Raw genomic sequence first — 57,671 nt, 5'->3', positions numbered from 1 at the left:
CATCCAGATTTTCTCCACACCAAATCTCGGGCTTCGACAAGGCTAGAGGAATCTGTATTCATTCGTTTTGGCAATGTAGAGATAAAGATGTAGTTCTAAAGGCTCTTCGACTTTGGCGGTGCAGCGACTTCTTTATTGGCCGGGTCCAGCCAGATTTGTAGAACCGACGCCAACATGATAATCACGGCGCCCAGACTTTGAAAAAGACTGAGTCTTTCATGCAGAATCAAAAAACCAAAAAGAGCGGCAAACGGCGACTCTAAAAGAAAGAGCATGCTGGCTGTCGAATCAGAAAGAACTCTCTGGGTTCTGACTTGCAGATAAAAGGCAATGATGCTGGAGCCTAAGCCCAAACACAGAATTCCCAACCAGGGAGTCATGTCTTGCGGCCATGGGCTGCGCTCCTGATTTGCATACAGTGGCAAGAGGGCCAGCAAACACCAGAAGGATTGAAAGTTATTGAAGCGAAAGGCGTTGCCCACGCGATTTGAGATTTTGCCAATATAGATGATGTGAAAGGCTGCGAAAACAGAACAACCTAGAGTCCAAAGGTCGCCCACGTTGATCCCAGAAAGATTCGCATCAACCAGGATGAAAGTTCCGCCAAGAGCTAAACCGACGATCAGATAATTTTTTAAAGTCGAAGGCGCTTTAAAAAACCACGCGTTCAAAAGGGGAACCAAAATTACGTAAAGACTGGTTAAAAAACCACTCTTGGTCGCTGTGGTGTATTTAAGCCCGATGGTTTGCAATAACAGCATGCCTCCGAGCAGAAGGCCGGCGGGCAGTGCGCGAAGCAGCTCTTCACGAATGGTGGTGAAGTTAGGGCCTCGGGCCGCCAGATAAAGAATCTCGCCCACAATCGAGGCCACGATAAAGCGAAACACTAACGTTTCTGTCGCGGAAAAAGCGCGCAGCGCCCAGACTGTGGCGACGAAACCAAAACCCCAAAGGATTCCGGCAAAGATCAGTTCTAGGGCGGCGCGATTTTTAGTCAAAGGCTTCGGACCAGACGCGCGTTTTATCAAAGCCATCAATTTCTAAAAGTTGATGCTTTACTTCTTTGATCATTCCGCCGTTTCCGCATAAATAGAATGTCGTAGGGATATTCTTGTAATCAAATTCAGAAATGAAGTTTTGGACGTAACCCTTCTTGCCTTTCCAGTCGGCACCAGGGCGGCTTAAAACGAATTCAAATTTGAAGTCAGGAAGCTCTTTCATCAAAGCTTCCATTTCCTTTTCATAGTACATGTCTTTTTCAGAGCGTACGCCGAACAACATACGGTAGCGAAGGTGTGGGTATTGTTCTTTTTTAGAAAGCAGATAGCAGATATGCTGGGACAAACCCGTTCCCGTATTCAAGAACACAATCTGCTCTGTGGGGGGTTCTTGGAAGAAGACCTTGCCGAAGGGACCAGTGAAGTTCAAAAGCTCGCCACCTTTTAAGGCCCACACAAAAGTCGAGGCAACCCCGTTTTCAACGAATTTGAAAAGCAGGCGAAATCCATCCTTGATTCTGTCGTCCGAAGCGATGGAATAGGCGCGCAGAATGGGTTTGGCCTCGCCCTGTGGTACGTTTAGCATCACAAATTGGCCCGCTTTGAAGGTAAATTCCTCGGGAGTTTCGGTTTTAAGGACCAGTTCCCGAACGGTGGGGGTGTGGTCGATAATTTCCGTGACTCTCATATGATAGACTTTGCGGACGGAAGACATAAGGGCTCCTTCAGTATGAGAGGTCTTAATAATCCGAAAATCCCAGACAGTCCAATATTTTAGCTTGTTACAGAACCTCGCATTTAATAAAATTTATAAAGCAACACAGCAATGAGGTATCTACGTGAATATTGCGCAGCATCTGGTTTTATCCCTGGTATTATCTTTTACAACCTTCGCGCAGGCTCAAGAGGCGTCCGTTTCTGCAGAGGCCCCTTCCCAACCACCTGCTGAAACTCAGGAAGAAATTCCTGCTCCACAAAGATCGTTGCTTAAAACAGCAGCGACGCGAGAATTCAATAAAGCCCTGTACTTCGATCAGTTGGATAACGGTGTGATTCTTCCACCGCTGGAACTGGAGTACGACTTGACGGGCGCTAACGGCAAACAACTGAAGATCGGCAATGTGGCGCTGAACGAAAAAAACTTCTTCTTTGCTTTATTGCCTTTGGGAAAAACACATTCACAGATCAATCAGGTTTTAAGCGGTGGTGATGCCGGGCGAGTGATGCTCCTAATGGCCTGGCCCGACAAATTGCTAACTCATGGAACGATTGAAATGATCTCGCGTACAGGGACCGTTCTTTGGAGTCACACCTTCAGTCAGGAAGACCATGACAAGTGGATTAAACAACTTGAAGAGTGGCGTAAAGAACTTATCGGCAAAGGTGTACCGGCAAAACAAATCGGCAGATCCGGTGTTTTCGGCACTCAGTTTGGTTTGGATGCCAAAGCGGCCAATGCGCCATTCTGGGGACAGAAGGAATCTTTCCGATTCTGTGTGAGCCAATCGGACGGTCGCAACTCAACGAAAATCTGCTCGCAACGTTATGGCACGAAATCTTCTGGCCAAAGCGTGGTGATGGGTAAGATGCGCATGGATCCAACGCCGGCCCGGGTGTTGGTGCAAAACGAAGAAGCTCCGCCGAAAAATTCAGTGACGGTCGGTGCGGATATGCCCACAGCTTTCTTCGCCGAGTTGGCTAGCGGAGAATCTTATGAATTTGTGACTTTGCCGAACAAGCTTCAGTTGATGGATATTTCTGATACGAAAAAGGCCAACCTGTTACGTATCGTCGGGTACGACACGCGTCCAATCGGTCGTTCAGTCGTTTTGAATCCAGACCAATACAGTGCCTTAACGAAACTTCTTGGGTTTGAAGCTACGATCGGCGATCCGCGAAAATTTTGGGCTGCGGCCGTTGCGAAGAATGATCCGAAAATCTATCTTCCAGGACAGGGCGGAGGCGTCTTTAAGCAGCGCTTTGAATTGTCAGAAATTCCCCGCACTCAGGCCCGCGTTTATCTAAGTAAACGGACACCGACAGGGACCTACATTGATGGCATCAAGTTGGAAGGTCGCAAACAACCGGTGGCCGATGTATCCTCAGAACAGAATTCCGTGACCGTGAACGATAAAGATCCCGCCTCTTTTGTCTGGAATTTCAAAGCCACCGAGCGGGGAGCGATCAATCGGTCCTACTTGAATGTGACGATGGATGGAAAGACTTATAAGTCTTTCTATGAAATTTATAAAGGCTTCCCGCGCGAGCTTTCTGGCCGCTTTACCGGTGTTCAGGCGTCAGGTGAATTTATTATTATGGGGGAAGTCGCTTACAATCAGTGGTTCGAAGATTTGTTCGGTTGGACCAACTACTGGTTGTCTCGTCAACGTTGGGGCTTTAGCGCAAAATACTTCCAGTCCTTCAATCAATTGAAAGTGGATGATGCGGGTAATACGGCTCCTTTGAGTGTTATGACTGTGGATTTTAAATATCGTGCAACGCCAGGGCTGTGGGGACGCGATGAAACCGTGGGTGGCATGCTGTCTTATCAAAGTGTGACGTTCGATCAATTAAAAGCACCTATGCTGGGTGTCGGAGCTTTTTGGGCGCGATCCATGCCGAAGGTTTTTGATGATCTCTTTAACCTTGTGCCACTTTTGCGTTATCCAAAATGGGTGGATATGGAGTTCATCTACTACATGAATTCCATGGACTCAAATGTGACCTTGAATTCATCGATGTCATTAAACTTTCACGGTAAGGTCTTGTGGTCAGATCGTTACTTCGGTGAAGCGGGCTTCGGGATGAAACGTTATGGTTTTACCGATTCATCTGTAAATCAGAAAGCCGAACTGAATACGTTCTATGGCACAGTCGGTTTGGGAATTAACTTTTAATCTGATCAAGAAAAGACGTGTTTAAATTAAAAAAGAACACCCAACTCGGGTGTTCTTTTTTTTTTTCAACGGCCCTTTCGGCCATCTCCTGAAGCTGTTTTAAATGCAAGGGCCCCTCAGAAATGTCACTTGTAGAAGAATTAGACAGCTGTAAAAGAATCTGGCGCGAGTTCGCCTGGAAAGCATTTTGCTTGTGATCCTAACGTCGAGAATGGAAGGGACGTTGGATGCGAATACTATTACTACTTTTTCTATTCATTATAGGTTTATTTTCTTCTCTGGTGGTTTCTGCGGAAAAAGCCTTCGCACAATCGTCGAAGAACAAGGTAAGAGTGATCGATGATTCTTTGGTTGAGAATCTGCGTTGCACGAACCTGACGGTGGACAATATCTATAAAGCCATTCGGGCTGACGCATTCACGGCCGACCGAAATATGCCCGTGACGAATTGGTCCTTCCGCAGTGGCCTGGTGCCTATCGCGGGTTGCTGGGCGCTTTCCAGCACCCAACGGATGTTTTCTTATTTAGCCCGTTATAATACTGTTGGAACCCAACCCATGAGTGCCCGAGTCCCGATGGTTTTGGACATGGTCCGCGGCCAATCGCTGGTTGCCGCGGAACCGCGCGAAACCTTAAATGCTCCTCGCTACGAAGCAAGAAAAGCTAACTTTGCCGTTTTCGCTGTCGAACGGAATACTTTGAGCGATACGAATGTTTACAACGGTCTGTGGGCGGAACTGGGTTTTGGTTACGATCAGTATTTTCATGGTGAGCGTGTTCGTCGTAATTTTAGAGACGACATTGAAACCAACCAAGCAAATCGTTTCTTTCGTTTCGGCAATATCGGGATGACTTTTAAAAGCGCGGAACGCTCTGTGAAAGCCAACTGGGAAACCATGGCGCAGCTTTTGAAAAATCTAAACGGTAAACGTCTGACGCTTATTAATTTGCGCGTTGAGCGAACGATTCAACACGTGGTGATGCTCAAGTCTTATAAGAAAAATAAAAACAATCTCTATGAATTTACCGCTTATGATTCCAATCAACCTTATAAAGATGTCACTCTTTATTTTGATGGAACCAGTGGACAGTTCTATTCTCCTGAAATCGTTCGGGGCTTTGTATACCAAAATGCTTCTCGCCCTGTAGGTGCCTTTATCGTCAGTGAGGATGAGCGAACTCCGTTGGAAAAGGCGCTGTTGACCCACTATAAGGGGCGGTGTAGATAAACCGGGCAAAACTGTAAAAAGTACTTAGGTCTTCGAACTCCTCGAGGGCCGATCTTGGGTGAGTGCTTTTATTTAGACCTTAGATGCAAAAAGAAACCACTTTACTGGCTCGTTAATTGCTAATTTTGCGGACGGTGCCAGAATACGAATTTTTTGACCCTACCCATGAAGGGGGCCTCAAATGTCTTTGAGAATTGTTATTGTCTGTGCTTTATGCCTTATGATGCTCTCTATTGCGAGTGCAGAGAGTGTGTCATTGCCGTTAAAGTCAGTCAAAAAGCCCTCTGCGGACCTGGTCAGCCGTTCTGGCAACCCTTTAGATGTGGGTCAAGCTGCGGCTTTAGCCAATCAGGGAACAGATCTAAGCGCTCTCAATCCTGCCGAAAACAAGATGTGGCAAAACCGTATTTACGATGCGGTTGAAAATGTACCTGGAGCATATCCTGCCGCCGCCCGCGGTGTTCAGTTTCTGTCTGAGGAAGCTGCTTTGCCGTTCACTTACATGGCGCGAGTGCAATCCATCGAAAGCCCGGGGCTGTTCTATCGCCTCAGCCTTAGCCGTTATTCTCACACCACCTTAATGAGAGCGGCGTTGTTAAGAAAACTCGGCTATTATGTGCCATCTCCGAAATACTACCGAAACCTTCGTGTTCAGTTCGCGAATGAAGAAGAAAAAGAAGCTTTCCTGAAGAATGCCCAAGAATCGATGATTTCGGATTTTGAAAGCCGCGGTTGGGTGACTGAAAACAACAAGACCACGCATACCTTGGTGTTCTCAGACGCGGTTCTAGAACCGGCAGTGGCCGAGTATTTTGATATTCAGTGGGGTTATGCTCCAGATCCAAACAATCCAGATCAACTGCCTACGGTCCAAAGATTTTCGCGCTACCGCGCCTATCGTGCACTGATCATTCCGTTTTCTTTGGTGGATGTACCAGAAAGTATCAACCGCTTTTCTCCCAAATTCGGTTCGGTTCTTTCCGGTCACGTGGTTTTGACTCATCCGTCCGCCGAGTCTTTTTCGGCTTGTACTTATGAAGATGCACGTTGGCTGGTCCGTCGCTTAGCGCAGCTTCGCTACCAGGATTTCCAAGATATCGTGAAAGCCGGCGCTTTCCCGCAAGAACTTGAAGAGTTGGTTTTAGCCAAACTCATGCATCGCGCCCACAATGCCTTGGAACTTTTCAATTTAAATGGCGCCGCCAACTGGTCTTTACCTCGTTTGGATATTTCAACTAAAAGCGGTCTGATTAAAGACGGCAAAGTGATGCAGGAGTTTGTTCCTGGATATCCCCAGCGTTTCGCCCACGGGGATCGTCAATCACCATTTCAAGATGGCGATTTAGAGCGCTATCTTGGCATCCGTTCTAAGACGATGGCGATCGGCACTGTGATTAACTATCTGAATGACAAGTTAGACCTATTAAAGGTGAGTGATCTTTACGCCAATCGCCGCGAAGAAATCACCAATCGTATTATGGAGCATATCCGCACCAAACCACGTGAGCCTTTGTATCAACAGGTCGAAGCCTGGGGTGGCCCAGTGGGTGGATTCAATTTGGCGGCCACTCGCCACGTTTCTACGGGAACCTATTATGGCAGTTCGGCGGCTATTCAGCTTGTCGACAATATGAGTGTGGCGGGACGTTTGGGTTACTTCATGACCTTGGATGGTGTTCCAGATGTTATGCCTTTTGCCGGCGCAAACGTTCTTGTAATGCGTGATTACACGCACGTCCGTCCTCTTCTCTCTATCACGGAAGGGACAAAGGTTCCTTGGAAGAATATCCTTCTACCTAGTTACATGAGTTCTCTATCGAAAGTGTTAACGGAAAAAGATTTGATTACTTCTGAAGACGGTAAGAAACAGCAGCCCCTGGATGCCTTTTTGGCTGAACTTCGCGAAGGAGAAGTGTTTACGATCACGGACTCGGTAGCTCTGTCCGCGTATGCGCAATTGACCTCTTCACTGGATGTTTTAATGGGGATCACGCCGTTGAGCTTTATCAACTCGGTCTCTGTCGGTGCGGATGGTTCGCGGGCGATTCTTCGTCAGACAAGCTTCATGCGAACCAAAGAAGGTATTCAGGTTTACGTTCGCAATCAAAAAGCCAGTGCTCTGGGAATGAGTCTGGATGTGAACTACTTCATCAATTTGATGCGTATCCGTGCTAGCACAACGTGGACGGACTTGAATACGGATGCCTTTGTTATCGATTACAATCCGGAATATGCGGAACTTTTAGATACGGAAAATGCGGATTCTAAATTCGTCAAAGACTTTTTGGCAACCCGTGATAACTTGAAACCGGCTTTGCGTGCGCTGTTCAAAAGCAATGATCCTGAACTTCTTTACGCAAACTTTGCCCATAAAAAGTTCGAGATTGATCATCAGTTAAAAACAAAGGAAATGCGCACCAAAGTTCTGGCCATCCGCATGAACTCATTCACGGAAGATCATCTTTTGAAGATCCGTTATCCTCGCTCTTCCGAAGCTCCGGATTTAAATCCTAAAGATTCAGAAGTGACTCTGTTTGCAAATAAGCGGGGAGAATTGAAGGGACGCGATCTGTTAGGTTTTGCGACGGATTGGATCAAAGGAATTCTTGGTAAGTGGAAACCGGATAACAGAATTGATTTGGCCGAGTCCAACGACCCGAATCCCGCTAATACTCCTTTTGGTAAAGCTTATTGGCGAACAGTGACGACAGAGTCCGATTTGACTGTGAACGGAACGCAATATCCCTCGGTAGCGGTGATTCAACATGTTTGGGGTGGCTGGCATCTCAACCGCAAAAAGTTCTTCAAGCTCTTGGATGAAGTTCAGCAGGAGCTCAATGGAGCGCCTTTGATGTCGTACCGTCTGATTGAACCCGAAGCCTTTTCAACCGTCACGGCTGTTGATTTCTATCGCATTACGGCGAATCTTTCGATCTTGCCTGGTGGTTTGGAGAAGGTGCGTGATTTGATTCTGCAACCGGACGCCGATGGGAAACCAGTGAAAAGATCCAAGTTCTTAAGCGGCCTTTTCCAAAAATTGAGCGAAAAAATGGGGCGTAAAGCGCGCGCCAACGACAAGGAAATGTTTGATGATATGTTGAAAGTTCTGGGTAACGGGAATTTCAACGCCGGTAAAGATCGGTATATGCGGGCTTGTACCGAGTACCATGAAGACCGCAATGGCAATCGCGAAAACAACATGCCGCCAACGTCGGCGTGGGTGAATGGCACAAGTTACGACTGTATGATTCCTTGGATGGAAAAGCTTTTGAAGGCATCCGCGAATTATCCCAAGGACAAAAAGTCTCAGACACAGTGGATGACCAATGTGCTGTATGTCTTAGAAGAGGAAATTCCACTTCCGCAACTTTTGAAATTCTTGGGCGAAGATAACTATGTCTTCTTTGTGCGTATCAATGGTTTCCGAAGTGGTGACGAAGACGGGGACCTTGAGTACTTCTCAAACACTTTGGGTGATCCTAAAAAGAACATTGATTACGCCAGCGGTTTGATTGCTATGTTTGCGAACAAGACCCGTATTTCTCCAATTGAGTTAGAACGTTCACAAGGAAGTTTCCGATGAGAAACGCATTATTTATTCTGCTGACTTTAGGAACTGTCTCCGCTTTGGCGGCGGACCCCTTTGCAGGCTTTCAATGGGGTGTGAATAATCAAGGGCAGCCTCAAACGGTCGACTTGGATCCGTTGCATACCTATAAGGTTCCGGCACGCGCGCGCGAAGATGTGCGTTTACCCGCACCTCAGAAAGCCAAGAAGAAGGTGATCGTCGCGGTTTTGGATACGGGCATTCAGAAGAATCATCCGGATTTGAAGAATGTGATTCACCGTAATGAAAGTGAATGTCGGGCTTTAGCGAAGTTCAACGCCTGTTTGGAAGAGAAAGATCGCAAGGAGTGTGAAGCTCAATGGATGGATCTGAAAAACCCCGAAGTGGACCTGGATAAAAATGGTTATCCTTTGGATTGCCAGGGCTGGAGTCTTTTAGGAAGTGTCAATCCCACGACAAAAATCATGGGTCGTCCTGACTTCGGTGACGATCAAGGACATGGGACGCACGTGGCGGGGATCATTGCGGCGGAAGTAGACAATAACATCGGCGTTCGCGGCTTGAGCGAGAATGTTGAAATTTTACCCGTGCAGGTGATCGGTGTACAACCCAGTGAGCCGATCAAGCCACTTTCGATCTATGATTCACCTTCTGAAGAGGGTCGCGAGACGGTCAAGAAAAGTTTGGGTGACATTGTCGCTCGGGGTGTGATCTATGCGATGCATTCAGGTGCGCAAGTGATCAACTTCTCTATGGGGTGGCCACAGACTTCGGATTCAGAGTTCATGCGCAAGGTGATTGAAGAAGCGCAAGCACGCGGAATCATCATTGTCGCTGCAGCAGGAAATGACTCTACTCGCGCTCTTCTGCGCCCTTGTGCATATCCCAACGTAATCTGTGTCGGCGCGTCCAGTCCTGATGGGGCGATGGCACACTTTTCAAATTACGGAAGCGGCGTGGATATCGTAGCTCCGGGCTTGAACATCTTAAGTACTTACCCTGAAAGTCGTCGTCCTGTACGCTTCCGCTCGACCTTAGGTTACGAGTATTTGTCGGGCACTTCCCAAGCATCGCCTTATGTAGCGGCAGCGGTCGCTGAATTGTTGGCGCGGGGAGTCCCTGCCAACGAGGTGTATGCTCGTTTGGTTTTAGGCTCTCGTCCTTTGCTTTCTAACTTGTCCTTGGTGTCAGGTGGATCGCACGAGCAGGGCCGGCCTCTTTCTCCGGAAAAGGAAGTCTACAAAAAGTATTCCGTAGGCGGGAACATGGATGTGGAACAGGCCTTGAAAGTTCCTGCGCAGCCTTTGATCACGATTGCCAATAAAGAAAAAGCTGAAATCGTGTGGGATCGACAAAGCAAAGACCTGCACTTTGAGATTTCTTTCGTCAACAAATGGGCGCCTGTTGATATTTCTCAGGTCCGTATGACCGCGAACTTTCTTAAGCCTCATCCCGAAGCCGCTCGTCCTTGGGTGACAGCGGTGAAAGAGGTGGCTCCGTACGCGTCTCTTTGGCAAATGGGTGAGGTTCGTAAATACGTCGTCTCGATGACTATTGTGGATCATGCAGATCCTTCGCAGTCTCGTATTCCCAGCGAGTTGGATTTGACAGTGGATGTTGCGGTCAACGGCCAAGAGACCCGTCGCTATGTTTTGGAAAGCGAAGTCACGGTGGAAGTGAACGCCAATCTGGCGGGCAGCGATATTCAAACTTTCCCGATAGTGGGGATGCCGAAAGGGCGATTCTCTTTCATTCCTTTAGATCAGAACTTGGATGCGAATACGAATCAACGTGACTATCTAGCGTTGATCGAAAACAAAAACACCTGGCAGCTCTATTTGGTGGCTGACGCTGGAAACGGCACTTACAAAGCTTCCAGTGGCACGAAGATTCAGATTGAAGGCAATAGTGAAAATCTGATGGACAAAGTGACCGCGCGCATGGACATGGATGGCGATGGTCACAGCGAGTATGTGTTGGGAGTTCTTGAGGATAAATCCGAAGAAGAGGACTCTAAAGGTTCGCCGACGTCGTTCTTTGTATTCAACTCATCGCTGAAGCTTGTCGACAGCTTTAAATATGACGGCGTTATGGCAGCAATGCCCGTCGATGCATCACAGATTTATTGGCAAACCATTGGTGGAACGAAGCGTCCTACTTGGTTGGGCGGCGGTAAAGATCCGGATCGTAAAAGGGATCTGAAAGACTATTGGGAAAATCCTGACAACCGCGAGCAATCTAAGTTACGTCTGTATTTCTTGAATGAAAAAAATCAGCTTAAGGCGTTGCGTGACTACGAAGACTATCAAATCGTCGACATTATTCAGCCGCGCCAGGACCAGATTGAAGCGGGACGTATTGCCATTCTTTTAGCGAAGAATCAGGGTTCTGAAGCCAAGCCGTCCTATCTGTATGACTTTGCCACGGCGGAAGTGGTTAATGGTCAAATCGAGAACTTTATGGAATTGGATCTTTTCCATGATGCGAATGTTTACCGAAACATTTTGGATACTCGCGTGGATAAGATTCAAAACCTTGACTACAACAAAGATGAGTTCGCTGGCAGCTTCTGGTTCGGCGAAGGCCTTAGCCGCAAGCAGCGCCTGACTTTGTTTGATAATAAGAACTACGACCTTCTGGATCGTCAGTTGGGGGCACAGCGGTCCCAATTTGACTCCGCTTTAAGGGTCCGCGCCGTGTTCGCTGGGCAGCAGCGCAAGGGGGCCTTTGTTCTTACAAATTCTGAAATTCAGTACCATGACCTCATTTCCGGCGAGGTTTGGAGTAAGAGTTTAGACCGTTATACCTTCTTCCCAGACAACCTCTTTGTCAGTCTGTACATCCCCTTAACTTTGCGTGATACGCGCAATGCATCAACCAAGGTTCCAGGGATCTTTACAACGGAAAGCGCCGGCCTCAGCCGTGGTGTCAAAATGTTGGTACCGGTTTTTGCAAAGGATGGATCTGCGATCGAACTGGTGTCACCGGCGCGCTTAAGATTTAAGTCTTCGGGATGCCGTTCGATGGAGACACCTGTCTTCGATGGTGCGAAAGGGGCTCACTCTTTCGACTACTACTGCGGGGACAAGTTACTCAGAGTTAATTTGACGTATTAGGTTTTAAACAACACACATAGAAACGAATTGAAAACACATAGGAGGAACCACAAATGAAAAATGTATTGCGCACTCTTCTTGCGTCAGTAGTAGCGACTAGCTTTGCAGCCTGCGGTGGCGGCGGCGGTGGTGGTGGCGGCACTGGCGGCGGTGGCGGCACACTTTACTACCCATATGAGACTGTATACGGCGATGTTTGTACGACTCAAGAAGCAACTCCAGGTTGTACATTCTTGCGCGCTGACGGAACTCGTATCACGGTGACTGAGGACCCAGACTACAACAACTACGGTTATGGCTCTGATGATCTTTGGTATGTTAAATTTGACTCTTCTGGACGAGCTGCCGTTTACAACGATCTTGGTTACTTCCAGTACTACGCTGACGTGTCAGAATTTGCTGGTTACGTGGGTGGAACTTCTATCGGTGTAGGAACAACAGGCTTCTTCTGGGAAGATATCCGCAATGGTACTTACTGGTTGGGTAAAAACGGCGTTCTTTACAATGCCAACTCAGGTGAGTCTAACTACGGTCAAGCAATCAACGATAAAACATCCTCGTCTGCTTCAGACACAAACTTCGCGGCTTTGAACTCTGACGCGAACAAACAGCTTGTTAAAAAAGCTTCTGAGAAGTTGATGAAAGAATACGGCTTCAAACAAGATAAAGCGGTGGCAGTTGCTTCAGCATTGAATTCTTGGGCGGTAGCTGCGGCTGAGCGTGGTACAACTTCAGAAAAAGATATGGACAAAACATTCAAAGCTGTATTCGGTGTTCAGTTCTCTGACGCTTTGGCAGCGGCGAAAGATTTGGCTTTGGGTGATTCTGCAGGAATGCAAGACATCACGAACAGATCTGCTTCTGAACTTGGTTTGAAACCTCACCAAGCGCAAAAGTTCATGAAGGGCATGTACAAAAAAGCTCTTGCTAACTGGGGTTACGACGTTGAATCTTTCAACTGGTAATTTCTAAGTTGCATTCATAAAAATGCCAAAGACCCACGCTAAAACGTGGGTCTTTTTTTATGCCACCTTCTTCAAGGGAAACAACGCAGTAAGGCTTTTTAAGCAATCGGGATCCAGCAGACTCTGTTTGGTTTCCCGCAAACGGGACACGGCAGAGCTTCCGTCCAAAGGGGCCTCATTGTCAGGATTTTTTAGCGTCAGGCAGCAAAACGCATCCGCCGTCGAGATGATTCGTGTCAGGGGATGAATTTTCCTTTTATCAATACGTCGGGGATACCCCGTTCCCATTAAATCCTCATGATGTTCGTAAGTCATGTGAATCACGTCCGTCGGGATGCCTTTAATGGACTCCAGAATTTCTTTGCCCCGTGCCGGGTGGGATTCGATCAACATGCGTTCTTCTTTTGTCAGCTTGAAGCGACTTTTTTGCAAGACGTCTTGAGGAAGCTCTTTAAAGCCGATGTTGTGAAACAGACCTGCCATGGCGAGTTTAAAAAGAGTTTGTGGGGAATTGATGGACATTTTTTTTGCGATCATCACGGCATACATACTGACACCCAAGCTGTGAGAGTAAAGATAATCATTGTGATCGTTCAGTTGTTCCAGAATTGTCATGGCGTCATCTGAATCCGTGATGACGGATACACTTGAGGTTAAAAAATCTTTGGCATTGTTAAAAAGAGCCTTGTCCGTCCCCTGAACGAAGGCTTGTTGCACAATCAATCCGCCGGTGTATTTCACAAAGCGTAATTTTTTGGAATCTTGAACACTGTCAGTGGCATTGACGACTTTAGAAAGGTTCACTGTGAAACCGACAATGCTCGCAAAGTCCGCCTGTTTTACGTAAAGAAAGTGCACGCCTTTTTCTTTAAAGACGCGCAGTTTTTCTTCCGCGATCTTGCCTCCATGATGAGCGATTTTAATATATTTATCTGCGGCTACCTTCACAAAAATGCCGTACTGAGTGTTTTTTTCGCTCAGAAAGTCTTCAACGGGTAGTGAACAAAAGTCGGCGTCTTTTCCATCATCGATTTTCCACGGCGAGGTGCCGCTTAAGAGGCGATTGAGCTTTGTTAGAAGCTCGGCCGATTTGAAAGGTTTCGGGATGAAGTCTTTGGCACCCAGGTCGTGAGCTCGCTTTGTCTCCAGAACCTCGGAAAATCCTGTCATAAGAATTACGGGAATTGAGGGCTTATGGAGTTGCACCCATTCCAATAATTCGATGCCGGTCATCTTGGGCATTTTTATATCCGTAAGAATAATGTCGGGATCTAAATTTTCAGAAAGAAGGTTGCGGGCATGAAGTCCGTTTTCTGCTTCGTGCACCTCGAAAGATTTGTTCAAAAAGTCTTTCACGGCCGACCGAAAGAAGTCATCATCCTCAACCAAAAGAATCTTTTTCATATAACACCTTCTAAAGAAAGGTCTTCGACCCGCAGTCCCTGTCTTTTGGGGATCTCTATCACAAAGCTCGTGTTCACATGTCCCGGATCAATAAAAAGGCGCCCGTTATGCCCCCTGGCGATCCCCATGGAAACGCTCAATCCAATACCTGTGCCCTTGCCTACGTCCTTCGTGGTAAAAAACGGCTGAAATATTTTTTCCAAAAGCAAAGGGTCTATTCCTGGACCGGAATCGGTCACCCGCATTTGTACAAAGTCTGGAGTATGTGAGACATTGAGCTCGATCCATTTTTGCTCTAGCTTGCTGACGGCGTCCAAAGCATTTCCCATTAGATTCAAAAGAACTTGAGTAATTTCCACCGGCCGACATTCAATAGTGATTGTTTCCGCGGGAATTTCCCAGCGCAGATCGACCCCATCGACATTGAAACGGTCGCCACAAAGAATCATGGCATCCTCAATCGCTTCCTGAACGGAATACGTCTGAAATGGATCTGCCTCTCCAGAACGGGAAAAGGTCTTCAGACCCTTGATGATTTTTGAAATGCGGTCGATGGTCATGTCGGATTTGTGAAGATAGTTGATGACAGTGGTTGAGTCGGATTTGTTATGGTCGAGTTCATAAATCGCCTCTGATAAAAACATTTTAATTGCCGCCAAGGGTGTGTTGATTTCATGAGCCATGCCGGCAACCATTTCACCAAGAGCGGACATTTTCGCGGATTGCAGAGCTAGGCCTTTTTGCTCCTGAAGTTCCCGAGTTTTGCTTTCTAGAGCAGCAATGTTTTTTCTGACGTGGCCCTGGACTTCAAAATAGAGAAGGCATAAGGCCAAAGAAATAAATGAGCAGATGATCATTAAGATACAAAGAGCGTCAAAAATGTAGTCGATCAGAGCCTCTCTCACAAAAAGACTTTGAATCAGTAACGCCGAAACTATCAGCGCGATAATAATAAGAATCGCTGTGGGATGGGGTTTCATGGGAACCTCTGGCCTGTCTTTTCGGCCGTTCAAGGTAGTACTGAATTCTATTTCTGAATTCTCATGTGAATGTAATCTTGTTGTGAGTTTATTCCATATACTTTATTGGAATAAGGCCGATAGGAATACGTAGGACTTTTACCTTTTTGAAAGTGAATCATAAATGCTGCCACCTAAAGATGATCCTCGCTGGCGAAGTCTTGTCGTTAATCAAAACGAACTCCCCTTGCAGGCGTTGGCCAGCAAAATGATCCTGACGCGTGTCAGACGACTGGTCGCGGGAGATCCTTCATCCGAGAGGATTGGCGAAGCTGTTACTATTGCGTATGATTTTTTTAAGAAGAACGAACATGCAGTTTCTGATGACATTAAATGTATCTTTGGGAAAGGGAGCTAACTTGAAAACACTTTTTAATGTTGATGAAGTTGCTCAGATGATTCGGTCCGGAAGAAGACTGTTACTTGCGGGGAACGACTTACTTCTAAGTCAGCTCCCTCGTGGCGCCTGGATCGGGGGCACCATTCCCTATTTTATGTCAGAGTGGGGCGGCATCGAGACCAACCAGCTTATTCAGGTGGTCGAGCTTCCTGACTTCGTGATCAGCAGTAAGGCGATTTGTTATGACACTTCAGATCTTAAGAATATTCCACAGGACTATGAGGAAAATGGTGCATCTTTTATCATTATTCCTGCCTTTTCCGAGGTTCACAAAGCATTTGCCAAAGAGTGTGTTAACTTTCCGGGACTGTTCGACAGACCATTATTGGGTTGGGTCAGTGGCTTTCACTTGCTTGGCGAAACTCCCAAGCAGGCCAAGGTCTACGATGGCTTCAGTGGCACCTCCTATTCTGATCGAGCTATTGTTTTGCATCTTGCACTTCGCAGCAATAAGTTCGGCAAGGTCAATATTCTGAATCTCTTCAAGCAAGGAGAGGGTGACTCGATTCGTTTTAAAAGCACAGGCTTTGAAGTGGGGGAGTGTAGTATTAATGGGCAGCCCAGAAATTTTTGTGACTATCTGAAAGAGAAAAATATCGATACTCAGCTTCCCATGGTGGCGAATTATTCCGGGGCTATGATCAACGTCAGTATTATGGCGCTGAACGAAGAAGCTAAAACCGTGCAGCTTTATGCGCCGGTTTTTTCTGATGTAGAATATAAATTCGCAGATCCAGTGAATAACTATGAAGCTGAGTTCGAAAAAGTTCTGAAGGAAATGGGTTTACAAAACCCGACTTTTTCATGCAACTGTATCCTAAACTTCTTATACGCAAATCTTAAAGGAAAGAAGACCGGTGACATCGTAGGCCCGATGACGTTTGGTGAAATCGCTTATATGCTTTTGAACCAAACGATGGTCTACGTCACCTTTGAAGATCGCGCTGCTTAAAAAAGTTTTCGTTCACGCAAGGCACTTTGCGTTCCCAAGGGGCCTGCAATGGGCAGAGCCTCCTGCAGACGTTGCCAGGTATTTCTGGTTGCAGGCAGTTCGGAATCTAAAAAGCGAAAGGCGCTGGTTGCGCAGTTATTCGAAAACAAAGCGTACACGCTTTGCAGGCGTTGTTGATCACTTTCTTGGATTCCTTTTAAAAGTATTTTCCCCACCTTTCCCGCTGGCACGATCAAAGGCAGAAAGGTCGAGGGATGTTTGTATTCCGCCACCCAACGGGTAAATTCCTCACCGGTGACCAGTCGATGCACCAAAAGAAAATTCCCCAGATAGGCTTCCAGCAATGTGTATTTGTGATCTTTGGGCGGCACGCCTTCAGAGGAGAGGACCAGAGTTCGCACCAACACCGGCGGTCTCTCGGTATCTGTTTGGTGGACCAGTCGCAAGGCGGGTGCTTTGCCATGAAGTGTAAAACGTAAAACCACATGGGAAATGCCCGGCAGAAAATTTTCAAAGCCCATTTCTATTTTTTCGAAGTCCTGCAGATTCAGGGTGGTTTTATAATAGCTGCCAAAATGAAGGATGTTGGCTACAGTCAATTCTTTTTGGTTTTCTAAAATGCGGGCTGGACGGAAGCGACAAGAGTCGATGCACTGGCCTTGAAACTTTCCGCTTTTAAAACTTTGCGGTTCTTCCAGTGAATCCTGTGCGCTGGTGGTGCAAGAGCAAGAACTGTTGGGCAGTGTTAGTCCCAAGTTTTGAGCTTGAACTGGTGTCGAGAGAAGAATCCAGGACATTCCAAGGGCCATGATGAATGGCTTCATACAGTTTCCTTTTTTAGCTTCAAATACTAAAAAAAAAGGGGCTCTTCAAGAGCCCCTCTGCAGAAGTATGTCAGGATTTTGTTAAAAATAGGCAATAATCCCGGCGGTGAAAGACAGGCCGGTTATGGTCGCATCACCACCGACGCCGCCGGAAACTTTTTGATAAATGTAGCCGCCATCAAGACGGAAACCCACGCCCGTTCCAGTGGGGAACCATTTTGCAAAAGGTCCTACGAAGAAATCCATCACATCAATTTTTGATCCGGTTCCGCTGTCTCGCTGGCCCATGGTAGCAAAGCCCCCCAAACCGTAAACGAATGCTTCGCCGGGGGTGTTGGCAATCATATTATAGTCGCCGAAGCCTCCGAATTTGTAAGTCGTCGTCGTCACACTGCCGATAGCCGTTGAGGAATAGCTGATCAAGGGTCCCACTTCATAGGTCCCGAAGTTCCAGCCAAATTTCCCCAAAAGGTTGATGTCGGTTTCATTCTCGGCGCCGGCCGTATCCGCCTTGGTGTTTTCAAAATTAAAACTCAAGCCTACTAAGTATTTGCGGGACGTGGACACGGCCGAAGATTCGCCGAATTCATCGGGCGCCAACTCATAGACGTTTCCAGGTTGTAAAGCGCCGCCGGAAAACTCGATCACGGCTTGGTTGCCTTTCACTTTGCGCACTTTGATTTTCTGCGCAAACGAGGCGGAAGAAAAAGTCATTATCGCCAAGACAAGAAGCCACTTTTTCATAGGAACCTTTCAGGAATTAAAACTGTTTCAAGATGAATCACTTTCATTGAAAAGTCTTTCAATCACGCAACAAACTGTCAACCTCAAGTTGGACCAGGGTGAGACGTGGAAATTTCTTTTATTTAAGTTTTACCTCCCAGAATCCGAAAAATAGGAGGTCAGGGGAGAAGGGAGCCGTATGTCGTCTTCATGGGGAGACATTCCGGCGTGGGCTTACGAGTCGGCGCAGGCACTCATGCAATCATTGAAAGCCGTTGATCCGGCGACGTATGCGCACTGCTGTCGAGTCGGTGAGATGTCGCGTAAGTTGGCGCGCGATGCGGGTCTTAACGAATATCAGCAAAAGCTTGCCGAGTTCGCGGGTCTTTTTCACGACATTGGTAAAATCGGTGTTCCTCAAAGCATTATTGCGAAGCCGGGAAAGCTGGATGATCAAGAGCATTTGGTGATGCAAAGTCATCCGGTCTTAAGCGAAGAAATTATCAAGCCCCTTTCTCGACATACCTTCTTTTCAGAAATTCTGCCGGCGATTCGTGGCCATCACGAGCGGGTGGATGGTACCGGTTACCCCGATAAAAAGCGCGGTGACGAGGTGCCACTTTTAGCAAGGATCATTCTTGTTGTAGATACCTACGACGCGATGTCTGAAACGCGCGCCTATCGTAAAGGACTTCCTTTGGAAGTGGTGTATGCAGAGCTAAAACGATGTTCGGGAACTCAATTTGATCCCCAGTTGGTGCAGACTTTCCTGCAGGCCCACAAGCATTGGGGCCAGCAAGAATCGGACAGAGAAACTTTCGAAAAACTGATCCGCGGGGCCGCTTAGTTAAGTGGCCTTATTCGTACTTTCAAAAATCTTGTCAGCAGACTTCGCGACAAATCCTTGATACAACTTGCCATCAGCCAAAGGATAACGTTTGGCAAATTCATAATAACAACCGGGAATGTTGTGCATACTGCCATCGTCAAATTTGACGGGAATTTCTGACGCCATGGTCGAGCTTTGCTCAAGGTAATCCGCAGGTGTGCCTTTCACCTCGCCGCCGGATTTGTTCAGAGTGTAGCCTTGGCTTTTTATAAAATCGTTCAGGGCCAAAATATCCGGAAACTTTTTAAGCTTATTGATATTCACGGTGAAATGGTTGGGGCGGAAACCATACGCGGCCACCCAGGAAGCATATTCACTTTCTTTGGCCAACTGAGCGTACAATTCATAACTGACTTTCCAAGGACGACCACACATCGGAAAAGTTTCACTCTGGATTAAAGAATCAGGTAATTGCTCGACCAATTTGTTGACGGTTTCGCGAATGAATGGAGACACTTTTTCAAGCTCTAGTTCACTGATGAAGATTTTTGGCATGTCTTCATTGGGGTGTTGGTAATGTTTCGCAAAAAGCTTCTTTTCAACAAAAGTGTAATCCCCTTTTTCAACATAGCCGAATTTTTTGAAGTGTTGAGCCAGGGATTCAATTCCCAAACGCGGATGATTGAATGTTCGCAAAGCGATGTGGTCGTTCAGTACAGTTTCACCTTCTGCAGCCAAGATGTCATGAATGCGTTTTGCGGCAGGGTTGAGTTCGCAATAGTCGATCCACATTTTTTGAAGCAGAGTTTCTAGACTCATCATAACTTGTTCTCCTGATAAACGAAGGTTACTCTTCTTAGAATCGAGGTGCAATGACCCTTCAATGGCTTTAAGCGTTATGCGTTGGAGAGCGCACACGATTAGCCAACAATAGGAGCCTATGAACACTCTTCCTGAAATTCAACAAATTGAAAAGCGAATCCAGGATTTGGGAACCTCGGTGCGATCGGAAATACTGGCATATAGCGAAGCCGATAATGTGCGGTTTCCGATCTATAAAATTTCTTTCGGTAGCAACCATCCGCAGGCGCCCGTCTTAGGTTTTGTGGGAGGCGTGCATGGGCTTGAGCGCATCGGTGCGCAAGTCTGTGTGGCCTTGATGAATTCTTTGGCCGAATTGGTGACCTGGGATAAAACAGTGCAGACCACGCTGCAAAACATTCGCGTCTTTTTCATTCCGACGGTGAATCCCGTAGGCATCTATCGCAAAACAAGGTCCAATCCCCACGGCGTCGATTTGATGCGCAATGCTCCCGTCGAGGGCGACAATCCAGCGCGCTGGGTGGGTGGGCATCGTTTGAGTGCAAAACTACCCTGGTATCGGGGGCCTGTCGATCAGCCGATGGAGATCGAGGCACAGGCTTTGGTGCAAGCCGTGCAGAACGAGATCAAAGACAGTCCGTTGGCGGTGACTTTGGACCTGCACTCGGGTTTTGGTTTTCAGGATAGGCTGTGGTTTCCTTATGCTAAAACCATAAAACCTTTCCCAGATCTTCCTTTAGCTTATTCTTTGAAGGATCTGCTGGAGCGGACCTATCCGCATCACTTTTATCGCGTGGAACCGCAAGCGCAAAGTTACACCACCCACGGCGATCTGTGGGATTATATTTACGACGAGCATTTGAAAGTCGCGTCACCTGAGCAGAAATATCTGCCGCTGTGTCTGGAGATGGGGTCGTGGATGTGGGTTAAAAAGAATCCATGGCAAATTTTTCGTTCAGACGGTCCCTTCAATCCTTTGAAAGGGCATCGCCATCGCCGCACGCTCCGTCGCCACAACACTTTGATGGAATTTTTAATTCGGGCTGTCGCGTCCCCGCAGGCTTGGGCGCAGATGAATGGCGAATGGGAAAAAGAGTGCGCGCAGAAAGCGCAGGAGCTTTGGTATGGCACAAAATAGAAATTGGATCTTATTGCGGGGCTTGGCTCGCGGAGTGGGACATTGGGGTTCGTTTGTTGAAAAAATGCGGACCAGATTTCCCAATGACAACATCGAACTGCTCGATTTGCCAGGCAATGGAACTCGTCACAAAGAAAAAAGCCCTCTCAAGATTGCGGACTACGTGAAAGATTTGCGGGCGCACTCGCAATTTGTGAAAAACGGAGAGACTTTTAATATTCTTTCTGTTTCGTTGGGGGCGATGATCACCGTCGAATGGATGCGTGAATTTCCTCACGAAGTAAAAAAATCTTATCTTTTTTGTACAAGTTCTTCGGCGCATTCTCCATTCTATCATCGTTTTTATCCGATGAATTTCCTGCGCGCGTCCCGGCTTTTGACAGCGACGGGTGATGAAGCTCTTTGGGAAAAGACGATTTTAGAGATGGTGACCAACAGTCACGAACGCCGCGAAGCTGAGATTCTGTCGCTGATGGCATTTACCAAAAACAATCCCATGAGTATGGAAAATGTCTTTCGCCAACTGGTCGCGGCTTCAAAATATCAGTTCCCTAAAGAAGTTCCTGGCGAGGTGTCTCTTTTTGGCAGCCACGGCGACCGCTTGGTGTCGCCACAATGCACTTTACGAATCGGTGAAACGTGGGGACTAAAACCCACAATGCACCCTTGGGCCGGCCACGACATCCCAATTGACGACCCGCATTGGGTGCTAGAACACTTACTCTAAAGGCGCGCGAACCTGACATTTTTTTAGGGGTAAGAATTTCAAGAAGAGTGACGTTTTTTTACCCTGATAGCGAACGTATTCGAGAAGAGACCCTTTAACACTGGGCTCCGTTGACTCTGGAGCCCTTTTCTTATTCTCTATGAGCTGGACTAAAAGCCAGAGGCGGACGTGAGGGTAAGAACCTACTTTGCTGCGGCGCTAACGAGCGTTGTAGTAAACACACATGCGAAAACTCAGACCCTGAACTTGAAGAATCTTCAAGCAGAAGGGGTCAGCTCTATTGAAGAGCCCAAGCGTTCTACGCCCGCACAGGTTTATGGTCAGATCCGGATGGAGGGAATGCAGTATTTGACTCCCATTCCTGAGACTCCGAATCTGACCTACAGCCAACTTCTCTCTGCGCGACTTTCTGCTTTGAAGGAAACTTCTTGGGTGGACATGGTCGCGGACGTTTCTGGCGGCACCTTCTTCAGTCGCGGACAGTCTCACTTTGTGGTGCATGAAGCTTATTTGGTCAATCATGGCAACACTCCCTTGAAAATCTATACAGGTCGCAAAAAGAATGGCTGGAGCGAGATGGATCGTCGCTGGCAATTGGGGCTTTGGCAGCCTAAGTTCGCCTTCGACACGCTTCGCCCGGATGAGCAAGGTCTGACGGGTGTATTTGCCGATTACAATATGCGTGGCTGGGAGGTCGTTGCATTTGCGACCCCGGTGTTTATTCCCAGCATGGGCCCTGATATTCGTGAAGAGGGTGGCGGTCTTGTTGCCGACAGTCGCTGGTATCGCGCTCCTTCCCGGGATTTTGCATTAAACAACCGTGTGAACCAGATTGTCTACGAGCTCGACATTCCCGAAACGGCGAAGCTGGTTGGTAACGGCGCTGTGGCGATGATGGGACGACTGGGAAATAAAGAGCGGGGCGCCTGGGTGGTTGCCAGTGCCGGTCATCTTCCGGTCAATGATCTGATCTTAAAACGCAAAATCCAGATGGATGCCTCTGAAGGCGGCGTGGATGTGACGGTGTCTCCGGATCTGACGTATCATGATGTCTATTCCGTCGATGTGGGATATGCCTTTGAAAATGTAAAGACCTCTGTGTCGTATCTTCAAGATGAACCCATGGAAAAACATCCGGATGTGGACTGGGCGATTCAAAAACTTCTGCCTTTAAAAGCCTATTCTGCAGCGGTGGATTTTTCTTTAAACAACATTTGGACACGAACTTTGGCCTTCCAATTGGAGTACTTAAAAGTCGACGGCGGGGGCATCGTCGATATTCGTAATGATGGTCAGCCGGATGACTTTACTCTTTTTGATTCCCGCTTGAAGTTCACCAATGCCTTGTCTTTCCGGGTCGAAGGGCAGCTAGCGTCTATTTTCCGTCGACCTTTTGTTACGCGTTTTAAATATCTTTACGACTACGATCAACGGGGCTCGTTGTTAAATACAGAGTTCCTTTATTATCCCAACCAAAAGTGGGCAGTCGTTCTTGGCGGAGACGTCTTGGGTGTGCAGGATGAAAACCATAATCCTTCTAGCTTCCTGAACCAATACCGCGCCAATGACCGGGTCTACGGGGGCATGACTTATGTTTTCTAAAAAAATATTCTCTTATATCACCGTTGCCATGTTGGCAGCCGGAGCCCTGGCGGGCTGTGATTCCAAGGTGGGTGAAGCGCCTCCGCCCCCGGAAAGTCACGAATTGGGAGGAACGAAATGTCTGACCGAGGTGAAGCCGGTCGTAAAACATTTTATCGAAGGAACGGCAAGCAAAGCGGAAGTGTCATCGGGGTGGGATTGCGCGGAAACGGCCATTCAAACCTTTAAGCGTTATGTGCGAGGCAATGTTTCAGATCGTTATACCTCTCAAGAACTGGCGACGTTTTTAGAAAATAACTTCCTCGACGCTGCAAAAAAAGAAACCATCCCTGTCGGCCTGCAAGTGGAAGTGATGAAGCTGAAGCAGATCTTCGTGGGCGGAAGTGCCGAATACATCACGCGCGGCGAGATCGACAAGATCATTCGCCTGTTCGGAAGTTTCCGCGAGATGACGATGAACCTGACGCCCTACATGCGGGTTCTTTCCTTGAACTGGACGGTGTCTGAAGCAAACAATATTCAGACGGACGTGCGCTTCTTCGAAGAGGCCAACAAGGAAATTCAGAATGCGGCGCGAACTTTGGCTTCGCTGATTGAATCCAACGGACGCAGTTACAAGTTGGCGGACTTTGTTGTTTTGATGGAACAAATGAGCGTGTTCTTCAATGAGAAGTGGGATTTTCCCAAAACCATCGCGAAGTACATGCCGGTCGTTTTGAAGGTTAAAAAGGCGTTGGCTGGCGGCGACGAAAATTACGTGGCCCCCAGTGAATGGCGTCGTTTTGCCTTGCTGGGAGCCCGCGGTTATATCCAGTATCTGCGCTATTATTATTTTATCAAAGGGGTGCCTGAAACCGGGACGGGATATCGTCTTTCTTATCTGTCCAGAACCGTCGAGGACGTTCTCTCGGTCTTCCAGGATCTGGTGGCAGAAAAACCCGAAGGTGTTGTTTCCCGTGACGAGGTCAATGATCTTTTGAAGACCCTGCAGGTGGTATGGCCTGAGTTTAAAGTTTCCAACAATCTCGTTTTTGAAGCGATGAAGCTGAAACAATTGTTCTTCGGTGGCAGTGTTGATTCCTTCTCGACGACGGATTTTGAAACGGCTCGTTTGAAGGTCAGTCGAATTAAAATTCTGATTGAGCGTTTCTTGCCCTACTACTCCATTTACGGTCGTGAATGGGAACCGGAACTTTACGAAAATGAAGAGGCGCAAAAACTCTTCATGGAGTCCCAGTTTGTCCTGGAGGCCACGGTTCGCGAGGCCGGAGTCCTGTTTGAAGGGGCTTACGATCTTAACAATCTTGTGTCGCTAGTGCGAGAGGTGGAAGCGCTTTATCCGCCCGCAGGCGAAAGTTATGCGGACTTGATCGAAGAGCACATGCCTTTGATCGTCGATGTGAAGAACCTGATTTTGGGAGGCAACGATTCCTCTTTGAAGAAAGCGAATTGGAGCGTCCTTCTTGGTTTTGCGGCGCGCTTTTATTCAGACTTCCTTTATTATAATTACTTCTTGAAAGATCAGCCTATTGAAAAGCCGCTGACCGTCGGTTATCTGTCCGTGTTCGCCAACCAAAGTATCAATATTGCCCGGGATCTTTTGGCGATAAAAAAAGAAGCGCAGTTTTCGCGGGCGGAAATTAATAAAATCCTGGGCCATCTTTCGTCTTTGGGGATTCTGCCTGCTGATTTGAAGCCTCAGTCCCTTGATCAGGTGGTCGGCCTTATTCTTAATAATCTTCTGACTGAGCCGGAACGTCGTGTGACCGGTTACGTGCCTGACGCCTTGAACCTTTCTTCCTTGGAAGTTTTGCGAGGAGAGTTGCAGGTATGGTTAGATACCGAACTTTTCATTGCGCAAACTACCGAGAACTGGAAACCAGAGGAAGGGCTTTTGGCCAAGGACCTGCAGGAACTTTTGAAGACCACCTCGTTGTCGGCAGCGCCGCGCTCGCCGCTGGCTTCTGGTTTGTATGAATTCCTTTTGACCGTGCAAAGCCCAGTGCCTTTAACCGTAGATAGTGAGTCACGGGTGGTGATCTCAAATAAATTTGAGCAGGCTTACTCCGCGAAAACCCTTCGGCAGTTGAATCTTTATCGTGCGCTCAGCCGTCTTGCTGTCCGGTCTTTCACCGGCTCTCTAGATCGCTTGAATACGTACAAAGGTGTCAATCTTGAAGAAGTCCAAAATGCTTTCATGACGGTACGTCCGGCTTTGGTTGAACTCGGCATTTTAGAGCCGAAGAACACCTCTTTTGCATCTTCTCGATTCCGCGAGGCAAATATCTTTGTGCCGCATTCTGATGGAAACTCTCTGTCTTCGTATGCGGAACTGACGGATCTTATCGGTATGATCTGGTCGGGATTGAATATCAACTCGATGTTGCGCCAAGAGCTGATCAAGAAATGTTTTAACGGAAACACCGATGTTAAAAACGATGCTCTTGTCAGCTTAAGCTGTGTGCGTGCGTCTTATAAAGAGGCTTTGCCGATGGCGGCGACATCGCTGCCTGAATATCTGAAGTTCCAGAAGTCTGCCTCCAAGGATGAGTGGGCGATATACATGAACAATATCATTAAGGCGGCGGGTTATATTCCAAATGAAAAGAACATGGCGCTGCTCGAAGATATTTCGTTAGCGCCTCACGTGATGCAATACATTGAGATGATCTATGCGCGCTTCGATAGAAATAAAGACGGCGTGATCAACACCCCAGAATCTTTGAATGCCTTTCCGGCCTTTAAAGGAATTTTATTAGAATTGGCCAAAGATCAGATCGCCAATGGAAGCATTAAAGAAGCCGATCTTCTGGATTTATTCACTTATATTCTGCGCTATGGGAAGCCGCCAGAAACACTCAAAGAAAAACTGCGTTTTGTGTTAAGCTGGAAAGGAAAGCGGGATAAATGGGATGTGTGGGCTGATCGCATCCAACTGTCTGAAATTCTGGGTTACATTGCGGATCAAGTGACGAAGGCCGCGAAAGCCAACAAAGCCACAGAGGGCTTTGCACCTAATCCAATACTTTCTGTGAGTCAACCCGTGCCGCAGTCACCGCCGCGTTCTGAATAATCAAACCCACGTAACCCCCACCTCCGTTTTGGGTGGGGAGAGCAGAATCCAAATCACCAGAGCGTTCTGAATCCACGTCGGCTGTCGCCGGCGAGTATCCGATCATGTCTCGGCGCCAGATCAAAACGCGGGCTTTGGAGTTCACATTGTGAACCTCGATGATCAGGTCTAAAGCAGTCGGAACGAAGAAGCTCAGTTTTGAGGAGTTGACCATCGCCGAGTTTCCATTGATGGAGATTTGCGCGACGACGCTGGCTCCGGAGCGGCTTAAGGTTACGGCCACACCATTCGTGCTGGGGATGGACGTGTTGGAAGAATAAAAAACCGTTGAAACCCAGCTATTCGAGACTGTGTTTAAAGAAGCCTTCAGCGCCAGGGAGCGACTTGAAGACGTCGGGAGAACCGAAGTGAAGCGGATAGTTCCGATGCCTTCGATTTTATTCGTGTCGTATTCCTGAAATGTCCCACTGACCGCCGTATTAGAGTCAATGCCCGATACATCGGCGACGTTCGCGGCCGAACAGGCAACCAGGGTCAGGAAATTTAAGGCTAAAAATGATCTTAGAATGAATTTTTCCACATCATTGACTCTACTGGAATGGGTTTCTTGTCGTTATACTTTGCTGAAGGTTTGACGTTATAAGACGTCAAAATATCACCCTTCACTTCAAAGTATATCAACTGCCCAATCGGCATGCCAGTGTAAACACGAACCGGCTGTTTTACCGAAATCTCCAGAGTCCAATAATTGCAGAAACCAACGTCGCCTTTACCCGCTGTAGCGTGGATATCAATACCTAGGCGACCGACGCTCGATTTACCTTCTAAAAATGGGACATGCTTCAAAGTCTCAGTGTACTCCGAAGTCACGCCAAGATAGAGGGTGTCAGGCATAAGGACAAAACCCTCTTCAGGAATTTCAAAGGTGCGAATCTTGTTATGTTTTCTTGCGTCCAGCGTCTTCTCTTCGTAGACCGCGAGAGTTTTGCCTAAATGAACATCGTAAGAGTTCGTACCTAAGCACTCTCTGCGGAAGGGCTCTACTTTAATAGACCCTTGTTCCATGCACTCGAGAATCTGCTGATCCGTAAGAATCATTACTTAGTTTCTCTGTGAACTGTATGACGTTTCAAGTTTGGATTGTATTTCTTCTTTTCAAGACGACTTGGAGTCTTAGTTTTGTTCTTAGTCGTAGTGTAACGAGAAACAGGTTTGCCTTCAGCGCGAGCTTCAGTGCACTCAAGAGTGATGATGATTCTTCCTGACTTTTTTGCCATTGCAATGCCCCTTAATAGAACCTTTTAAATCATTTGTATTGCCATGCGTAATATGGAAAAAATGACAATACCTTTTCAAAGGGGCTCAAGGTATCAAAAGAAAAAGGAAACTTCAACAGGCAAATTCATGTCTATTGCTGATCTTCCGGGAGACTTTTATGAAGACTTGGAGCCTTTTTCTAATCTCACTCTTAATGTCGGCCTGTGCTCATGCTCAATCTGAAGGCATTTTGCGTGGGAACGACCATATTCCGGTGACTTTGCAGGATGCGGTGGCGACGGTCACCCCGGGAAGCATCGTCATTATTGGAGAGAATCACGGATTTGCCGAACACCGTGATCAGCAAGTCGCGATTATGCAGGCATTGCGCGCCAAAGGCTTGAAGGTTTCCGTCGGAATGGAATTTTTTACATATACGGATCAGGAACTCGTCAATTCTTATCGTGCGGGTTCGCTGGCCGAGCCTGACTTTTTAAAGGCCATTCAATGGGGCAATCCTTCTTATGATTATTATCGCCCGCAGGCACTTTTTCCTCTTATAACTGAAGGAGCGAAGACCCTTGCTTTGAATGCTCCGCGCAGTGTGACAGGGTCGGCGGCGAAAAAGGGTCTAGAGGCTTTGACTCCCGAAGAAAAGGCCTTGTTGCCACCGGGCTTCACTTTAGGACGTGATAGTTACAAGCGACGTTTTCTCAGTATGATGCCTCATCTGCCATCGCCAGAGGCGGGGGAGCGTTATTTCGCGGCTCAATCGATCTGGGACGATACCATGGCGTGGAAAGCCACCGAGTTCATGGCCTCACATCCTGATCAGGTCTTGGTCATTGTTGTCGGAGAATTCCATGTCCAGTATGGCGGCGGTCTTCCCGATCGTTTGCGGGCCCGGTCTCCTCAGACGCCGCTTTTGACCTTCTCGCAAATCAACATTCAAGGGATGGAAGAGGACGAAATCGCCGTCGAGATTCAGCCATCGCCGCAAGAGGGACCTCGGGCTGATTATCTGTGGCTGGCGCCAGCACAAAGTCTAGGGTTGTAAAGAGTCTTTGAGATTCCGGCGTGCTTTTTTCTAAAATGAGAAAAGCTTTATAGGAGTCCCAATTATGTTCCCTGTTGAAACCCGCATTTTAGTTATCGACGATATGCCGTCCATTCGTGATCTCGTGAAGAATACACTAAAGGCGATGGGCTACAAAAACATCCAAGAAGCCGGAGACGGTGAAGAAGGTTTGAAACTTCTTCTGCAGCACAACTCTCCGGGAACTCAGTTTCAATTGGTCATTTCTGATTGGAATATGCCGAAGATGAAAGGGCTGGATTTGCTGAAGCAAGTTCGTGCGACGGCGGAATGGGCAAATCTTCCTTTCGTACTGTTGACGTCAGAGTCGGAAAGAGATCAAGTGACCGAGGCCGTTTTGGCGGGTGTGTCGCAGTATATCGTCAAACCGTTCTCAGCCAAGGTCTTCGAGGACAAGCTGAAAGCGGCTTATGCTAAGCACAACAAAGCTTAATCTCGTTTGAGCCTCTGTTCTGCAGAGGCTTTTCTTCAGAGTAAAACTCCCCATATTTTTTCCCTATTCCTTCGGAAATGTTTCATAATAGGCCCATGAAAAAACTTGTTTCCTTTTTCATCGGTTTTTTTGCAATCAGCAATGCCTTTGCGCAAGATTGGCGTACTGCCACTCGCGAAAGTGCGGGGCTGGCACCTGATCCCAAAACTGAAAAGCGGGCGGTGGTGCAGGTTTATGCTGCTCGGACCGTGGATTGGCGAGGGTATTTTGCTGTGCATTCGTGGATTGCGACAAAAGAAAAAGACGCCAGTTCCTATACCACCTATCACGTGATCGGGTGGCGCGTGCGTCGGGGGCTGGAAGCGGTGGTCGTGCAAAAAGATATTCCGGATCGTCATTGGTTTGGAGCGCGTCCCGAGTTGCTTGAAGACCTGCGCGGTGAGGAAGCGGAAAAAGCGATTCCACAAATTCACAATCTGGCGTTGAACTATGCTTACAAGAATACGTACCGGGCTTATCCCGGACCTAACAGCAACACCTTTATTTCTCATATCATTCGCAATGTCCCCGAATTGAAAGTGGAGTTGCCACCGACAGCGATCGGGAAGGACTGGATCAATCAGGGCGATATCGTTGGCTGGAGTGAAGCAAAAACGGGCGTGCAGTTTTCATTGTTCGGTCTTTTTGGTTTAACAATAGGTCTTTACGAAGGTGTTGAGCTGAATGTCCTGGGGTTGAATTTTGGCGTTGATTTTCTGCGTCCCGCTTTGAAGCTTCCCATGGTGGGGCGAGTGGGGATGAAGGACAAGGCTTATTAATATCCCCTCATCTAGAGCCCTCCTTAGAGCGGGCACGACTCGTCTTTGTTCTTATGAAAGAGATGTTTTCACTCAGAAAATTTTGAAAAATTTGAATGCCTCCTGGGGGAGTGCGAGGATGGGTGCAACCATCTCTCGCAAAGGAGGATGATATGAAATTGTTAACAGTCGCAGTGGCTACGGCCATGATGTTTACGGGCTCGGCCTTTGCAGCTGGCACAGGGTCGGGTACTGGCGCAAGTACAAGCTCAAGTTCGTCGACGGGCTCGAGCAGTCCATCAGACTCGTCTATGTCTGAATCCAGAACGCCAAGTTCGACTTCGGATATGTCCACGGAAACGGGAACTTCAGGTTCTGTGGCCTCTGAAATAGAACGTCAGAAAGCTGCGGATAAAAAGAAAATGCAGCGTAGCTCGAAAACAAACCGAGCTGATGCCAGCGGTTACGAAAGTGATTCGAAAAAAAGTGAATCACGTAGTGAATCCGGCACCATGGAGTCCGAAGGTACAACTCGCTAAAGTCACACCACGTTTTTAATAATGGCCTGCTTTCGATATTGAGCTCGAAAGCGGGTCGTCTTGCGCAAAGAATACAGAGGCTCTAGGGGTGGTGAAGCCGGGGCGGACTAAGCTGCCTTTGGCAGCTTTTCTTTTTTAAATTCGGTGATGTAAGGTACTTCCACAAAAAGGGTTGAGCCAACCCCCACTTGTGACTCCACCCACACACGTCCTTGCAGTTCTTCGGCGGCCACTTTGATGGCATCCATACCCACGCCTCGACCGGAAATATCCGTGACTTGTTCGCGAGTTGAAAACTGACTGTCGAAGATGTGCTGAATCACTTCCGCGTCGGTTTTATTTTTAGTATCGACCAAACGCTTGGCAAGCTTTTCACGAATCTTTTGCGGATCAATGCCGCCGCCGTCGTCCTGAATTTTGATCAAGAGACGAGGAGATTCGAAATGAGACTGAACTTCAAAACTGACTTCGACATGTCCTTCGGCGGATTTTCCCGCATCAACGCGCGTGTCGGGAGCTTCGATGCCGTGATCGACGGCATTTCTGAAGGCGTGGACCAGCGTGGCGAACAAGGAATTGTAAATTTCCGGAATGACCATGATGTTGCCATTATTGATTTTCAAAGGCGCCATCATTTTGTCGATTCTTTCCGCCAGACGCAGCATCACCTCGTTATAAGGTTCCACAAATCGCAAAACCGGTTCCATGGCAAGTTCGAGAAGAAGCTCTTGCGCGACATGACCGCCACCAGGCAACGAGCCCACTTTGCGAGCGATATCGTTAAGCTTGCTGATGGCAATTTCGATTTGACGCTCTTCAGGTAGTGCCGAGGAGCCGAGAATTTCTTTGGTCTCTTCTAAAAACTTAAAGAAGTATTCTTCGATTTCAAAACACTTCGCACGCAAAGAGATAAAGGCGGGGCGGGTCCAATTGTCCTTCAATTCTGCCAGCAAAGTTTCGCCCTGATGGCAGGCCTCTGCGACTTCCTTGATGGAAAACAGAGCGGCGCCTCCCTTGAGGGTGTGCAGGTTGCGGAAAAGGGTTTCCGTGTCGTAGGGAGCTTCGTCTTTGGAAACTTCTTCGCGCACGGAAATAAGCAAACCCTGAGCTTCTTGGATAAAGCGGTGGATTTCACGTTTTGACTTGATCATATTGATGATCAACTTGGCGTGTTCTTTTTCTGTTTCTGCCTGTTTCTGGGCTTCAATTAACGAGGTGATATCGGATGCAACCACCACGACGCCTTCCATAGTCCCTTCCGCAGAACGAAGCGGGTGATACTCTAAGGCGATATTACGGTTGGCTGAATGCGGATAAGTTGTCGGGCCCAACGGCGAAAGATCTTCAAAGGGCAGCATTTCCATAAACAGGGTTTGCATCCATTTTTTGAAGCCTTCGACTTTGTTTTCGGGAAGTTTTAAAACATCCCAAATAAGTTTGCCGTCAGGTCGGCATTCCACGGTGCTTTCGCAAGCCTTGGAAGAAACATCCAAAATCGTTCCGTCGGTATTAAAGATAAAGAAGCCTTGTCCCAAGCTGTCGAGCAGTGCGGACATCGTCTGGTTCAAGCGTGATAACTCGCGCGTGCGATCCGCGACCATTTGCTCCAGGTTTTTGCTGTAGTTTTCCAGTTGAACTTTGGCATCTTCCAGGGCTTTGATGACATCTTCTTTTTGCTCAAGCTCAGCGCGATATTTCTTTTGCAGACGTTCTTCCAACGTCACATCGCGGACAAAAACAATCCAGTTCTTATCGCCCATGGAATCAAAGATAGGTTGCAAGGTGATTTGGACTTTACCTTCGCCCCCTTGCGAGCTCTTGAAGTTCACTTCTTTGTAAGGGGTCGCATCGCAGACCTCGAGCAGCTTATCCAGGCCATCTAAAGGCTCACTGAATTCAAAAAGTTCACCGAACTTCATGCCGCGTGTGATTTTACGAATCGAAAGACCGGCGATAACCGCTGCCGTTTCGTTGCAATAAACCACCTTTTGTTCTGCATTCAGAACAAAAACGGGTTCTAACAGGGTGTCGAAGAGTGAGTACTGAATCTTCATTTTACAAAAGTCTCGTTCTTCTGATGGTAAAGTGTGAATTCACGTTTGGTTGTCCATTCAGAGGTCTCCGAATCGCTTTTGGATTCGGCGCGAACCCGCCAGTAAATTTTGCCCAACGGAACGCGGTCCTTAATCAGGTAGCGATTTCCGTCCAATGATTTGGCAATCAACGTGCGGGAAAAGTCGGCCTTGTCCGAGATTTCAATACGGTACGAGGTCGCACCTTCCACCTTTTTCCACTCCAGCCAAATAAAGGGTTCCATTTCCGTTTGCAGGAAAATGGAAGCGGCATTAAATGGCTCCATCAAAGTGGGAGGAACCAGAGGTGTGCGGAAGGTGTAAAGAACCTCTTCAATATTCGAAAACTCGGTCAAAGGTTTGTTGGCTTCATCCAAAGCCTGGACGCGAACATTGTAACGACCCGGATCGTTCAAAGTCAGAACGCCCGCATTCGCCGCATATTCCAGAAGTTGCGGAGTCGTGAAGTCTTTATTTTTATCCACCTGCACAAGATAGGATTTGGCAAAGGGGACTTCGCTCCAACTGATCGGAGTTTCTTTGGGGCCGGGAGCCTGTCCGACGGCATTGATTGTTTTCAACGGATCCAGCGTCACTCCACCAACGGTGATTTCCAAAACGCCGGTTTCACTGGGTTCACTGACCAGACCATTGAGGCCGCGAGCATAGACGCGATAGAAGTACTTGCCGGGACGGTACTGGGCCCACGCCGCCGAGGTTTGGTTGAGATCGTATTTTTCAGCCTCTTTAAAGCTGGCATCTTTGGCGATCTGCAACTGGTAGTTCTTGGTTTGTAAAACAGGCTTCCACGCCATCTTCGGTGCTTCCGGAGACGCGGGATTACGATCCTTACCCGTCGGAACCTTGAATTCAATTTTTTTAGTCACTAGCACTGGGCGGTCGGGACGTTCTTCTTTATGCGCTAAAAGATTCAATGTGAAAGACACCGGCTCAGACCACGGCGAAACTTTTTGATTTTCAGTTTGTCCCTGGACTCGCACCCAATAAGTTCCCGAAGGAAGTTTGGGGGTGACTGCCGCCAAAGTGGTGGTGTTTTCTTCTTTAAGAAGAGTCTGGAACTCAGGGTCCTGGGAAATCTGCCAAGTGAAATTCTTAAGAACGGGTTGAGCACGCCACTGCACTTCAGTTGTCGTGACCAGTTCTTCCTGTGGTTTTACTTTCAACTCCAGGCTGATCTGTGCCGCTTGAGTGGGGGTCACAATCTGCGGTCCGACCAAGTGCGAGATGTGCATGTTTTGCGCGGCAGAAATCGCACTGATTTGTCCGTTGTGATCGAAAGCTTTCAAACGCCAATAATAGGGGCCGGGCTGCAGTGGCTCGGTGACGGCCGTATTCAGCTCGGAGGTGATTTTAGAGACGGCGACCGTGCTGAAGTCTTCAGAGGGTGAGATCTCAAGTTCATAGCGCGAAACCGGTCCCTTGGATTCCCACGCAAAAGGAAGAGGATCGTCGGGATTCACACGGAGGTAGTTGATGTTGTTTTCCGTCTTCAGCGCCAGTTGCGGTTTTTCAACCTGTTTCACTTCGCCTTGTTTGGTAACTGCAACCACGGCATTTTTCGGAAGCGTTTTAACCGCCTTCTTCTTTTTATCGACGTACTTCACATCACCGGACAGAAGTTTTAAATCCACATTCCCACTGTGGGCTTTGTTAAATTGAATTTTGGGTTTTTCTGCGGTGCCAGGAGTGGATTCAAGTTTGAATTCTTCCGTGCCTGACTTCACCGTCAAAGAAGAACCTTGCGCCAGCTCACCAACGAGATTTCCGTAGCGAAGATCCAGATTCATTTGACCGTTTTTAAGATTTAAAGTGATAAGAGAGTTGGGCTCGATGCGAATCTGTGTTCCATCTTGAAGACGGATCGTCGCCTCGGAACGATCACCGGTAAAGATAGAGTCATTTTGATAGACGACATCTTTGCGAGAAGCCGGAAGCCAACTGAAAGTATCAAGATTTTTACGGCGCACATCGTTTTGAGAAGTGGCGACATCACCAATCAATTCTAATTTTCCATGGTTAGCTTTGGGGAACAGCAAAGAGTCATCGTACAGAAAATACGAGAAGGCCATCAATAAGATGAGGGCTCCGAAAAAGATGAATTTTTCTGTTTGTCCAAAACGTGACATAACACTCCTGCTTGAGGGCTTATCGGCGGGAAATGCCTAATCATTTACGGACCTTAGGCTAAGTTAAATCAGAATTTCTTTTCGGGTTTCCTGTTAACGGGCATACTGAACTCGTGAAAAAACGTGGCATATCAATAAGATATAAGATTCTTTTGCTTCTCACTTCGCTGCCTTTGATTACATTATCGGTGTATCTGGTGCTGGCTTTACAGATCTTCGAAGATGATAAGATCGCCTATGTCTTTGATTCTTCCAGCAGCATGTCGGGCACGATGGCGGCTCAAATTAAGACACAGCTTAACGGCGTGTTGGGAACGACGAAGCCGATCTTTCAAGACTATCTGACGCAGCAAAAATTCACATCGATTTCGGATTCTATTTTCACGAACGAGTTCAATCTGGAATCCATCGTCGTCTTTGGGGCAGGGAGCACCGGTGCCTACGAGAAAAAAGCTCTTTTAGAAAAAGTTCCGGGCCAGACGGACGGCATATTGGCATCTTTGCAAAGCTATCTTCCGACTTATTTCGCGGAGGCCGATGCCGCTCGTCGCGTGGTGAAGGTTCCTTATATCGATGACCGAGTTTTTATTTTCGAAAAGGTCAGCGATGAAACCAAAACCCGCAATACCGTTTTCATGGTGATCGTGCGTATGAGTGAGGCGTCGGAAATGTTCCGCGCGGCCACTTCGCAAAAAATGTATTTAATTTCACAGGATGGTTTGGTGCTGTTCGGTCCTGACGGCATGCCAGGAAAAAGACTGCAGTCCGTCGTGACACCTTCTTTCTTGCGGGGCAAATCTTTGGTCGCACAAGGCGCGGAAACAGACAAAGCCGTCGATGGGACGGAGCTTTTGGTGTCGTATTCTCGCGCCGGGTTTGGCGATCTCATTGTGGTGACCACGGTGGAAAAAGAAAAAGCTCTGGGGGCTGTGCAAATCCTTATCCGCAAGTCTTTGATCTTTTTCGGCATCTTGATTTCTTTGACGGTGATCTTAAGTCTTTTTGCTTCCAGCGGTCTGACTCAAGCGTTGACACAGCTTTTTACGGCGACCGGCAAAGTGGCGGAAGGGGATTTCAATATTCGCGTGGATGTGAAATCCAATGATGAAGTGGGCAGTCTTGCGGAAAACTTCAATATCATGGCGGCCGAAGTGGCGCGCCTGCTTGAACAGACGGCGGAAAAAGCCCGGATGGAGTCTGAGCTGCAAACCGCTAAGACGGTGCAGGAGACTCTGTTCCCAGAAACCCGCGCCAAAATCGGTCCTTTGGCGATTGCCGGTTACTATGAACCCGCCAGTGAATGTGGCGGTGACTGGTGGCACTACTGCCAAATCGGCAATAAAATTTTCTTGTGGATCGGAGATGCGACGGGGCACGGGGCTCCGGCGGCCTTGATCACGAGTGCGGCGAAAAGTGCGTCGACGATCATCGAACGTCTGAATATTGCGCCAAACAAAGCTTTAGAACTTCTGAACCGTTCTATTTATGACGTTTCCAAAGGTCGCATTATGATGACCTTCTTTCTGGCGTCCTTTGATTTGGAAACGGGCGAATTGGTTTATTGCAATGCCTCTCACGAAGCGCCTTTCTTGATCAAAAAAACGGACGGGCCGTTGAAGAAAAAAGACCTGGTGCCTTTGAATGAAGTGAATAATCCCAGATTGGGACAAGCCCGTGATTCTGTTTATCAGCAGACCAGCATTCAATTAGAAAAAGGGGATGCGGTGTTCTTTTATACCGATGGTATTCCGGATATTCAGAATCCAGGCAAAGAGGCTTGGGGAGAACGAGAATTTATCAAAGCTTTGATTGCTGCCAACAAAGACTTCCCGGGGGTCGGGGATTCGGTGGATCGTTTTGCGATCAGCTTCCAAGAACATCGTCAAGGGGCGCCCTTGGTCGATGACGTGACCTTTTTTGTAGTAAAAAACGAAGGTCTTAATTAACTTTATTAATCGGGAACGTGAACGAGGAGAACAGAATGGGTAAACTCGATGTAAAAATGAATAAAGCCGCTGATAAACTTGTGGTGCAAATGGCAGGCACGATAGACGAAGATGTCGATTTTTCTCAGTTCAATATTGCGGGTAATCCGACCATCGAAGTGGAACTGGGGGGCCTTAAGAGTATCAACTCTTGCGGCATTCGCGAATGGATCAAATGGATGGGAACGGCGTCTGGTGCGCAAATCGCATTCAGTAATTGCCCCAAAGTCATCGTCGATCAAATCAACATGGTAGATGGTTTTTTGCCAGCGACGGGAAAAGTGAATTCGTTTTTTGTGCCGTACTACAACGATGATTCGGGCTCTGAAAAAAACGTCCTGTTTCGTTATGGGACGGAGTTTAACGAAAGTGGGGTGACCCCACCGGCCTCCGTAAAAGACGAAGAGGGAAATGAAATGGAGATGGATGTGATCGAGTCCAAATATTTCAAGTTTCTGAAGAAGTAAGATCAACCGGGGGACTGTGTCGACTACAGTCTTAGGTCCAGAAAAGAAAGCGGGTGCTGATCTTCAGTCCCGCTTTTTATATTTTAAGCTCAATGCTTTCCTTTAAAGAGCCGACAAGAAAACGTGGATTCAGGCAATAAAAACCGTATTTTAATCCTAGAAGACGATGAAAGCGTCGGGAACTCCTTAAAAGAAATTTTAAGTCGAGCCGGTCATCATGTGTTTTTGGCTTCTCGTCCTGACGAGGCCAACACCATTCTTTCCACACAGAATAATCTGGATTTTCTTTTCTGTGATTGTCTGCTTCCTCAGATGACGGGTCTGGATTTCATCAAACAGGCGCGCACCAATTATCCGAACTCTCGTTTTAAGGTTGTTCTGATGAGTGGTATCTACACGGATAAACAATTCATTCAAGAGGCCACGCAAAGCACGCAGGCCGTGGCTTTTTTGAAAAAGCCGTTTGAAATGGAACAAATTCTAAAGCTGGTTAAAAAAGAGGAAGCTCCGAAACGGGAAGAATTTAATGCCCGTAAGCTGTTGTATCAAATGTTTGCCAATCCGACGGTGACCAGCCGGCAGAAAAGAAAAGTGATTGAATCCATCGAGGAAGTCAGTGGCTTTGACTTGCCGTTTTTATATTCTCTTTTGGTGGAAACGAAGAGCAGCGGTTACTTGAATATCTACAATGCGGACGGCTCTGTTTCAGGAATCTCTTTCTGTAACGGCACGATCGTCGGCGTGGATGTGGATGACAAGACCACCTTCCTGGGGGAAATGCTGATTCAAAGCGGTTATGCGACTCCCAAAGACGTGCAAAGTGCTTTGCGTGACAAAAACAATCGCCGTATCGGGAACTATCTGATTCAAAACAATCAGCTCAGTCCGCATGCGTTTGATTTGATTTTGATGGAGCAAATGAATATTCGCTTGGTGCGTACGATTGTTGATCAGAAAATCCGCGTGAATTTTGCCGCCGCGGAAGTTGAGATGAGCAATCCCAGCATTGATGCAGACACCTTGTCTTATTATCTTCACGATTGGATCGCTTCAAAAATTTCTTTGAACTGGTTGAAATCTTTGTACGTGATGTGGTCCGGAAACGTCATTGTGAAAAGTCCGACTTTCCGTGAAGATCATCCGGCCTTGACCATGTCGTTGATTAAGTCTTTGGATGGCTTCACCTTGAAGTTGAACAATCAGATGACTTTGTCGCAGCTTTTGGATGTCAAAGGTTATAGCGAAATTGCGGTTTATAAGGCCATTCACTTTCTTTTAACCAAAGGTTTGGTGGTCTTTGCGCAAAAAACCGCGTTCGCGAATCCCCAAGAACAGTTGAAGGTTCTTAAGAAGATCTGGGCCGAGCTGGATGGAAAAAACGGCTACGAAATCACGTCATATATGGAGACCGCTGCCAGCGGAGCTTCCATGGAAGTAGCCCTGGAAGAGTTTATGACGATGCTGGGTGATCAGCCGCAGGACACGACTTCAGAAGTGTTTGCTGTTTGGAATAAAATTAAAAAGACGGCGCAAGAAGCGGTCGCGGCTTCTCAGGACGCCAATAAAATCGATCAATATCGTCAGGCGACCCAAAAGTCCGAAGCGGAAGCTAAACTTCGCGCGACCACGTTGATGGAAGAGGTGAAGAAGCATCTTCAATACAACCAGTATGCGAAAGCTTTGGAGGTCTTGGCGGAAGTGTCAAAACTCAACCCGCAGACTCAGCAACTTCATTTATACAGCTCTTGGGCCAAGTTAGGATCTGTCGATCCAATGAAAAAACAGTTTGTTCTGAAAGAAGTGGAACTGGAGCTTGTTCAGGTCCCACCAGATGAACGTTACGACACCTTATTCCCCTTCGTAATCGGTCTTTTCAATAAGATCAAAGGGGATGTGGTGGCGGCAAGAAAGTCATTTGAGAAAAGCGTCGCTTTGGACCCGTCCTTCATTCCGGCTCGTCGCGAGATTTCCCTTTTGATGGCGGCCAATAAAAAACAAGATGTTTTCAATATGGACCTGAAACAGGTGGTTTCAGGCTTCTTTAAAAAACGCTAATTTTCGCAAAATTTAAAACTTCCAGAAAAGACCGATATTCAAATCAATCTGCATTTCTTCTTTGGCGGCCGCTGGATCATATTTGTAATCGCTCAAACCCAAGCCATAACGCGCATACCAGTCAGCGCTGAACTGGTAGTAGGCAAGAGCTTTTAGATTATAAGCGGAAGACAATTTGAAATCGCTGCCTGAAGAACCCGCGAAGTACTGAAGTCGATATTCCGTCCAATGCATAAAAGACTTCATCCAGCGTGGCTTTTGAATCCAGAAGGCGCCCAGACCGTAAGCCGTGGCGCTGGCGCTTTCACCCTGAACCATCTGCAGTGGCAAAGTCAGTCCCCATGTGGCATCAATCAGATTGAAGCCCTCCTGGGCACGCCACTTCAGCTCGACCGTCGTGAAATCAACTTTCGCGACGTCCTCTTTTTCCGTGAAGTGCTGAAGTCGTTCCACCGCAAGACCCCATTTGAAGCGTGACCAATCTGCATTTATGAACAGAAAGTTTTCAAACCACCACTGAAATTCGACCGCACCAAATGCGATACCGGAAGGCGTCTGATAAGACGCTCCTAAGCCTAAACCAAAAGGTTGACCGCGAAAGACGTCATAACCAGCGACGAAATTTTGTCCATCGGCTTGCACGTTTAAATAGCGACGAGTTTCAATACCTGCAGGAATTCCCGATACGATCCACTGAAACTGATTCTTTTTTAAGGAAGTAAATTCAGAATCTGCGTCCTTTTCAAGAGGTTTGATTTGCACCCCTTCGGGGCTGATACCCATAAAGCTCAGACGAGAAGCATAAGTGCGAGATACTGATTTCGCCGAAAGATACGGACGGTTTTTTGCTTTAGGCAAGTCTCCGCGGACGTAAAATTCTTGGCGCATGGGAATGTCGCCGTCGCCTTTCAGATAAAGAACAGGGCGATTTTTTGAAAGAGAGATCTGCCAATCCGTCTCGGAAAGTTTTTTTACTTTCTTTTCGTCCACCGGTTCGGCCCCTGAAGCTGTCAGAATAATACGGGTGCCATCGTCGGAAACCACCACGTCCTTAAAATCGACATCCTTTTTTCTGGTCTCGATTTCAAAGAAGGCGCCGGTTTGAGTTTGAGCTTTGAAGGCCACATTTTCGCTGCGGTCGTTAAGATAAATGAGACCTTGATTGCCGACGATTTTTCCGTTGATTTCGACCTGCGCGGATTTCTTTGCACTTGAGCGGGTCTTTACCACCATTTGCCCTTGTTGCGAACTCAGGTAAAGCTCTTTGGAACACATGTAGATGCGTGTTTCATCACTTTCACGGTAAATACAGAAACTCATGAAGGGAAAATACTTCATGTCATCGACTAACGAGGCTTCGATGCCGTCCGCCGAAAAAGTGGCGACTTGAGACCGCAGGTGTTCTTCTTCTGAAGTCGCCGAGGCTCCGTCCGTGATGGTGATGTTTTCTTTTGTCAGAACGGTGCTGAATATGGCTTTTCCAGAATTGTTTTTGACGGCAAGTTCGCCGTCGTTGATAAGCCCGGCGGGCCAGGTGAAGCGGATGCGATAAAGGCCTTTTTGCTGAGAAGGTTCTACCTGAAAGGTGATTTGTGTGGTGTCGATCAGAATATCACCGATTTTCAGACGGTCCTCATCTAAGAGAGTGTATTCGAATCTTTGCGGAAGAACCTGCAGATTGTTTTTGTCTGCTTGGAAGTACAGGGGCTTTAATTTGCTTGGACGGGGTTGGGCTTGCGTAACCACGGACGTGAAAAGACAAAGCAAAGCAAGCAGACATTTATTCATTATAAAAGCTCCTTTTTTATTTCCTCGGCGCTTTTATGAGCCATGATAGCGCGAATGACAGAAAGAGACGTCGTCATCTTTGAAAGGAAATCTTCGTTGTGAGTTATCACCACGCGACGCGGATGTTTTTCCCAGGCCTTTTTAATTTTCGTATTCAAGTCCCAGGCCTCTTGGAACGTTTCCGTACGCAGGGTGTTTGTTGTGTCATAGTAATCCGCCGATGCTGTGTCCAGATGAATCACCCAGTCGTAGCGGGCAATTTCATTTTCAATAGAGCTGTGGACTAGGCCGAAAAACTCGTCGGGATTACCGGGCCAATAGGCGATGGCATCCAAAGAGCCGCGATCGCAGACTACCAAAGCTTTCTGACTCAAAGTCGAAATCATCTCTTCCAGTTCGCGTTGTGTATAATAAATAGCCTTTTGCGCATGAACCACGCCTTGGGCTTCCTTGTAGCGCGGAAAGCCGCCGCGATAAAGAATGCTGGCCGCTTCAGGCACCACCGCACACTTTTGTCCCAATTCTTTTTTTAAAGCTTCAATCAAAGTCGTTTTGCCGCCAGAGGGGCCACCAGTAATTGCTATTTTGACAAATGAGTTCATGTCTTAAGAATCGCCAATTCAAGGGGCTGGGTCAAAACAAAATGACTTCTACAGCATATAACGCAGGCGGAAGGCGATATTGTAAACGATTCGGACCAACCAAGATCTTTCGGACAGATCCTTTTCAGAAACGAGCTTTGCGTTTGCCAAGTCTATTTCCCATTGCTGAGTCATATTGCGAAGGCTAGTAGCATCGTTCAGAACAACTTCCACTTCAAGGTCATGCAGTAAGCTGCGATGGTTAAGGTTGAAAGAACCGATGAAGGCTTCGTCGTCTAAAATCATCGTTTTTGCGTGCAGAATCGTGGCTTGATATTCGTAGATAGGAATGCGCTTTTGTAACAAAAATTTGACGATGTAAAAGGCCGCCCATTTCACGACGGGCACGTCGGACTTTCCGGGAATCAGAATCTTCACGTCCACGCCACGGCGAGCGGCTTTAAGTAAAGCCCGCAGTAAAGACCTTTTCGGTAGAAAGTACGCCGTTGTGATGTACAGGCGCTGGTTGGCCGAAGCAATCCGATGGAGCAAGTCACGATACAGACGGCGTCGCGTGCGCTGAGTGGTATTTAAACGAAGAATTTTTTCAAAGGGTTCTTCCCGTACGCGCCAGCGGCCCACCCAGTTTAACATTCCTTTGATGTAGGTGCGCAAATAGCTGATCTGAAAAGCCAAAACCAAGCGCGTGATCGCTTCGCCTTCGACCCAAACTCCGGTGTCCCGCCAGGCGCGCGGACCGACAATGCTGGCGCAATGATCTTGAATGAAGTTGAAGCTTCCCAGATAGGCCCGCTTCTCGTCGATGATCGCGATCTTACGATGGTTGCGACGATTCATATGCTTCATCAGGAAACTTCGATTCAGGGAATACTTGGAAAAAAGACTTCGCGCCCACAGCAGCGGATAAGGAAACGGATGAAAGACACGAAACTCGATGCCCTGTTGGGAAAACAGACGGTCTAACTGAAGAATGTAATAGTAAGAGCCAAATCCGTCGACCACCACTTTCACGTTGCAGCCGCGCTGGCGGGCCCTTCCCAGTTCTTCGATCAAGGGCGTTGTCAGTTTATCTACAGCGAAAATATAGGACTCGATCGTGATGCTGCGTTGGGCACCACGAATATCCTCGAGGAGGCTCTGGTAGTACTCGTCACCAGAATGAAATATGCGAACTTGACTCCATGACTCCATATGTCGATTGTTCAATAAATTATTAAAAAAGTCGACAGCAAAGCGGGGGTGGGGGCAAACTGCCTTTATGACTACGTGCAATCTATGGAATTTTAAAAAAATTTTGGCGGGAAGTTTTTTGGTTTTAGCCTCTTGCGGAGCGACATGGGCTCAGGCAGCACTTCCAAATGGAAAAACCACAGTGATTTACTTTGGTCAGCAAAAAGCGGCCGAGTTCGATAGTAAGATTAAACCTTTCTTTGCCGAACAATCACGTCCTTGCAAAAGTTGTGAACTGGTGAATTACACGCCTTATGACTCGCAAGGCGAAGTGGATGTTGAAGCTTTGCAGGAACGCATCACTTCTTTGCCAGAAGGCACAAGCTTTGTGTTTTTTGATTTCAATATGAAAGTCACCGACACGAACAAAGAACTCGTGCAGATTTTAAGCAAGAAAGCAGCGGCAGGTTTGGTGATCGTGGGATCTGCCGGAGTGCCACCTGTTTCTGAATCTTCAGGTCCTTTAAGTCGCACGGTGCTGGGGCAAGTTCCTGGTGCTCTGATTATTGGAGAATTGGGTGAGCGCGATCGCTTGGTTCCTACCGGTTTTTATGGTCCTGAGATGTTGACGGCTCTTCGTCCTCCCAAGGATCATATCGGGCAAGGCTACAGCCCTTTGATCTTCGCCGCGAATCTGGCCGAGAATTGGCAAAAAAGATCTCCTCAGGAATGGGTGGATTATTTGCGCAATAAAAAATCCAAGAGTCGTAAGATCTGGATGGGTTTAAACGACATGTTTTAGTTTTTGAACGCGGTTGCCTGAGGGAGCGGACTTAAATTGAGTCGCTTCGTTCGGGCACGCCGTCGTGGCTCATCAGCGCCGGCTTCGCCGGTTCGGCCATCCTGGCCCGCTGAAGGCCCTTCACTGCGGACTCAATTTAAGTCCGCTCCCTCAGGCAATCGGTAAAAACTGTGTTTTTTTTAGCGGCCGGGATAGAGGAGGACTCTGTTGTGGAAGCGTTGTGGGACTTTTTTGTGCAGAAGGCGCAGGGCTTCTTTGTCGCTGTAGCGGCTGGAGGCGTGAATGAAGACGATTTGTTCGCTTTCGATTTCGTCTAGGCGGGGAACGATTTCATCGATGTGGGTGTGGCCCCATTGGCGGGCTTGAGCGATGGTTTTTCTTTCGTCCAGATAAGTGGCCTCTAGGAAAAGGATCTTTGATTTTTTCACCCAGTCGCGGGTATCCAGAAACTCGATTTGCGTGTCACCGGTGAAACTGACCATCGGGATGTGTTGCACTTCATTGACCTGAATATGTTGGCGTCGCAAAGCGACGATCTCGTCGTGGCTTAGTCCGACGTATTCCTTCTTTAGCTTTTTGACCGTTTCAAAAACCGTGTAGCCGTAAGACTCGATACGGTGAGCCGTGGGAAATACTTTTACATAGGTGTTGCCGTTGATTTTAAACTCTTCATCGGGCTGAACGGGAATGAACTCGTAGCGGTACTGATGTCCTTCGATCTGCTCCCACAGCTTCATGATTTTGTCTAAAGGTTCCACCAGCGAGGGTGGCATATAGAACTTTCCCGGCTCTTGAGAGTTCATGGCTTTCTGAGAGATGATATAAGGAACACCGGCCGCATGATCCAGGTGGCCGTGGGTGATGAAGTACTGCTTGAGGTTTAAAAGATATGGGTAGCCTTGAGCAACATCAAAGCTTAAAGAAAGTTCAGGCATAGCTATCGCTGTGCGGATGCCCGACAGCGATAGTCCATGGAATTTGAATTTGGAATAGCTCCAGCTTTCTCCCGCTTGTACCGACATATTACATACAGCGTGCTACTAGATCGTGGCCAATCCAAGCGACCGGTGCTTTCGGTTGCCATGAATCATGAAGCATCACGTAACCACAGGATTTAAACACCACTTCGCTCAAAACGGCCGTGATCAGATTCTTTTCATCTTTGTGTAGCGAGAAAAGATAATCCGAGCTTTTAAGCATGTACTCCATTTGATCCTGGCGAGAGTGCTGAGGCCACTTTGCGTAGTTCGTGAACTCCAAAGTCAGTGGGTTTTTTAGATAATCGTCAGTGAAAGACTTGATGTGCGCAAAAGTCACGTCGTCCTTTAAAAGTTTTTTGCAGTCGCTTAAAACTTGTTCGGCGTGTTTTTTATCTCCAGCGTCTTTCTGAATAGCTGCAAGCAAAGGGTAAAGTGATACTTCAACCCCTTGAAAGACGGAACTGGAGTTCGTCAAAATCTCTGGGCAGTTGTAGACACAGCAGTGAACGCCTTGTTTGAAGAAGTTTTCGGCGTGTTTTTCCAAGGCCATTTTCGCCCAGCCTTGGAAATAACAGGTGTAGGTTTGCCACTGGTAGTGGGTGTCGATCATCACTTCCGTTCCATGATAGCCATAAGCTGTGTAAGAAACATGTGCCCCTTGAGATTCCCACTGCTTGCGAAGCGGGGCGGAAATCTCGATCAAGTGACGGAAGGTTTCCGCCGTGACTTCGTTAAAGTTTTTTAAGCAGAGTTGCCCGATTTGAGAATCCAACAAAGCTTGCGTCGAGATATGGCGATCTCCGGTTCCTTTGAACGCGCGGTTCAAAAGTGGCATGATGATTTTTGTGCGAGGAACACCTCCAGCCATTAAGTGCGCAAATAGAACATTGGCCCCTGCCGGAACATGCTTTTCAAGTTCCGTCATGAAAAGTTCGGTGTTTTTCTTAAAGCGCGCCACGCCATTTTGTTGTGCTTCGTCGATGGCCTTCCAATCTAATGCGGCTTTGTCCCAGTCACTCAACTTGATGTCTTTAAGCTGGTCGCAAGGAGTCACGCCATTGGCCGCCGCGTCCATATCGAAGCCCGCTTCCAAAGGGATATTGATGAAAGGCTGGGGGATGTTGGCGGTTTCTTCGGCTGTCAAAGCACGTAAAGAACCGTCTTTTTCACGACGTCCTACAGTCGCACGGATGATGGTCATTCCACGACGTTCAGCTTCTTCGACCAAACCGTTGGCGTAACCGCGTGAAAAAAGCTCGCCAAAAAGCACAAGAACATCGCCTTTTTTGTAAGCACTCAAAGCTGGTTTTTCACGAAGTGGGAAAAGTTGCGTCATAAAATACCTCACAAAGTTAGGGGCCTATAGTCTGCTGAGCCGCTGGGACGGTCAAGTTTGACTTCAATTTGGCTCGGCGGGTAATCTGTCTAGAGAGGTTTTAATGCGAGTGGTGAGTATGGTTCCGTCATGGACGGAGACGTTATTAAGAGCAGGTGTCAACGTCGTTGGACGCACGCGTTTCTGTATCCATCCACCACAGATGATCACCAATATTCCGATCGTCGGCGGAACCAAAGAAGTGTCGTGGGATCTGGTGATGGATTTGAAACCAGACTTGGTTCTTCTGGATCAGGAAGAAAATCCTTTGGCAATGGCTGAAGAATGCCCGGTTCCTTACTTGGCGACACATGTCTCGTCACTTGCGAATCTGCAAAGTGAGCTTTCGCGTTTGGGAGAGCATTTTGAGAATGCGGCGCTGATGGAGTGGTCCGTCAAGTGTCTGGATATTCTAGAGGCGCCACCGCGCCAGTGGGATTTTCAAAAAATTCCCGACTTTATGGAGTGGGTGAAACCACCGTCACGTTCCTATGACAAGGTGATGTACATGATCTGGAAGAAGCCGTGGATGGCTGTCACACGCGAAACCTACATCGGTTCCGTCCTCGAGAAATTGGGCGCGACGCTGGTGGAATTTCCTGAAGGCGAAAAGTATCCGGTCGTTGAAGATGACGAGATGAAAGACGCGTTTTTCTTATTTTCTTCAGAGCCGTTTCCATTTCATAAAAAAATAGCCGAGCTTAAAGGGCTCGGCATCGAAGGGGCTGTGGTGAACGGGGAGTCTTATTCCTGGTTCGGCATCCGCAGCCTTGAATTCTTAGAAAAACACTTTTTAAACTGAACCAATAACCTGAGACAAGTGGTGCCGTTTAATGGGCCAAGAAGGTTCCCGGATAAGCCGGGCCCGACATCTGGAACAACTGCTCCATCATCTGCGCTGCTTGCGCTGCTGGATCTTCTTCTTTGGTCGCAGTGGTAGGCATTTTCGCGTCGCCCTTCATTGCCAAAACGAAGCGATTGAAGTCGTTCTTAGAGCGAAGCGCAATAAAGAAGTTTCTGTTGCGCGCGTCACCGTTGTCCTGCATTTGTGAGCTGTTGGATTCTTGCGCAATCAAGTAGTAGTTCTCGGTAATATCCAGCGGTTCTTGGCGGATCTCGCCGTCACACACCATCAGACCTCGTGTCGCTGCCGAGCTCATTTCCTCCTCGGAAAGGCGGGCATTCAAGAAAGACAGGTAATCGCGGCGTCCCGAGAACCAGCCCGCATTTGGGTCTTTCATGAAAAGCACCGGGTTCAGACGAACGATAGCGCATTGTTCGTGTTTGTTAACGCGAACTTTGAAGACATTTTGTTGTACCGTCATCGAGGTGGACGTGTTTACGCTGATGGAATTGCTGGCGCTGTTAGAATCAGACACACTCCAGGAAAGGGTGTAGCTTAAGTCAACGCCGACAGAAAACAGATCCAGGAACTTTTTCGAAAGCCCCAATTTGGTTGAGATGCTGGTAGAACGACTCTTGGTCGTCTGATGGGATGTCGAAAGCGAAAAGCTTGTACCCACTGTCAAACCTTGATTGAACCCTTTTTGGAATTGGGAACCGGCCACCTCTTTCACCATCACGTGTTTTTCGATTTGGAAGAAGCGCTTCGGATCTTTGCGCGCCAGATTGTAACAATCCATTCCGAAACCCATGCGGGAGTTGTCGTAGATCACTCCACCCTTATCGGCATGCAAAGTTCGGAAGTAATCGCTGGCCCAGAAAGCGCACAGCTTTTGTGCCGTCGCGGGTGTAAGGCCTCCTTTTTCCAGCAACTCCTTAAGGTCTGCCTTTGTGACAAGCAAACGTTCATCCAGTTGAGAAGATCCGATAAGAGCCTTCACCAAAGGAGCTTTTTCATCAGCGGTTTTAAGATTGATGACTTCAAGGTTGTTTTCCTTGGCAAACTGATTTTTGTCAGCGCGGGCTTGCATTCTTTGGCGTTTTTCTAAGGCGATTTTTTGGCCTTCTGCCACGATTTTATTGATCACGAATTTTCCGTTGTTCGCGTTGTCGCCCTGACCGTTCAATAGGTAAGCATTGATGGATGAAGCTTCCATGACGCGCAAAGGACGAGACGCTTCGTCTATGTTCAAAGTAATAGGACCAATAAACGTGGGCGTCTCGAGACCTGTGGTCGTGTCAATGGCTGAATCTAATGACGCCGTTTCATCTTTCAGACGGAGTGCGCTGCCATCAAGTGTGATTTTTTGCTCGTCGACGGGGTAAATCTCTACCAGCATGTTGTTGCGATTTCCAAGGGCTTTTAAATCCTGGGTTTGCAAAGTCACGTCTGTATTGATTTGGCCACTCATGACGGTCATCAGTTTTTGTGCGCCCGCAACATAAGAGTTGTTGGAGTCATAGTCGCGATTCTGAACGATGGCCATTTTTAAAAGGTAAATACCGTCACGAAGTCTTTCGGATTCACCGCGCCCGTGAGCTAAGCTGGAGTAGACCAACAAGCGTGGCTCCATTTTTACCTGGATTTTTTTGGTGACCGTTAAGTTCAACAATGAGTCGACGTTGTAGTTGTAAGAAAGCGTGTTGTAGCTGAAACCTTCCACTAACAATTGAGTTCGTGGACGATTTTCCTGAGAACAGCTTAAAATTAACTTTTCACTTTGATCGACATAGCGCATGTCGCGCGCCAGAACGCCCATGGATTCCCAAGGGTTGACGATGATATCAAGTTTTTCGTTCATGCCCAGGTCCGCATTTTCAATCTGGACGAAACCTTTAAGATAGCGTTGGCAGTCAAAGTATTTGAAGGTGATGCTTTCATCCCAATTGATGCAAGAATTATTATCCGTTTTTACCGTCACACTCACAGGTGTTTCAGACTCAGACTGACGGTACTTCGTGACTTTGAAAGAATGCGCGCGCGTGTTTTTTTGATCCAGACCGTTGCGAACACAAGCTCGCACTGTATAAAACACTTCGCGGGTCGCCGTTTTTTCCTGACCTACGCGGATGAAGCGGAACTCTAATTGAGAAACCTCAATCTTTGGTTTTTGGTAAGTATCAGAATCAAAAACCACTTCCGGGGCGGCCTTCGTACCCATGTCTGCCGTTGTCGTTGAAGGAGCACCCGCAATCACCGGTGTGGTTTTTTGGGCGACTTCAGCCATTGTTGAGTTGATATAGCTGGCAATTTTAAAGTCTTTCGTTTGCGCGACGAGGGTGTTCAAACGCAGGAAAGAAGCGCCTTTGATTTGATCATATTCACCTAAAAGATAAATGCCGTTAAAACCCGTCAAACCTTGCGGGGCTTGGACCGGATCAAGCTCTAGACCTAACATCAACTGACCACGTGTTGGAATTGCCGGCAAGGACATCACGGATTTAACCCCTAACGAGGCATTTTCCATTTTGACATCCATGACCGGAGATTCGCTCAGCAGACGGCGGATTTCCTGACCGTTTTGTTGATACACGTGGATGATTTTAAGGCGGGCTTTGAAAGAACCAGCCTTCAACGGATACAGAACCATTTCGCCATTCATTTTTGTCAGTTGTAAAGCCGGAGCGGGGCGCATTTCCACTAGCAGTTGTACGCCGGCGCTAGTCAGGCTTTGTTCGGTCACGAACAAACGTCCATCTTCCACCCACAACGGGCGTGTGGTCATTTTGTTCTCTGCCGAAAAGCCTTTTAACGCTTTTGTGGATTCTTCCGCGCCGTTGACTAAAGCGGGGATGCTGTTGCCATCATCGGGATTTAGAACTGGCGACAGGTTTTCACCGTGAGACCACGGGTTGATAGCGAAGGCGACTTTTTGCACGCCTTTATGAAGGCCCAAGCCTTTGATTTTTCTTTCAATGCGGATGTACTGGGATTCGCCCAGGAAGTTGAAGGCGATCTTTTCCGCCCAAGTTAAACAACCGGCTTTATCCGAGGTCACTTTCGTGTTTGTTTCTTCGATCAGGAAGTCATGGCCCGCGATGACCTTGTCATAGGCGACATCCTTTAAACAAGCCTGAAGATTGAAAATCTTTGATGAGGGCAGTGCAAAGTCGCCAGACACGCGTACTTCCAGCGCTTTGGATTTATCCGCCATGGCCTGCGCGGTGAAGGTGGCTGCTGTCGTATTTTCACTTTCTTTGTCCTTAGGGGCTGGCAAGTTACATGCAGCTAAGACCGTCGAAAGTGAAAGTCCTAAAAGGGCTTTAACAAGATTCATCTTAGATGTTTGCATAAAAGGTCTCCAGCTTGATCAACAAAGTCTTTTCGCGGGATTGAATGGCATTTGAAAACATGACTTCAGCGTCGATGTATTTGATACCCAGGTTGAAGCCCTCTTTCTTGAAAGAAAGATACGTCTCTGCGGCGTAGCCAATGCGATTGGTCTCAAAGCCTGACGCATTAAAGTAGGCCACCGCAGCTTCCGGAGCGATTGAAAAATAGCTGCCTTCAAGCACCAGATCCAAACCTTTTGAAAAGTGAAATTCAGAACCAACATAGTAGCGATAAGCCATGTTTTGTTCGGACGGTGCTTTTTGATTCAAAATGTACTGTCCGCCGAAGGATAGATCCAGCAGACTGAAAACCGGGAACTCGATCGCCGTCGAAGCTTCGAGTCCTTCGTATTTGTAAAGGAATTCGTACTGAGCTTCCGAGATCTTATTGACCTCATTACCCAGAAGACGGGACTTTTGTGCGACCGCAGAGGGAAGATTGTTATAGACGAAATAGCCGACCGAATTTTTCCAATATAGATTTTTCGCCGCCTGCCAGTTTAGCTGTAAGGCCGCTGTATTTAAAGACGGCGTAGGTTCAAGTTCTTTGGTGTTGGTGCTGAAAGAAGTCGAAGTGGGAATGGCCGTTTCAAGTGCCAACAAGGATTTAAAGTCGCCGGATTTAAGGACACCTTCAAGACGCGCGGCTGGGAAAGCGATAGAATCCAATAAGATGGCCGTGTGCATATAGTCCTGATCCAGAGCCCCCGCGGTAAGACGGAAAAAAGAAAAAGGCGTATACTGAGCCGCCGCTTGTTTTAAAGTGATTTTATTTTCAGGTTGGTCGGCGCCATTCACGCTTTGAGTTTGGCCTGACTGAAGACGCAAAACGGGCTGTACATCGAGAAGCAAGGAAGAACTTAGGTTGTACTTGGCTTTAATTTCTGTGCGAATATCAACGATTTTGGACTGGCTTTGTTCGTCGCGCACGTCAGAGCCAGAAAGACGTATACGCCAATCGGCTGAAAACTTCTTGTCCTGCTTTGCCTCCGGTGAAGGCAATACGTTTTGACCTTGAGCCCACGCCTGTGCGCTCAGTATCAAAATGAGACAAACTGTCGAAGTCACAAACTTATTCATGCCAACCCCTGGTCACTGCCAAGAGTTATTTCAAGTTCCGTGCTCGCTATTGGCTGTTTTATTTCAAAATTACAAGACTTGGCAGAAACTCCCTTTACAGCTGCCGTGAATTGTCAGGGTCAATTTTCGCGCTGTGAGAGTCGCTCATGAATGTAGGGGGCTCTTCGCGCAAACGCCAAAAATAGAATTTCGTTTTTAATGTCGGGGCTCCGCATTTTGAGAGCAATATGCTCTCAAATTTTGTCTTTACACATCTGAAAAGTTACGGAGTAATGAGGTTATGAACGTGAATTCCAGTCTACAGAAAAAGCCGCAGTTAAGAGATTATCTAGAGGCTTCTTTTTATCTTCGAGATCTCTACAACTATCGCAAAGCAACGGAAGAAAGTTTTTCCTACGAATCCTGGGCTTTTGAACTTGATTTTCAACATCGGTCTTTTTTACGTCAGGTGGTTATTGGGCGTAGGGCTTTGACGGAAACCACAGCTCAGCAAATTGCTCATCGTCTTTTTACCGATCCGAAAGAACAAAGGCATTTCATGATTTTGTTCCATTACTCCCGCAGCCGTAGCCAGCAGGAACGAGAGATTTTCGGACAACAGTTGATGCAGATGCTTAAGGATAATTATGCGCAGATGGAAGTGGAACCTTCCGAGGATTTCTTAAGTTCGCCTCTTTTCCCCCGGCTTCAGGTTCTTTTGAGTTTGGGAGATCAGCACCGCTCCTTGCAGGAGTTATCTCGGCTTTTGCAGGCCGACTCATTCGAGATTGAAAAAGGGCTTTTGATTTTAACTCGTCTGCAACTCGCCCAAAAAACGGAAACGGGTTACAAGGCCACGGTCAACAGCTTTAAAATTCCCAATAACCTGGGAAGTCAGGTTCTGCTGGATTATCATCAGAGCAATCTGCAGGACGCGATCAAAGCCCGCTCGCTTCCGCCGGAGTTGCGTCGATATAAAAGTTTTATTTTGGCGCTGGCTCCATCGGAGTTTGAACAATTCTTGAAAAACATGGACGCTTTCGTCAAAGAACAGCTGCATAGATTCGATACTTCCAGCCAAGAACGGCGGCGTCTGTTTCAGGTCAGTATGAATCTATTTTCCGTCAGCACAGAACTGGATGTCTGACGAGAGCGCGCTGCTCTCATCAGACAAAAAAAAGATCTTTTTTTTAATAACGTAAACAACTTGGACAAAGTTATATTTCCTCGGCACCGCTAAGTGTCTGGAATCTCTTTTGGCTCTTTCGTGGCATGCGCCTTGCTTTTGTCTTTGGGAAATTCAACTCGAGGCCTCCGCGACCGCGTGCACTAAGAGTTCAAATTCAAGAGGTATCCATGAAGAAAGTAGTTCTTGGTGCATTGATCTTCGGATTGATGTCATCAGCGCATGCCGTGAAAACGTCAGGCACGGGGCAAATCGGCTCTGGCAACATTAACAATCTGGTCGAAAGTGATTTTAGTGGCAGCTATATTGTGGGCCGCCTGGCCATTGAAGGGCCTTATTACGTCGTTCAGTTTCAGGTGAACGAGGCCGGAGATCGCGTTGTTTTCAGAGATGCAAATATGGACAATGTTTCCGCTGATAACAATTGTGTCGGTGACAGCATGAAACTGAAAAACAATATTTTAGATGTCGCCGTATATTGTAAAAGTGCGGGCGAAACGCTCCGTTTCCAGATTGATGTGACGGGAGTTTCGAAAGAGGATTTGGCTAAAGGAGCCGACGTTCAGGTTCGCAGTGCTGCGACGATGAATCAGTGGATTCCCTTTAAGATCATCAAGCGCAACAAATCATTCTTCTAAAAAACATTTAAATTATAAAAAACAATACTTAATAAATTATAAAAAGGAAAAATTATGAAAAAACTAATTATGATCATCGCTCTTTTCGCCATCTCCAGACAAGCTCATGCTTTGTCATTGCAGCAGCTAGCAGGAACTTACAAAGTTACGACGGACATGGCTCCGATTAGCAACCTGGTTTCTTTGACTTCTGACGGAGCGGTGACTTTGATCGAGACGTCGCCTGACGGAAGAATTCAATGCGAAGGGCAAGCTCATCTGGGTGCCGACAGGGTGCTCACCAGCGAAGTAACCTGCACTAATGGCTTGGTTTTTGTTCAGAAGATTAATCTGAGCAAGGTTAAAGCACTGAAGTCATTTAAAGCGCCTGTTTACAGTTCTTTGTATGATGCAGAGCTTGAAATGGACTTCGTAAAAGTTAAATAAGGCTCCCTATAAAAGCGGCTCGTCGCGAAGGCGAGCCGCAAGATTTGCGGACAGCGGTCTAGTCAAACCTGTCAGTGCTTTATCGTCCTGGACTTGAGAGCTTTGTTGTTCCGAAGAGAGCTGACGAGTATGTTGTTTGAATGGTGAAACTGTTTTTTCTTTCTCTTCTTATAAGCACCTCGGCCTGGGCTCGGGAAACCTGGCTGGTGGCCACTCTTGATTGGCCTCCTTACACATGCTCCAAATGTCATCGTAATGGAATCGCGGCGGAAGCGCTGCGCAGCGCTTTGGCGAAAGAGGGCATTGTCGTTGAGTTTATTTTTTACCCTTGGGTTCAGGCCCAAAAAAACGGCAGCAAACAGAAATTCGTCGGCTATTTCCCTGCATGGAAGGAAGAAGTTCTTCCGGGATTTACGGCATCGGAAATTCTTTTCTCTTCGCCGGTCATTTTCGTGCAACGTAAAGATCGTCCCTTGGTGTGGAACCAGCTTAAAGATCTGAAGGGTAAAACCTTTGCGATCACTCGTGGTTACGGCAACACCGAAGAATTCAATGCTCTGGTTAAGAAAGGCGACTTTAAAACTCTTACGGTTCTAAGTGAAGAATCGACTTTAACCAAGTTGGTTGAAGGGGCGGTGGACGGCGTGTTGATGGATCTTCGGGTGGCGGAATACTATCTGCAAAACCAGTTTGCGCCTTATACCGATAAGATTGCCATCAACCCCAAAGTGATCGAATATAAAAACCTCTATTTTGCTTTTAATCAGTTCAATAAAGAAAAAAAGAAGAAAATTGACGGTCTGACTTTAGAGATGCCGCCTCTTTCGGTTGAGTCAGCACGATCGAAGTAAGAAAGTCGCCAAGACCCTCGACTTTTTAAAGCCTTTCAATGGCAGAAAGAACCCGCAAAGTCGAATTGCGATTCTTCCCAATTTCCGCCCGAATCTCTTCTTTGATATGCGGTATTTGCGCCTGTTGCTTTTTCATACGCTGAAGAAGCACGACCATGTCTGCAGAGGAATGCACGACCTGCACAATCATTCCTGAAGAAAAGTTTTTCTTTTGATAATAAAGAGCTTCGCGGTTGTTGCGATGTTGCGGGCCGACCATTACGGGAAGTCCCGCGGCCAAGGCCTCCATCACGCTGTGAACTTGTTTTTTGAAGGAACCGCCGATGAAGGCAATGTCGGCCCAGGTATAGAGCTCTGCCAAAATCCCGACCTGATCAATGATCAAGATAGATCCCGCGGGCCACGTTGTGGTTGTCGAGTAGCGCACGAAATCAAGTCCCAAATCCGTCATCTGCTTTTCCAACGCGTGCAGATGCGCAGGCGTTGTTTCATGCGGAGCGATGATCACACGAATATGCACGTTTTTAAGTTGGGCCAAAGCGGGAAGTAGAACCGCTTCATCCTCGGCCCAGGTAGAGCCTGCGATAAAAATAAAATCTTCGGGGCTGGGAATAAGATCGCCCTTAAGAATTTTAGGATTTTCCAGTCTATGAAAAACTTGATCAAAGCGCGTGTCACCACTGGCAACGACAGGAACCTCGATTCCCAAGTCGTCCAGATTTTGAATGTCTTCCGCGGAAACACAGTGAATCTCGGCGAGATGATTTAAAGTATAGCGGGTCAGATACCGAGTCATTCCTTTCAGTCTTGAAGAATTATCGGCAAAGGTTGCAGAAAAAAGCGCGGCAGGAATGTTTTTCTTTTTCACGACGGAAACCAAAACCGGCCAGACATCCGTGCGTGAAAAAAGCAGAACCCGGGGATTCCATTTTTCAACAAAACGGGCCAGGACAAAATCCAAATCCCAGGGAAGAGCTGCCCACACATCGACGTCATGCAGGCTTTCAAGAATCTTTTTGGCCGAAGGGGACGAGTATGTCACTAAAATAGGCGTATGAGGATGTTGTTTTTTCAACTCCCGAATCACGGGGCGCGCATATTCAATTTCACCACTGGCAGCATGAATCCAAAAGGGCCGAGCTTGGGCGATGTCTTGTTCGGAACCGGTTTTTTTAATTTTATAAAATCCATGATTCTTGTCTTCAATCATTTCCCGCAGTTTTCCTTTGAGAAAAGGGCGGAAAAGCTGCAACAGTAAAAAGGCCAGGGGCACCAGAATAAATTTATAAAAATAAAACATCAAAGAACTCATACAGAACGTCCCAATAACAGCTTCAGCTCCGTCGCGATTTGTTGAGGAGTGATGTCCACCATGCACTGATGAAACTTCTCTTTATTCACACAAGGTCCCTGCCCATGTTTGCTGCAAGGGCGGCAAGAAAGAGGAATTTCCATAATGCGTGTTGAAGGGCGGGAAGGAAAGCCAAAAGGGGCGGGGCCCATCATCGCGATGGCCTTTTTCCCCAGTTGTTCGGCGACATGCAGAAGGCCGGTATCCGCGCTGACCAAGGCTGCGGACTGCGCCACCACCGCAGAACTGACTTGCAACGAGCATTTGCCTGCCAGATTTAAAGTTCGGTCCGGGGCGACATCATGAATGTCTTCAATGAAAGAATCCTCAGGGCCGCCCAAAAGAACGAACTTCTGGCCGGGGCAAAGCAGAATCAACTCTTTCCAATACTCTTTTGGCCAGCGCTTTAAAAAATGTGCAGAAGAAGGTGCCAAGGCGACACTGCCCGCAAACTCACCTAAAATCTCGTGGGCCTTGCGATGACTTTCTTCGCTGGGGAAAATCTGTGGCGCGGGCGGCGCATACTTCGAAATACCCCAAGGCAACAAGGGCTCCAGTAAATCGCGTTGTCCTGAGAACGGCATTTCAAAGGTGTTGATGCGCAGACGGAAAAGTAAAAAGCGTTTCCAGCGGCGAATAGAGCGGCGAATAAAAGCGGGTCCCAGACCCAAGAAACCCCAAGGACGAAGGACAAAACTGATCACTCGCGAGCGGGTGTTGTTGTGGGCGTCATAGATATGGGTGAAACCTTCTTGGCGCATTTGCAGGCAAAGGTGAAGCAAGCCCTTGAGTCCGGCTTTACGGTCGAACTCCCAGATACGATCAATCGCAGGATGATTGAACAGTAACGGCGCCATGTCTTTGCGAGTAACCCAATGAACTTGGGCCTCCGGGTAAGTCTTTTTAATGGCCGCGGGAACACTGAGCGTTTGTACGACGTCGCCAAAGCTGGAAAAGCGAATGATTAAAAATTTAGCACTTTTAGGATCCCGTATTAACATCCCACAAATCCTAGCAAAGCCGCCGAAAAAGGTCACTTGTTTAAAAGTTTATAAAAGGAGAGTTCATAAAGTGGGCCTCGCCGGGCACAGGCTTTGATCTATAAGGATCAGAAGGAGGCCCATGGCTTTCAGAGTCCGACCCATTTTAGGGGCCATTTTACTATCTTTGTTAGGGTGCATCGGCACCCCAAGGGCGGCCTATGCCCAGGTCCAAACAGAGATGCGACTCTTCTCGGATTCGTTTATCAGCCCGACTTTTGAAGCCACGCAAAAGACCAATTATCAGTTTGTCGGTGCCCAGCTAAAAACAGACGTCTTTGCCGAAGATCCACTGAAAATGGATGTCGCCGGAGGTGTGGCGATGGGAGAGCCGTTACTGAATTATCTGAATATCTCAGAGTTCTACGTGCAAAGCCGTCAGAACGAAAACGAGACGTATTATATTGGCCGTAAGCGCCTGTTATGGAACGAGTTGGATGCCCGTTGGGATTTGGGTGTGTGGGAGCCTCTTTTTAAGTGGAACCCTTTGCAGCCAGAGCGGCAGGGACTGATTGGTATCTTCTATCAAGTGGATAAGCCGTACTACACCTTGGTTCTTTTTGCCTCGCCATTGTTTTTGCCAGATCAGGGGCCCAGTTTTGAAATTGAAAATGGCAGCTTCGTGAAGGGAAATCCCTGGTTCCGTCGTCCCCCTGAAAGTATTAAAATCTTCAGCGAGGCCACGGCGATTGATTATAACTTCGATCGTCCCAATGAAACCCAGGTGGTTTTGCAGAACTCATTCGGAGCCAAGGTGTCCTTTGGCGATCCACAAAGTCTGCGAGCGCAAATGAGTTATACCTATAAACCGGCAAACCAATTGGCCATCGGTTACGATGGAAATTTAGATATGGCCCAATTAAAAGGTGCGGTCGAGTTACAACCGCAGGTCTTCTATCATTCTTTGGCGGGCCTGGATGTCACCTATAAGGTGGATCAAGTGCGCATGGGGGTCAGTGGCATGTTTGACCGTCCTAATAAAGATAAGATCTTCGAAGAGCAGTGGACTCATCCGGTTTTTGAAGATGCCGTT

Annotated in this window: 46 protein-coding genes (1 of these 46 only partly in view); 25 read left to right on the top strand and 21 right to left on the bottom strand. The window is 47.6% G+C overall.

The genetic code is table 11. From position 1 onward, the window contains the following. Positions 1-95: 95 nt before the first annotated feature. Both OM95_RS10600 and OM95_RS10595 read right to left on the bottom strand, forming a co-directional pair. A complete protein-coding gene (locus OM95_RS10600; RefSeq protein WP_041873463.1) occupies positions 96-1,034 on the bottom strand; it encodes a DMT family transporter in 939 nt (312 codons plus the stop codon). Beyond that, complete coding sequence (locus tag OM95_RS10595) at positions 991-1,713, bottom strand: FAD-binding oxidoreductase (protein ID WP_041873461.1); 723 nt, start codon at positions 1,711-1,713, stop codon at positions 991-993. The genes OM95_RS10600 and OM95_RS10595 overlap by 44 nt, the downstream gene beginning before the upstream one ends. Before the next feature lie 124 nt (positions 1,714-1,837). Between OM95_RS10595 and OM95_RS10590 the strand changes: the two genes are divergently transcribed. The 5 genes from OM95_RS10590 to OM95_RS10570 all read left to right on the top strand — a co-directional run bounded on the left by OM95_RS10590 (position 1,838) and on the right by OM95_RS10570 (position 12,773). Then, entirely contained in the window at positions 1,838-3,895 is a 2,058-nt protein-coding gene (locus tag OM95_RS10590; protein WP_291516131.1) for a hypothetical protein, read from the top strand. Positions 3,896-4,122: 227 nt separating this feature from the next. Beyond that, the gene (locus OM95_RS10585; RefSeq protein WP_041873458.1) at positions 4,123-5,124 is read left to right on the top strand and encodes a hypothetical protein; all 1,002 of its coding nucleotides are present in this window, start codon (positions 4,123-4,125) and stop codon (positions 5,122-5,124) included. 181 nt (positions 5,125-5,305) lie between these two features. Next, on the top strand, positions 5,306-8,707 hold the full coding sequence (locus tag OM95_RS10580) for a hypothetical protein (protein ID WP_041873455.1): 3,402 nt from the start codon (positions 5,306-5,308) through the stop codon (positions 8,705-8,707). After that, positions 8,704-11,808, top strand: coding sequence for a S8 family serine peptidase (locus tag OM95_RS10575; RefSeq protein WP_041873452.1), 3,105 nt, complete (start codon positions 8,704-8,706; stop codon positions 11,806-11,808). Before OM95_RS10580 ends, OM95_RS10575 begins: the two co-directional genes overlap by 4 nt. A gap of 53 nt (positions 11,809-11,861) precedes the next feature. Then, positions 11,862-12,773, top strand: a complete 912-nt coding sequence (locus tag OM95_RS10570; RefSeq protein ID WP_041873449.1) for a hypothetical protein — start codon at positions 11,862-11,864, stop codon at positions 12,771-12,773. Positions 12,774-12,830: 57 nt separating this feature from the next. Here the strand turns inward: OM95_RS10570 and OM95_RS10565 are convergent, their stop codons facing one another. Together OM95_RS10565 and OM95_RS10560 are read right to left on the bottom strand one after the other, a co-directional pair. Beyond that, positions 12,831-14,177, bottom strand: coding sequence for an HD domain-containing phosphohydrolase (locus OM95_RS10565; protein ID WP_041873446.1), 1,347 nt, complete (start codon positions 14,175-14,177; stop codon positions 12,831-12,833). Then, positions 14,174-15,157, bottom strand: a complete 984-nt coding sequence (locus OM95_RS10560; RefSeq protein WP_291516129.1) for an ATP-binding protein — start codon at positions 15,155-15,157, stop codon at positions 14,174-14,176. The genes OM95_RS10565 and OM95_RS10560 overlap by 4 nt, the downstream gene beginning before the upstream one ends. A 398-nt stretch (positions 15,158-15,555) precedes the next feature. Between OM95_RS10560 and OM95_RS10555 the strand changes: the two genes are divergently transcribed. Next, a complete protein-coding gene (locus tag OM95_RS10555) occupies positions 15,556-16,548 on the top strand; it encodes a hypothetical protein (protein ID WP_291516127.1) in 993 nt (330 codons plus the stop codon). Here the strand turns inward: OM95_RS10555 and OM95_RS10550 are convergent. Both OM95_RS10550 and OM95_RS10545 read right to left on the bottom strand, forming a co-directional pair. After that, positions 16,545-17,372 (bottom strand): hypothetical protein, encoded by an 828-nt coding sequence (locus tag OM95_RS10550; protein ID WP_041873443.1) that lies wholly within the window; start codon positions 17,370-17,372, stop codon positions 16,545-16,547. The genes OM95_RS10555 and OM95_RS10550 overlap by 4 nt on opposite strands. 81 nt (positions 17,373-17,453) lie before the next feature. Next, positions 17,454-18,116, bottom strand: coding sequence for a hypothetical protein (locus OM95_RS10545; RefSeq protein ID WP_041873441.1), 663 nt, complete (start codon positions 18,114-18,116; stop codon positions 17,454-17,456). Positions 18,117-18,294: 178 nt separating this feature from the next. On the opposite strand from OM95_RS10545, the gene OM95_RS10540 reads away from it, so the two are divergent. Then, entirely contained in the window at positions 18,295-18,942 is a 648-nt protein-coding gene (locus tag OM95_RS10540) for an HD-GYP domain-containing protein (protein ID WP_041873439.1), read from the top strand. On the opposite strand, the gene OM95_RS10535 is transcribed toward OM95_RS10540, so the two are convergent. Beyond that, the gene (locus tag OM95_RS10535; RefSeq protein WP_041873436.1) at positions 18,943-19,746 is read right to left on the bottom strand and encodes a DUF1338 domain-containing protein; all 804 of its coding nucleotides are present in this window, start codon (positions 19,744-19,746) and stop codon (positions 18,943-18,945) included. A 118-nt stretch (positions 19,747-19,864) separates the two neighbouring features. On the opposite strand from OM95_RS10535, the gene OM95_RS10530 reads away from it, so the two are divergent. From OM95_RS10530 to OM95_RS10515, 4 genes are all read left to right on the top strand, one after another. Next, the gene (locus OM95_RS10530) at positions 19,865-20,884 is read left to right on the top strand and encodes a M14 family zinc carboxypeptidase (RefSeq protein ID WP_041873434.1); all 1,020 of its coding nucleotides are present in this window, start codon (positions 19,865-19,867) and stop codon (positions 20,882-20,884) included. Next, positions 20,871-21,611, top strand: coding sequence for an alpha/beta hydrolase (locus tag OM95_RS10525; protein WP_041873431.1), 741 nt, complete (start codon positions 20,871-20,873; stop codon positions 21,609-21,611). The genes OM95_RS10530 and OM95_RS10525 overlap by 14 nt, the downstream gene beginning before the upstream one ends. 168 nt (positions 21,612-21,779) lie before the next feature. Continuing rightward, on the top strand, positions 21,780-23,213 hold the full coding sequence (locus tag OM95_RS10520; RefSeq protein WP_041873428.1) for a hypothetical protein: 1,434 nt from the start codon (positions 21,780-21,782) through the stop codon (positions 23,211-23,213). Beyond that, on the top strand, positions 23,203-26,286 hold the full coding sequence (locus OM95_RS10515) for a hypothetical protein (RefSeq protein WP_291516125.1): 3,084 nt from the start codon (positions 23,203-23,205) through the stop codon (positions 26,284-26,286). Before OM95_RS10520 ends, OM95_RS10515 begins: the two co-directional genes overlap by 11 nt. Here the strand turns inward: OM95_RS10515 and OM95_RS10510 are convergent. The 3 genes from OM95_RS10510 to rpmG are packed head-to-tail and all read right to left on the bottom strand — an operon-like array spanning position 26,228 to position 27,563. Continuing rightward, on the bottom strand, positions 26,228-26,866 hold the full coding sequence (locus OM95_RS10510) for a hypothetical protein (RefSeq protein WP_041873426.1): 639 nt from the start codon (positions 26,864-26,866) through the stop codon (positions 26,228-26,230). The genes OM95_RS10515 and OM95_RS10510 overlap by 59 nt on opposite strands. Further along, positions 26,848-27,384 carry a dCTP deaminase gene (dcd, locus tag OM95_RS10505; RefSeq protein WP_041873424.1) on the bottom strand — a complete coding sequence of 179 codons (537 nt, stop codon included), beginning with the start codon at positions 27,382-27,384 and terminating at the stop codon, positions 26,848-26,850. The genes OM95_RS10510 and dcd overlap by 19 nt, the downstream gene beginning before the upstream one ends. After that, positions 27,384-27,563, bottom strand: coding sequence for a 50S ribosomal protein L33 (gene rpmG, locus OM95_RS10500; RefSeq protein WP_041873421.1), 180 nt, complete (start codon positions 27,561-27,563; stop codon positions 27,384-27,386). The genes dcd and rpmG overlap by 1 nt, the downstream gene beginning before the upstream one ends. A gap of 158 nt (positions 27,564-27,721) precedes the next feature. Between rpmG and OM95_RS10495 the strand changes: the two genes are divergently transcribed. From OM95_RS10495 to OM95_RS10480, 4 genes are all read left to right on the top strand, one after another. Beyond that, the gene (locus tag OM95_RS10495) at positions 27,722-28,600 is read left to right on the top strand and encodes a ChaN family lipoprotein (protein ID WP_291516123.1); all 879 of its coding nucleotides are present in this window, start codon (positions 27,722-27,724) and stop codon (positions 28,598-28,600) included. A gap of 64 nt (positions 28,601-28,664) precedes the next feature. After that, positions 28,665-29,072 carry a response regulator gene (locus OM95_RS10490; protein WP_041873419.1) on the top strand — a complete coding sequence of 136 codons (408 nt, stop codon included), beginning with the start codon at positions 28,665-28,667 and terminating at the stop codon, positions 29,070-29,072. A gap of 95 nt (positions 29,073-29,167) precedes the next feature. Beyond that, a complete protein-coding gene (locus OM95_RS10485) occupies positions 29,168-29,890 on the top strand; it encodes a DUF3750 domain-containing protein (RefSeq protein WP_041873416.1) in 723 nt (240 codons plus the stop codon). A gap of 152 nt (positions 29,891-30,042) precedes the next feature. After that, entirely contained in the window at positions 30,043-30,408 is a 366-nt protein-coding gene (locus OM95_RS10480) for a hypothetical protein (protein ID WP_041873414.1), read from the top strand. A 107-nt stretch (positions 30,409-30,515) separates the two neighbouring features. Here the strand turns inward: OM95_RS10480 and OM95_RS10475 are convergent, their stop codons facing one another. Continuing rightward, a complete protein-coding gene (locus OM95_RS10475) occupies positions 30,516-32,462 on the bottom strand; it encodes an ATP-binding protein (RefSeq protein WP_041873412.1) in 1,947 nt (648 codons plus the stop codon). Then, positions 32,459-34,627 carry a FecR domain-containing protein gene (locus tag OM95_RS10470; protein WP_041873410.1) on the bottom strand — a complete coding sequence of 723 codons (2,169 nt, stop codon included), beginning with the start codon at positions 34,625-34,627 and terminating at the stop codon, positions 32,459-32,461. Before OM95_RS10470 ends, OM95_RS10475 begins: the two co-directional genes overlap by 4 nt. Before the next feature lie 113 nt (positions 34,628-34,740). Between OM95_RS10470 and OM95_RS10465 the strand changes: the two genes are divergently transcribed. From OM95_RS10465 to OM95_RS10455, 3 genes are all read left to right on the top strand, one after another. Further along, on the top strand, positions 34,741-36,573 hold the full coding sequence (locus tag OM95_RS10465) for a SpoIIE family protein phosphatase (protein WP_291516121.1): 1,833 nt from the start codon (positions 34,741-34,743) through the stop codon (positions 36,571-36,573). 35 nt (positions 36,574-36,608) lie between these two features. Beyond that, the gene (locus OM95_RS10460) at positions 36,609-37,079 is read left to right on the top strand and encodes a hypothetical protein (RefSeq protein WP_041873408.1); all 471 of its coding nucleotides are present in this window, start codon (positions 36,609-36,611) and stop codon (positions 37,077-37,079) included. A 123-nt stretch (positions 37,080-37,202) separates the two neighbouring features. Beyond that, positions 37,203-39,134 (top strand): response regulator, encoded by a 1,932-nt coding sequence (locus tag OM95_RS10455; RefSeq protein WP_041873407.1) that lies wholly within the window; start codon positions 37,203-37,205, stop codon positions 39,132-39,134. A 12-nt stretch (positions 39,135-39,146) separates the two neighbouring features. On the opposite strand, the gene OM95_RS10450 is transcribed toward OM95_RS10455, so the two are convergent. From OM95_RS10450 to OM95_RS10440, 3 genes are read right to left on the bottom strand one after another with little or no spacing between them, the layout of a single operon-like run. Beyond that, a complete protein-coding gene (locus OM95_RS10450) occupies positions 39,147-40,922 on the bottom strand; it encodes a hypothetical protein (protein WP_041873405.1) in 1,776 nt (591 codons plus the stop codon). Further along, positions 40,922-41,524, bottom strand: a complete 603-nt coding sequence (locus OM95_RS10445) for an ATP-binding protein (RefSeq protein WP_041873403.1) — start codon at positions 41,522-41,524, stop codon at positions 40,922-40,924. Before OM95_RS10445 ends, OM95_RS10450 begins: the two co-directional genes overlap by 1 nt. A 48-nt stretch (positions 41,525-41,572) precedes the next feature. After that, positions 41,573-42,715, bottom strand: a complete 1,143-nt coding sequence (locus tag OM95_RS10440) for a phosphatidylserine/phosphatidylglycerophosphate/cardiolipin synthase family protein (RefSeq protein WP_291516120.1) — start codon at positions 42,713-42,715, stop codon at positions 41,573-41,575. 67 nt (positions 42,716-42,782) lie between these two features. Between OM95_RS10440 and OM95_RS10435 the strand changes: the two genes are divergently transcribed. Next, positions 42,783-43,496, top strand: a complete 714-nt coding sequence (locus OM95_RS10435) for a hypothetical protein (RefSeq protein ID WP_291516118.1) — start codon at positions 42,783-42,785, stop codon at positions 43,494-43,496. Positions 43,497-43,675: 179 nt separating this feature from the next. Here the strand turns inward: OM95_RS10435 and OM95_RS10430 are convergent, their stop codons facing one another. Both OM95_RS10430 and OM95_RS10425 read right to left on the bottom strand, forming a co-directional pair. Further along, positions 43,676-44,518, bottom strand: coding sequence for an MBL fold metallo-hydrolase (locus OM95_RS10430; RefSeq protein ID WP_041873396.1), 843 nt, complete (start codon positions 44,516-44,518; stop codon positions 43,676-43,678). A 1-nt stretch (position 44,519) separates the two neighbouring features. Next, on the bottom strand, positions 44,520-45,812 hold the full coding sequence (locus tag OM95_RS10425; protein WP_041873392.1) for a hypothetical protein: 1,293 nt from the start codon (positions 45,810-45,812) through the stop codon (positions 44,520-44,522). 103 nt (positions 45,813-45,915) lie between these two features. Between OM95_RS10425 and OM95_RS10420 the strand changes: the two genes are divergently transcribed. Then, positions 45,916-46,653 carry a helical backbone metal receptor gene (locus OM95_RS10420; RefSeq protein ID WP_291516116.1) on the top strand — a complete coding sequence of 246 codons (738 nt, stop codon included), beginning with the start codon at positions 45,916-45,918 and terminating at the stop codon, positions 46,651-46,653. 28 nt (positions 46,654-46,681) lie between these two features. On the opposite strand, the gene OM95_RS10415 is transcribed toward OM95_RS10420, so the two are convergent. Continuing rightward, complete coding sequence (locus tag OM95_RS10415; protein WP_041873389.1) at positions 46,682-50,047, bottom strand: hypothetical protein; 3,366 nt, start codon at positions 50,045-50,047, stop codon at positions 46,682-46,684. Further along, positions 50,034-51,167: a hypothetical protein gene (locus tag OM95_RS10410; RefSeq protein WP_041873386.1), complete on the bottom strand. Its 1,134-nt coding sequence runs from the start codon at positions 51,165-51,167 to the stop codon at positions 50,034-50,036. Before OM95_RS10410 ends, OM95_RS10415 begins: the two co-directional genes overlap by 14 nt. Before the next feature lie 280 nt (positions 51,168-51,447). Here OM95_RS10410 and OM95_RS10405 point away from each other — a divergent pair, with 280 nt between their 5' ends. The 4 genes from OM95_RS10405 (at position 51,448) to OM95_RS10390 (ending at position 54,247) form a co-directional block, all read left to right on the top strand. Continuing rightward, positions 51,448-52,293 (top strand): TIGR02147 family protein, encoded by an 846-nt coding sequence (locus OM95_RS10405; RefSeq protein ID WP_041873383.1) that lies wholly within the window; start codon positions 51,448-51,450, stop codon positions 52,291-52,293. Positions 52,294-52,502: 209 nt separating this feature from the next. Then, a complete protein-coding gene (locus tag OM95_RS10400) occupies positions 52,503-52,970 on the top strand; it encodes a hypothetical protein (protein ID WP_041873381.1) in 468 nt (155 codons plus the stop codon). A 54-nt stretch (positions 52,971-53,024) separates the two neighbouring features. After that, a complete protein-coding gene (locus tag OM95_RS10395; RefSeq protein WP_041873379.1) occupies positions 53,025-53,396 on the top strand; it encodes a hypothetical protein in 372 nt (123 codons plus the stop codon). 140 nt (positions 53,397-53,536) lie between these two features. After that, positions 53,537-54,247 carry a transporter substrate-binding domain-containing protein gene (locus tag OM95_RS10390; protein ID WP_041873377.1) on the top strand — a complete coding sequence of 237 codons (711 nt, stop codon included), beginning with the start codon at positions 53,537-53,539 and terminating at the stop codon, positions 54,245-54,247. A gap of 25 nt (positions 54,248-54,272) precedes the next feature. On the opposite strand, the gene OM95_RS10385 is transcribed toward OM95_RS10390, so the two are convergent. After that, positions 54,273-55,559 (bottom strand): glycosyltransferase N-terminal domain-containing protein, encoded by a 1,287-nt coding sequence (locus OM95_RS10385; protein ID WP_041873374.1) that lies wholly within the window; start codon positions 55,557-55,559, stop codon positions 54,273-54,275. Continuing rightward, entirely contained in the window at positions 55,556-56,599 is a 1,044-nt protein-coding gene (locus tag OM95_RS10380) for a glycosyltransferase family 9 protein (protein WP_041873371.1), read from the bottom strand. Before OM95_RS10380 ends, OM95_RS10385 begins: the two co-directional genes overlap by 4 nt. A gap of 121 nt (positions 56,600-56,720) precedes the next feature. On the opposite strand from OM95_RS10380, the gene OM95_RS10375 reads away from it, so the two are divergent. Further along, positions 56,721-57,671: the 5' portion of a hypothetical protein gene (locus OM95_RS10375; RefSeq protein WP_041873369.1), read on the top strand. Its footprint extends 408 nt past the window's final position; the window shows 951 of its 1,359 coding nt (coding positions 1-951); it begins with the start codon at positions 56,721-56,723; the stop codon falls past the right edge of the window.

It is taken from the genome of Bdellovibrio sp. ArHS, assembly GCF_000786105.1.
Lineage (GTDB): Bacteria > Bdellovibrionota > Bdellovibrionia > Bdellovibrionales > Bdellovibrionaceae > Bdellovibrio.
The sequence above is the reverse complement of the archived record's forward strand: the minus strand, read 5'-3'. Positions and strand labels throughout refer to the sequence as shown.

Bases quoted from the DNA above. Each gene is read 5' to 3' on its own strand.
- OM95_RS10600 (WP_041873463.1), bottom strand. From the start codon at position 1,034: ATGGCTTTGATAAAACGCGCGTCTGGTCCGAAGCCTTTGACTAAAAAT.
- OM95_RS10595 (WP_041873461.1), bottom strand. From the start codon at position 1,713: ATGTCTTCCGTCCGCAAAGTCTATCATATGAGAGTCACGGAAATTATC.
- OM95_RS10585 (WP_041873458.1), top strand. From the start codon at position 4,123: ATGCGAATACTATTACTACTTTTTCTATTCATTATAGGTTTATTTTCT.
- OM95_RS10580 (WP_041873455.1), top strand. From the start codon at position 5,306: ATGTCTTTGAGAATTGTTATTGTCTGTGCTTTATGCCTTATGATGCTC.
- OM95_RS10575 (WP_041873452.1), top strand. From the start codon at position 8,704: ATGAGAAACGCATTATTTATTCTGCTGACTTTAGGAACTGTCTCCGCT.
- OM95_RS10570 (WP_041873449.1), top strand. From the start codon at position 11,862: ATGAAAAATGTATTGCGCACTCTTCTTGCGTCAGTAGTAGCGACTAGC.
- OM95_RS10565 (WP_041873446.1), bottom strand. From the start codon at position 14,177: ATGAAAAAGATTCTTTTGGTTGAGGATGATGACTTCTTTCGGTCGGCC.
- OM95_RS10560 (WP_291516129.1), bottom strand. From the start codon at position 15,157: ATGAAACCCCATCCCACAGCGATTCTTATTATTATCGCGCTGATAGTT.
- OM95_RS10550 (WP_041873443.1), bottom strand. From the start codon at position 17,372: ATGAAGCCATTCATCATGGCCCTTGGAATGTCCTGGATTCTTCTCTCG.
- OM95_RS10545 (WP_041873441.1), bottom strand. From the start codon at position 18,116: ATGAAAAAGTGGCTTCTTGTCTTGGCGATAATGACTTTTTCTTCCGCC.
- OM95_RS10540 (WP_041873439.1), top strand. From the start codon at position 18,295: ATGTCGTCTTCATGGGGAGACATTCCGGCGTGGGCTTACGAGTCGGCG.
- OM95_RS10535 (WP_041873436.1), bottom strand. From the start codon at position 19,746: ATGATGAGTCTAGAAACTCTGCTTCAAAAAATGTGGATCGACTATTGC.
- OM95_RS10530 (WP_041873434.1), top strand. From the start codon at position 19,865: ATGAACACTCTTCCTGAAATTCAACAAATTGAAAAGCGAATCCAGGAT.
- OM95_RS10525 (WP_041873431.1), top strand. From the start codon at position 20,871: ATGGCACAAAATAGAAATTGGATCTTATTGCGGGGCTTGGCTCGCGGA.
- OM95_RS10515 (WP_291516125.1), top strand. From the start codon at position 23,203: ATGTTTTCTAAAAAAATATTCTCTTATATCACCGTTGCCATGTTGGCA.
- dcd (WP_041873424.1), bottom strand. From the start codon at position 27,384: ATGATTCTTACGGATCAGCAGATTCTCGAGTGCATGGAACAAGGGTCT.
- rpmG (WP_041873421.1), bottom strand. From the start codon at position 27,563: ATGGCAAAAAAGTCAGGAAGAATCATCATCACTCTTGAGTGCACTGAA.
- OM95_RS10495 (WP_291516123.1), top strand. From the start codon at position 27,722: ATGAAGACTTGGAGCCTTTTTCTAATCTCACTCTTAATGTCGGCCTGT.
- OM95_RS10490 (WP_041873419.1), top strand. From the start codon at position 28,665: ATGTTCCCTGTTGAAACCCGCATTTTAGTTATCGACGATATGCCGTCC.
- OM95_RS10485 (WP_041873416.1), top strand. From the start codon at position 29,168: ATGAAAAAACTTGTTTCCTTTTTCATCGGTTTTTTTGCAATCAGCAAT.
- OM95_RS10480 (WP_041873414.1), top strand. From the start codon at position 30,043: ATGAAATTGTTAACAGTCGCAGTGGCTACGGCCATGATGTTTACGGGC.
- OM95_RS10475 (WP_041873412.1), bottom strand. From the start codon at position 32,462: ATGAAGATTCAGTACTCACTCTTCGACACCCTGTTAGAACCCGTTTTT.
- OM95_RS10470 (WP_041873410.1), bottom strand. From the start codon at position 34,627: ATGTCACGTTTTGGACAAACAGAAAAATTCATCTTTTTCGGAGCCCTC.
- OM95_RS10460 (WP_041873408.1), top strand. From the start codon at position 36,609: ATGGGTAAACTCGATGTAAAAATGAATAAAGCCGCTGATAAACTTGTG.
- OM95_RS10450 (WP_041873405.1), bottom strand. From the start codon at position 40,922: ATGAATAAATGTCTGCTTGCTTTGCTTTGTCTTTTCACGTCCGTGGTT.
- OM95_RS10445 (WP_041873403.1), bottom strand. From the start codon at position 41,524: ATGAACTCATTTGTCAAAATAGCAATTACTGGTGGCCCCTCTGGCGGC.
- OM95_RS10440 (WP_291516120.1), bottom strand. From the start codon at position 42,715: ATGGAGTCATGGAGTCAAGTTCGCATATTTCATTCTGGTGACGAGTAC.
- OM95_RS10435 (WP_291516118.1), top strand. From the start codon at position 42,783: ATGACTACGTGCAATCTATGGAATTTTAAAAAAATTTTGGCGGGAAGT.
- OM95_RS10430 (WP_041873396.1), bottom strand. From the start codon at position 44,518: ATGTCGGTACAAGCGGGAGAAAGCTGGAGCTATTCCAAATTCAAATTC.
- OM95_RS10425 (WP_041873392.1), bottom strand. From the start codon at position 45,812: ATGACGCAACTTTTCCCACTTCGTGAAAAACCAGCTTTGAGTGCTTAC.
- OM95_RS10420 (WP_291516116.1), top strand. From the start codon at position 45,916: ATGCGAGTGGTGAGTATGGTTCCGTCATGGACGGAGACGTTATTAAGA.
- OM95_RS10415 (WP_041873389.1), bottom strand. From the start codon at position 50,047: ATGCAAACATCTAAGATGAATCTTGTTAAAGCCCTTTTAGGACTTTCA.
- OM95_RS10410 (WP_041873386.1), bottom strand. From the start codon at position 51,167: ATGAATAAGTTTGTGACTTCGACAGTTTGTCTCATTTTGATACTGAGC.
- OM95_RS10405 (WP_041873383.1), top strand. From the start codon at position 51,448: ATGAACGTGAATTCCAGTCTACAGAAAAAGCCGCAGTTAAGAGATTAT.
- OM95_RS10400 (WP_041873381.1), top strand. From the start codon at position 52,503: ATGAAGAAAGTAGTTCTTGGTGCATTGATCTTCGGATTGATGTCATCA.
- OM95_RS10395 (WP_041873379.1), top strand. From the start codon at position 53,025: ATGAAAAAACTAATTATGATCATCGCTCTTTTCGCCATCTCCAGACAA.
- OM95_RS10390 (WP_041873377.1), top strand. From the start codon at position 53,537: ATGGTGAAACTGTTTTTTCTTTCTCTTCTTATAAGCACCTCGGCCTGG.
- OM95_RS10385 (WP_041873374.1), bottom strand. From the start codon at position 55,559: ATGAGTTCTTTGATGTTTTATTTTTATAAATTTATTCTGGTGCCCCTG.
- OM95_RS10380 (WP_041873371.1), bottom strand. From the start codon at position 56,599: ATGTTAATACGGGATCCTAAAAGTGCTAAATTTTTAATCATTCGCTTT.